This is a genomic window from Micromonospora sp. ALFpr18c (assembly GCF_008868155.1).
In the GTDB taxonomy this organism is placed as follows: Bacteria; Actinomycetota; Actinomycetes; order Mycobacteriales; family Micromonosporaceae; genus Micromonospora.
In genome coordinates this window covers 1-57507 of the sequence record NZ_WBKR01000008.1, presented here as the reverse complement: position 1 = coordinate 57507, position 57507 = coordinate 1, and the positions used below count along the sequence as shown (strand labels likewise).

The 57507-nt window shown below is 71.9% G+C and carries 53 protein-coding genes, 1 pseudogene and 1 riboswitch (1 of these 55 only partly in view); of the genes and pseudogenes, 38 read left to right on the top strand and 16 right to left on the bottom strand.

Annotation, left to right across the window (positions count from 1 at the left end):
- The 13 genes from rplO to truA form a co-directional block, all read left to right on the top strand.
- Positions 1-259, top strand: the 3' portion of a protein-coding gene (gene rplO, locus F8271_RS03465; RefSeq protein WP_030329906.1) for a 50S ribosomal protein L15. The gene continues 185 nt to the left of window position 1, outside the view; the window shows 259 of its 444 coding nt (coding positions 186-444); its start codon lies off the left edge, out of view; its stop codon occupies positions 257-259.
- A 233-nt stretch (positions 260-492) separates the two neighbouring features.
- Positions 493-1821 carry a preprotein translocase subunit SecY gene (secY, locus tag F8271_RS03460; RefSeq protein WP_151488124.1) on the top strand — a complete coding sequence of 443 codons (1329 nt, stop codon included), beginning with the start codon at positions 493-495 and terminating at the stop codon, positions 1819-1821.
- Positions 1822-2475, top strand: coding sequence for an adenylate kinase (locus F8271_RS03455; protein ID WP_151488123.1), 654 nt, complete (start codon positions 1822-1824; stop codon positions 2473-2475). It abuts the gene before it with no gap.
- 87 nt (positions 2476-2562) lie between these two features.
- Entirely contained in the window at positions 2563-3414 is an 852-nt protein-coding gene (map, locus tag F8271_RS03450; RefSeq protein ID WP_151488122.1) for a type I methionyl aminopeptidase, read from the top strand.
- 156 nt (positions 3415-3570) lie between these two features.
- Positions 3571-4143 carry a DUF1707 domain-containing protein gene (locus F8271_RS03445; protein WP_225854139.1) on the top strand — a complete coding sequence of 191 codons (573 nt, stop codon included), beginning with the start codon at positions 3571-3573 and terminating at the stop codon, positions 4141-4143.
- Positions 4144-4542: 399 nt separating this feature from the next.
- On the top strand, positions 4543-4764 hold the full coding sequence (infA, locus tag F8271_RS03440; RefSeq protein ID WP_007073013.1) for a translation initiation factor IF-1: 222 nt from the start codon (positions 4543-4545) through the stop codon (positions 4762-4764).
- Between the two features lie 91 nt (positions 4765-4855).
- Positions 4856-4969, top strand: coding sequence for a 50S ribosomal protein L36 (rpmJ, locus tag F8271_RS03435; RefSeq protein WP_043965539.1), 114 nt, complete (start codon positions 4856-4858; stop codon positions 4967-4969).
- 267 nt (positions 4970-5236) lie between these two features.
- Positions 5237-5617 carry a 30S ribosomal protein S13 gene (rpsM, locus tag F8271_RS03430; protein ID WP_007465236.1) on the top strand — a complete coding sequence of 127 codons (381 nt, stop codon included), beginning with the start codon at positions 5237-5239 and terminating at the stop codon, positions 5615-5617.
- 87 nt (positions 5618-5704) lie between these two features.
- Positions 5705-6112 (top strand): 30S ribosomal protein S11, encoded by a 408-nt coding sequence (gene rpsK, locus F8271_RS03425; protein WP_030329919.1) that lies wholly within the window; start codon positions 5705-5707, stop codon positions 6110-6112.
- A gap of 13 nt (positions 6113-6125) precedes the next feature.
- A complete protein-coding gene (rpsD, locus tag F8271_RS03420) occupies positions 6126-6752 on the top strand; it encodes a 30S ribosomal protein S4 (protein WP_030489600.1) in 627 nt (208 codons plus the stop codon).
- Positions 6753-6851: 99 nt separating this feature from the next.
- A complete protein-coding gene (locus F8271_RS03415; protein ID WP_053653923.1) occupies positions 6852-7874 on the top strand; it encodes a DNA-directed RNA polymerase subunit alpha in 1023 nt (340 codons plus the stop codon).
- Positions 7875-7908: 34 nt separating this feature from the next.
- Positions 7909-8466, top strand: coding sequence for a 50S ribosomal protein L17 (rplQ, locus tag F8271_RS03410; RefSeq protein ID WP_151488121.1), 558 nt, complete (start codon positions 7909-7911; stop codon positions 8464-8466).
- Positions 8467-8533: 67 nt separating this feature from the next.
- Positions 8534-9364 carry a tRNA pseudouridine(38-40) synthase TruA gene (gene truA, locus F8271_RS03405; protein WP_151488120.1) on the top strand — a complete coding sequence of 277 codons (831 nt, stop codon included), beginning with the start codon at positions 8534-8536 and terminating at the stop codon, positions 9362-9364.
- 71 nt (positions 9365-9435) lie between these two features.
- Here truA and F8271_RS03400 read toward each other — a convergent pair whose 3' ends face one another.
- Entirely contained in the window at positions 9436-10485 is a 1050-nt protein-coding gene (locus F8271_RS03400; protein WP_225854138.1) for a hypothetical protein, read from the bottom strand.
- Positions 10486-10587: 102 nt separating this feature from the next.
- Here F8271_RS03400 and F8271_RS03395 point away from each other — a divergent pair, with 102 nt between their 5' ends.
- From F8271_RS03395 to F8271_RS03385, 3 genes are read left to right on the top strand one after another with little or no spacing between them, the layout of a single operon-like run.
- A complete protein-coding gene (locus tag F8271_RS03395; protein WP_151488119.1) occupies positions 10588-11193 on the top strand; it encodes a class I SAM-dependent methyltransferase in 606 nt (201 codons plus the stop codon).
- A gap of 40 nt (positions 11194-11233) precedes the next feature.
- Positions 11234-12913, top strand: coding sequence for an ABC-F family ATP-binding cassette domain-containing protein (locus F8271_RS03390; RefSeq protein WP_151488118.1), 1680 nt, complete (start codon positions 11234-11236; stop codon positions 12911-12913).
- A gap of 37 nt (positions 12914-12950) precedes the next feature.
- Entirely contained in the window at positions 12951-13913 is a 963-nt protein-coding gene (locus tag F8271_RS03385) for an aldo/keto reductase (RefSeq protein WP_192580119.1), read from the top strand.
- A 151-nt stretch (positions 13914-14064) separates the two neighbouring features.
- Here the strand turns inward: F8271_RS03385 and F8271_RS03380 are convergent, their stop codons facing one another.
- Positions 14065-14592 carry a hypothetical protein gene (locus F8271_RS03380; protein ID WP_151488117.1) on the bottom strand — a complete coding sequence of 176 codons (528 nt, stop codon included), beginning with the start codon at positions 14590-14592 and terminating at the stop codon, positions 14065-14067.
- A gap of 71 nt (positions 14593-14663) precedes the next feature.
- On the bottom strand, positions 14664-20501 hold the full coding sequence (locus F8271_RS03375) for a ThuA domain-containing protein (protein ID WP_151488116.1): 5838 nt from the start codon (positions 20499-20501) through the stop codon (positions 14664-14666).
- Positions 20502-20794: 293 nt separating this feature from the next.
- Positions 20795-20904: riboswitch (TPP riboswitch) on the top strand.
- On the opposite strand from F8271_RS03375, the gene thiE reads away from it, so the two are divergent.
- From thiE to thiC, 7 genes are all read left to right on the top strand, one after another.
- Complete coding sequence (thiE, locus tag F8271_RS03370; protein ID WP_151488115.1) at positions 20899-21525, top strand: thiamine phosphate synthase; 627 nt, start codon at positions 20899-20901, stop codon at positions 21523-21525. Its footprint overlaps the riboswitch before it by 6 nt.
- Complete coding sequence (gene thiO / locus F8271_RS03365; RefSeq protein WP_370461849.1) at positions 21519-22679, top strand: glycine oxidase ThiO; 1161 nt, start codon at positions 21519-21521, stop codon at positions 22677-22679. Before thiE ends, thiO begins: the two co-directional genes overlap by 7 nt.
- Complete coding sequence (thiS, locus tag F8271_RS03360) at positions 22670-22870, top strand: sulfur carrier protein ThiS (RefSeq protein ID WP_151488114.1); 201 nt, start codon at positions 22670-22672, stop codon at positions 22868-22870. The genes thiO and thiS overlap by 10 nt, the downstream gene beginning before the upstream one ends.
- Positions 22867-23646, top strand: coding sequence for a thiazole synthase (locus F8271_RS03355; protein WP_151488113.1), 780 nt, complete (start codon positions 22867-22869; stop codon positions 23644-23646). Before thiS ends, F8271_RS03355 begins: the two co-directional genes overlap by 4 nt.
- Positions 23643-24314 (top strand): thiamine phosphate synthase, encoded by a 672-nt coding sequence (locus F8271_RS03350; protein WP_151488112.1) that lies wholly within the window; start codon positions 23643-23645, stop codon positions 24312-24314. The genes F8271_RS03355 and F8271_RS03350 overlap by 4 nt, the downstream gene beginning before the upstream one ends.
- Positions 24311-25096, top strand: coding sequence for a bifunctional hydroxymethylpyrimidine kinase/phosphomethylpyrimidine kinase (thiD, locus tag F8271_RS03345; RefSeq protein ID WP_151488111.1), 786 nt, complete (start codon positions 24311-24313; stop codon positions 25094-25096). Before F8271_RS03350 ends, thiD begins: the two co-directional genes overlap by 4 nt.
- 17 nt (positions 25097-25113) lie before the next feature.
- Positions 25114-26706 carry a phosphomethylpyrimidine synthase ThiC gene (gene thiC, locus F8271_RS03340; protein ID WP_151488110.1) on the top strand — a complete coding sequence of 531 codons (1593 nt, stop codon included), beginning with the start codon at positions 25114-25116 and terminating at the stop codon, positions 26704-26706.
- 181 nt (positions 26707-26887) lie between these two features.
- Here the strand turns inward: thiC and F8271_RS03335 are convergent, their stop codons facing one another.
- The 4 genes from F8271_RS03335 to F8271_RS03320 form a co-directional block, all read right to left on the bottom strand.
- Positions 26888-30079, bottom strand: coding sequence for a hypothetical protein (locus F8271_RS03335; protein WP_151488109.1), 3192 nt, complete (start codon positions 30077-30079; stop codon positions 26888-26890).
- A 77-nt stretch (positions 30080-30156) separates the two neighbouring features.
- Complete coding sequence (locus F8271_RS03330; RefSeq protein WP_151488108.1) at positions 30157-30465, bottom strand: cupin; 309 nt, start codon at positions 30463-30465, stop codon at positions 30157-30159.
- A complete protein-coding gene (locus F8271_RS03325; protein WP_151488107.1) occupies positions 30462-31412 on the bottom strand; it encodes an LLM class F420-dependent oxidoreductase in 951 nt (316 codons plus the stop codon). The genes F8271_RS03330 and F8271_RS03325 overlap by 4 nt, the downstream gene beginning before the upstream one ends.
- Positions 31413-31414: 2 nt before the next feature.
- Entirely contained in the window at positions 31415-31822 is a 408-nt protein-coding gene (locus F8271_RS03320) for a hypothetical protein (RefSeq protein WP_151488106.1), read from the bottom strand.
- A 269-nt stretch (positions 31823-32091) separates the two neighbouring features.
- On the opposite strand from F8271_RS03320, the gene F8271_RS03315 reads away from it, so the two are divergent.
- A complete protein-coding gene (locus F8271_RS03315) occupies positions 32092-33126 on the top strand; it encodes an ABC transporter substrate-binding protein (protein WP_151488105.1) in 1035 nt (344 codons plus the stop codon).
- 100 nt (positions 33127-33226) lie between these two features.
- Positions 33227-34078 (top strand): ABC transporter permease, encoded by an 852-nt coding sequence (locus F8271_RS03310; RefSeq protein WP_151488104.1) that lies wholly within the window; start codon positions 33227-33229, stop codon positions 34076-34078.
- An 84-nt stretch (positions 34079-34162) separates the two neighbouring features.
- On the opposite strand, the gene F8271_RS03305 is transcribed toward F8271_RS03310, so the two are convergent.
- On the bottom strand, positions 34163-35320 hold the full coding sequence (locus F8271_RS03305; RefSeq protein WP_225854140.1) for an ABC transporter substrate-binding protein: 1158 nt from the start codon (positions 35318-35320) through the stop codon (positions 34163-34165).
- A gap of 468 nt (positions 35321-35788) precedes the next feature.
- Here F8271_RS03305 and F8271_RS03300 point away from each other — a divergent pair, with 468 nt between their 5' ends.
- From F8271_RS03300 to F8271_RS03285, 4 genes are all read left to right on the top strand, one after another.
- Positions 35789-38959: a nitrate- and nitrite sensing domain-containing protein gene (locus tag F8271_RS03300; protein ID WP_151488102.1), complete on the top strand. Its 3171-nt coding sequence runs from the start codon at positions 35789-35791 to the stop codon at positions 38957-38959.
- Positions 38956-39363, top strand: a complete 408-nt coding sequence (locus F8271_RS03295; protein ID WP_007465177.1) for a roadblock/LC7 domain-containing protein — start codon at positions 38956-38958, stop codon at positions 39361-39363. Before F8271_RS03300 ends, F8271_RS03295 begins: the two co-directional genes overlap by 4 nt.
- Positions 39364-39452: 89 nt before the next feature.
- The gene (locus F8271_RS03290; protein WP_151488101.1) at positions 39453-39818 is read left to right on the top strand and encodes a DUF742 domain-containing protein; all 366 of its coding nucleotides are present in this window, start codon (positions 39453-39455) and stop codon (positions 39816-39818) included.
- Positions 39799-40422: an ATP/GTP-binding protein gene (locus tag F8271_RS03285; protein ID WP_151488100.1), complete on the top strand. Its 624-nt coding sequence runs from the start codon at positions 39799-39801 to the stop codon at positions 40420-40422. The genes F8271_RS03290 and F8271_RS03285 overlap by 20 nt, the downstream gene beginning before the upstream one ends.
- Before the next feature lie 43 nt (positions 40423-40465).
- Here F8271_RS03285 and F8271_RS03280 read toward each other — a convergent pair whose 3' ends face one another.
- The 6 genes from F8271_RS03280 to F8271_RS03250 form a co-directional block, all read right to left on the bottom strand.
- Complete coding sequence (locus F8271_RS03280) at positions 40466-41554, bottom strand: uroporphyrinogen-III synthase (RefSeq protein ID WP_151488099.1); 1089 nt, start codon at positions 41552-41554, stop codon at positions 40466-40468.
- The gene (gene nirD, locus F8271_RS03275; RefSeq protein ID WP_151488098.1) at positions 41554-41901 is read right to left on the bottom strand and encodes a nitrite reductase small subunit NirD; all 348 of its coding nucleotides are present in this window, start codon (positions 41899-41901) and stop codon (positions 41554-41556) included. Before nirD ends, F8271_RS03280 begins: the two co-directional genes overlap by 1 nt.
- Entirely contained in the window at positions 41898-44393 is a 2496-nt protein-coding gene (nirB, locus tag F8271_RS03270) for a nitrite reductase large subunit NirB (protein ID WP_151488097.1), read from the bottom strand. Before nirB ends, nirD begins: the two co-directional genes overlap by 4 nt.
- A complete protein-coding gene (locus F8271_RS03265; protein ID WP_151488096.1) occupies positions 44390-45829 on the bottom strand; it encodes an FAD-dependent oxidoreductase in 1440 nt (479 codons plus the stop codon). Before F8271_RS03265 ends, nirB begins: the two co-directional genes overlap by 4 nt.
- On the bottom strand, positions 45826-47958 hold the full coding sequence (locus F8271_RS03260) for a molybdopterin oxidoreductase family protein (protein WP_151488095.1): 2133 nt from the start codon (positions 47956-47958) through the stop codon (positions 45826-45828). The genes F8271_RS03265 and F8271_RS03260 overlap by 4 nt, the downstream gene beginning before the upstream one ends.
- A 385-nt stretch (positions 47959-48343) precedes the next feature.
- Complete coding sequence (locus F8271_RS03250) at positions 48344-48568, bottom strand: hypothetical protein (RefSeq protein WP_151488134.1); 225 nt, start codon at positions 48566-48568, stop codon at positions 48344-48346.
- Positions 48569-48936: 368 nt separating this feature from the next.
- On the opposite strand from F8271_RS03250, the pseudogene F8271_RS34070 reads away from it, so the two are divergent.
- The 9 genes and pseudogenes from F8271_RS34070 to glmM all read left to right on the top strand — a co-directional run.
- Positions 48937-49446 (top strand): annotated as a pseudogene (locus F8271_RS34070) (Scr1 family TA system antitoxin-like transcriptional regulator); the annotation flags it as partial.
- The gene (locus F8271_RS03240; protein WP_151488093.1) at positions 49443-49640 is read left to right on the top strand and encodes a DUF397 domain-containing protein; all 198 of its coding nucleotides are present in this window, start codon (positions 49443-49445) and stop codon (positions 49638-49640) included. The pseudogene F8271_RS34070 and the gene F8271_RS03240, both read left to right, overlap by 4 nt.
- Positions 49641-49910: 270 nt before the next feature.
- The gene (locus tag F8271_RS03235) at positions 49911-50606 is read left to right on the top strand and encodes a class I SAM-dependent methyltransferase (RefSeq protein ID WP_151488092.1); all 696 of its coding nucleotides are present in this window, start codon (positions 49911-49913) and stop codon (positions 50604-50606) included.
- A gap of 90 nt (positions 50607-50696) precedes the next feature.
- Positions 50697-50954 (top strand): DUF6364 family protein, encoded by a 258-nt coding sequence (locus F8271_RS03230; protein ID WP_151488091.1) that lies wholly within the window; start codon positions 50697-50699, stop codon positions 50952-50954.
- On the top strand, positions 50944-51237 hold the full coding sequence (locus F8271_RS03225; protein WP_151488090.1) for a hypothetical protein: 294 nt from the start codon (positions 50944-50946) through the stop codon (positions 51235-51237). The genes F8271_RS03230 and F8271_RS03225 overlap by 11 nt, the downstream gene beginning before the upstream one ends.
- Positions 51238-51365: 128 nt before the next feature.
- Positions 51366-52748, top strand: a complete 1383-nt coding sequence (locus F8271_RS03220) for an MFS transporter (RefSeq protein WP_151488089.1) — start codon at positions 51366-51368, stop codon at positions 52746-52748.
- Between the two features lie 209 nt (positions 52749-52957).
- Positions 52958-53401: a 50S ribosomal protein L13 gene (rplM, locus tag F8271_RS03215; RefSeq protein WP_007465158.1), complete on the top strand. Its 444-nt coding sequence runs from the start codon at positions 52958-52960 to the stop codon at positions 53399-53401.
- A 20-nt stretch (positions 53402-53421) separates the two neighbouring features.
- A complete protein-coding gene (rpsI, locus tag F8271_RS03210; RefSeq protein WP_110563055.1) occupies positions 53422-53889 on the top strand; it encodes a 30S ribosomal protein S9 in 468 nt (155 codons plus the stop codon).
- Positions 53890-54006: 117 nt separating this feature from the next.
- Complete coding sequence (glmM, locus tag F8271_RS03205; RefSeq protein ID WP_151488088.1) at positions 54007-55365, top strand: phosphoglucosamine mutase; 1359 nt, start codon at positions 54007-54009, stop codon at positions 55363-55365.
- A gap of 61 nt (positions 55366-55426) precedes the next feature.
- On the opposite strand, the gene F8271_RS03200 is transcribed toward glmM, so the two are convergent.
- Complete coding sequence (locus tag F8271_RS03200) at positions 55427-56623, bottom strand: pyridoxal phosphate-dependent aminotransferase (RefSeq protein WP_151488087.1); 1197 nt, start codon at positions 56621-56623, stop codon at positions 55427-55429.
- Between the two features lie 89 nt (positions 56624-56712).
- Positions 56713-57507: MmpS family transport accessory protein (locus tag F8271_RS32930; RefSeq protein ID WP_225854137.1), on the bottom strand; the 795-nt coding region annotated here is incomplete at its 5' end.

The window sequence follows — 57507 nt, the reverse complement described above, 5'->3', positions numbered from 1 at the left end:
GATGAAGGGCTTCAAGAACAAGTTCAAGGTGGTCTTCCAGGTGGTCAACCTGGACCGACTCGCCGAGCTGTTCCCGAACGGCGGCCAGGTTGGCCCGCTGGAGCTGGTCGAGTCCGGCGCGGTCCGCAAGGGCCACCCGGTGAAGGTTCTCGGCACCGGCGACCTTGGCGGAGTGGCGCTCCAGGTGTCGGCGCACGCGTTCAGCGCGTCGGCCAAGGAGAAGATCGCCGCCGCCGGTGGCTCCGTCACCGAGCTGTAAGGCGTACGACCCATGGCGCCCGTCCAGTTGTGAGCAACTGGCGGGCGCCATGGTCTACCCGGGGCGTGTGCGCCCGGTAATATCGGAATCGGTTTATGTAGCCGGGCACATCTGCCCGGACCGGGATAGGGCTGTTAGAGTCCCATCCCAGCCATGGATTCCGGGCGCTCGCCCGGGATCCACCCCGACCCGCCAGGGATCACCGGCGGCCCGCCTCGCGCAGGAGGAAGAAGTTGCTGTCCGCCTTTCTCAGTGCGTTCCGTACGCCTGACCTGCGCAAGAAGCTGCTGTTCACAGTAGGCATCATCGCGGTCTACCGGCTGGGTGCCACGCTGCCCAGTCCGGGCGTCTCGTACGGCAACGTGCAGAAGTGCCTCGACACCATCCAGGGTGACACCACCGGGGTGGTGAACCTTCTCAACCTCTTCTCCGGCGGGGCGCTGCTACAGCTCTCGGTCTTCGCGCTGGGCATCATGCCCTACATCACGGCGTCGATCATCCTGCAGCTGCTGACCGTCGTGATCCCGCGCCTGGAGCAGCTCCGCAAGGAGGGTCAGGCCGGCCAGGCGAAGATCACTCAGTACACGCGGTACCTGACCCTCGGTCTCGGTGTGCTGCAGGCCTCGGCGTTCGTCGCCCTGGCCCGCTCGGGGCAGCTCTTCCAGAACCGCTGCGACCAGTTCCCGATCATCCCGACCGGCACCGGTATCCCGGACTGGCTGACCCTGACCATCCTGGTGATGACGATGACCGCCGGCACCGGCATGGTCATGTGGCTCGGTGAGCTGATCACCGACCGGGGCGTCGGCAACGGCATGTCCGTCCTGATCTTCACCTCGATCGCGGCCCGGCTGCCCAGCGAGGGTTGGCAGATCAAGACCAGCAAGGGCTGGGACATGTTCGCCCTGGTCATCGCGCTGGTCCTGGTGGTCATCACCGCGGTCACCTTCATCGAGCAGGCGCAGCGCCGGATCCCGGTGCAGTACGCCAAGCGGATGATCGGCCGGCGGATGTACGGTGGCACCTCGACCTACATCCCGCTCAAGGTCAACCAGGCGGGTGTGATCCCGGTCATCTTCGGTTCGTCGCTGCTGTACCTGCCGCAGCTGGCCCTGCAGTTCTTCGACCAGAACGACCCGGGCAAGACCCAGGCGTGGATCCAGAACAACCTGGTCAACCCGAGTAGCCCGATCTACATCACGGTCTACTTCCTGATGATCATCTTCTTCACGTACTTCTACGTCTCGATCACGTTCAACCCGACCGAGGTCGCGGACAACATGAAGAAGTACGGCGGGTTCGTGCCGGGCATCCGCCCGGGCAAGCCGACCGCCGACTACCTGGACTTCATTCTCAGCCGGATCACCCTGCCGGGCGCGCTCTACCTCGGCGTCATCTCGATCCTGCCGAACTTCTTCTTCATCTGGCTGGACAACCAGCAGTACCAGAACTTCCCGTTCGGCGGCACCGCTGTGCTCATCATGGTCGGCGTCGGTCTGGAGACCGTGAAGCAGATCGAGAGCCAACTCATGCAGCGGAACTACGAAGGGTTCCTGCGGTAGATGAGACTCGTTCTGGTTGGTCCGCCGGGTGCGGGCAAGGGCACTCAGGCCGAGTTCATCGCCGCGCACCTCTCGGTGCCGAAGATCTCGACCGGAGACATCTTCCGGTCGAACGTCACCCAGGGCACGCCGTTGGGTGTCGAGGCGAAGCGGTACATGGACGCGGGCGAGCTGGTTCCGGACGAGGTCACCATCAACATGGTCCGGGACCGGCTGGCCGAGCCCGACGCCAGCGAGGGTTTCCTGCTCGACGGTTTCCCGCGGACCACTCCGCAGGCCGCCGCTCTCGACAAGCTCCTCGCCGACCTGGGCACCGCCCTCGACCTGGTCCTGGAGCTGGTGGTCGACGACGACGAGGTGATCCGACGGCTCTCCGGCCGGCGTACCTGCCGGGGCTGCGGCAAGATCTGGCACGTCGAGTTCGACGCCACCACCCGCCCGGGCATCTGTGACCGGTGCGGCGCCGAGCTGTTCCAGCGCGACGACGACAAGCCGGAGACGATCGCCACCCGGCTTCGGGAGTACAGCGAGAAGACCGCGCCCCTGGTCGACTACTACGGCGCCCAGGGCAAGCTGGTCGGGATCGACGCCACCGGCCCGGTGGAGGACGTCACCAGCCGGGCCATCGACGCGCTGCGGTCGTACGGCGGCTGAGGTCCTCGCCGGTCCACGCGGATAGAGTGCGAACAGCGGGGTACGCGAGACGTGCCCCGCTGAACAGCCACGAAAGGTAATCGCTCCATGCGTCGTCCCCAGCTGGACATCCAGCTGAAGACCCCTGACCAGATCGAAAAGATGCGGGCCGCCGGGCTGGTGGTGGCGGAGGCGCTGCGCCGGATGCGCGAGGCCGTGGCCCCCGGTGTGAGCACCGCCGATCTGGACGCCATCGCCGAGTCGACCATCCGCGAGGCGGGCGCCGTCCCGTCGTTCAAGGGCTACCACGGGTTCCCGGCGTCGATCTGCTCCTCGGTCAACGAGCAGATCGTGCACGCCATCCCCTCGCCGAAGCAGGTGCTCGCCGAGGGCGACCTCATCTCGATCGACTGCGGCGCGGTGCTGAACGGCTGGCACGGCGACTCCGCGATCACGGTCGGGGTCGGCGAGGTCGACCCGGCGCTGCTCAAGATGGCCGAGGTGGCCGAGGACGCCATGTGGGCCGGTATCGCGGCCGCCGCCCGCGGCGCGGCCAGCGGCAAGGGCCGCCTCACCGACATCTCGCACGCGGTGGAGACCGCCGTCCGCAAGGGCGGCCGGTACGGCATCGTTGACGGCTACGGTGGGCACGGCATCGGCACCGAGATGCACCAGGACCCGCACGTGCTCAACCACGGCCGGCCGGGCAAGGGCCCACGGTTGGTTCCCGGTATGGCACTCGCCATCGAACCGATGATCACGATGGCGTCCCCGCGGACGGTCGAGCTGGCCGACGGCTGGACGGTCGTCACCCGGGACGGTTCGGTGGCCGCGCACGTCGAGCACTCGATGGCGCTGCTGCCCGACGGCGTCTGGGTGCTCACCGCCTTCGACGGCGGCCGCGCCCGACTGGGCGACCTGGTAACGGCTCGCCAACCCGCCACCTCGACCGCCCCCTGACCGCTCCAGCCGCCGCCCTGGCACGTTGATCGACTCCGATTCGCCGATCCGGCGGTATCCAACCGATGCGATGTAACCAGGACGGCGAACCGGGTGGATCGAGGAGGGCGGCTCGGGGTCGGACGGGACTGGCGTGGCGGTGGCATGCTTGCCGGCATGGACGGGCGCGACGGGATGCGAGCGGCGGACGCGGACCGTGAGGCGGTGGCCGACCGGTTGCGCGTCGCCCTCGGCGAGGGCCGACTGGACCTGCACGAGTACGACGAGCGGTTGCAACGGGCGTACGCCGCATGGACGTACGCGGAGTTGGACGCCCTGCTGACCGACCTGCCGCCGGTGCCGCCCACCGGGGGGTCGACGCTGGCGCCGGTCATCCCGGCCGCCCCGCCGGGCGCCGGCGCGGGTCACCAGCCCGCCCCGACGGCGGGTGCCGGCACGGCCCGCTGGTTGGCCGAGGTGTGGCTGCCGTACCTGAGGGTGATCGCCGTCGTGGTGACCATCTGGGCGGTGATCTCGCTGCTCAGCGGGGAGCTGCTCTATTTCTGGCCGATCTGGGTGGCCGGGCCGTGGGGCGCGGTGCTGATGATCCAGACGGTGACCGGACTGGGTCGGGGAGAGCCCCGGCGTCGGGCCGTCGAGCGGGAGCGCAAGCGGGCGAAGCGGGAGCGGCGACGGGAACTGCGCGCCGACGAAGCGAACGAACGGGACGAACCCCCAGCGCCAGCCTGATCATCTGCGGCGGCCTGGGGCGGGCAATCCGCGGCACCGTCCGGAGCTCGTGCCTTGATCCACTCGGATTCGCTGAAGTTGTGTTGTCCACCACCCGCGGATGCCGCGGTTTCACGGAAGGCGAGTGGATCACGCGCAGGTGGGGCTCGGGCGGAGATCATCGGGCGTCCGGACGGGGGGCCGGCACCGACACGGCGGCGTGGTGGGTGGCCGGTTTGGCGACGGACCGCAGGCGGGCGTACACTTTCAGATCGGCGCACAGCGTCCACTCCGGCATGCCCACCCTGCGCTTCGGTGGGTCCTGGAGCCGCGGCTGGCGCGGGCTCCTGATCAAGGTCAGGTTTCCGTGTAAGACGTTGTGGGCCGCCCGGAGCAATCGACGTCAGGACAGCGGAGGACATGCCGAAAAAAGACGGAGCCATTGAGATCGAGGGTCGGGTCATCGAGCCCCTGCCGAACGCTATGTTCCGGGTGGAGCTCGCGAACGGCCACAAGGTGCTGGCTCACATCAGCGGCAAGATGCGGCAGCACTACATCCGCATCCTGCCGGAGGACCGGGTCGTCGTCGAACTCTCGCCGTACGACCTGACCCGCGGGCGCATCGTCTACCGCTACAAGTAGTCCTGACGACGGCCGGGAAGTCCCGTGTCCGTCTTCGACGTCCGGTCTCGCGTACTCCGCGTCGCCGGGCCAGATGGGAAGTAAGGCAACCGTGAAGGTCAAGCCGAGCGTCAAGAGGATCTGCAACAAGTGCCGGGTTATCCGCCGGCACGGCCGGGTCATGGTCATCTGCAGCGACCCGCGCCACAAGCAGCGCCAGGGCTGACTCAGCCCATCCGGCCGTAACACCGGCCGGATGGCGTTGGTCCGGGCAGATCCCCAGCGACACACACATCACACATGCTCGTCCCAGCCGCGAGCGGTACGCGAGACGTACTCCTGCGTGGCTGACCCCCGGTCGGAGGCCGGGGCCCGCTCGGGCAGCGACCGATCCCGGTCGCCGGCGCTGACAGCGTCGGAAAGACGGGACGGCCGGTAGCGGGATGGGACGGGTCCACACCTCCGCCACACATTACGAGGAGTACGCCCGCACATGGCACGTCTAGTCGGCGTGGATCTCCCCCGCGAGAAGCGGATGGAGATCGCGCTCACCTACATCTTCGGGGTCGGTCGCACCCGCGCCCTGGAGACACTCGCCGCCACCGGCATCTCGCCGGACAAGCGCGCTCGGGACCTCACGGACGAGGAGCTCGTGCAGCTCCGCGACCACATCGAGGGCAACTACAAGGTTGAAGGCGACCTGCGCCGCGAGGTCGCCGCTGACATCCGCCGCAAGGTCGAGATCGGCTGCTACGCCGGCATCCGGCACCGCCGGGGCCTGCCCGTGCGTGGCCAGCGGACCAAGACCAACGCGCGGACCCGCAAGGGCCCGAAGCGGACCGTCGCCGGCAAGAAGAAGCCCGGCAAGAAGTAGTTCTTAACCGGATGACGGGGGTGGCCGCCGCCGAGGTGGGCCAGGCCGCAACCCGATCCGGAAAGTCAACTAGGAGCGCACAGACTTATGCCACCGAAGGCTCGTGCCGGAGCCGCTGTCAAGAAGGTCCGGCGCAAGGAACGCAAGAACGTCGCCCACGGGCAGGCGCACATCAAGAGCACCTTCAACAACACCATCGTGTCCATCACGGACCCGACCGGTGCGGTCATCTCCTGGGCCTCCGCCGGCCAGGTTGGCTTCAAGGGCTCCCGCAAGTCGACTCCGTTCGCCGCGCAGCTGGCCGCCGAGGCCGCCGCGCGTCGGGCCATGGAGCACGGCATGCGCAAGGTCGACGTGTTCGTCAAGGGCCCCGGCTCCGGCCGGGAGACCGCCATCCGTTCGCTGCAGGCCGTGGGCCTCGAGGTCGGCCAGATCGCCGACGTCACCCCGCAGCCGCACAACGGGTGCCGTCCGCCTAAGCGTCGTCGGGTCTGAGAGGTAGAGAGAGATGGCTCGTTACACCGGTGCTGACTGCCGCCGTTGCCGGCGGGAGAAGATGAAGCTGTTCCTCAAGGGCAGCAAGTGCGATGGCCCGAAGTGCCCGTTCGAGTCCCGGCCGTTCCCGCCCGGGCAGCACGGCCGCGGCCGCACGAAGGAGACGGAGTACCTGCTCCAGCTCCGTGAGAAGCAGAAGGCCCGCCGGGTTTACGGCGTGCTGGAGAAGCAGTTCCGCGGTTACTACGAGGAAGCCGTCGGCAAGCAGGCCAAGACCGGTGAGGTCCTCCTGCAGATCCTCGAGTCGCGGCTGGACAACGTCGTTTACCGGGCCGGCTACGCCCACTCGCGGGACATGGCCCGCCAGCTGGTCAAGCACGGTCACTTCACGGTGAACGGCAAGAAGGTCGACATCCCGTCGTACCGCGTCAAGGAGCACGACATCATCGAGGTTCGGGGCAAGAGCAAGGAGCTCACCCCGTTCATCGTCGCGCAGGCTCAGGCCGGCTCGAAGACGGTTCCGGCGTGGCTTGAGGCCATCCCGAGCCAGATGAAGGTGCTCGTGCACTCCCTCCCGGCCCGGCAGGTCATCGACACGCAGGTCCAGGAGCAGCTGATCGTCGAGCTCTACTCCAAGTAGTCGGAGCTCGTTGCGGTGGCCCGCCCTCCGGGGCGGGCCACCGGAACAGTTTGTGTCGTGGGCGTCAAATAGCGGGCGTCCCGGAAGAGAAGAGAAAACATGCTCATCAGCCAGCGACCCTCCCTCTCCGAGGAGTCGATCAACGAGACCCGGTCGCGGTTCGCCATCGAGCCGCTGGAGCCGGGCTTCGGTTACACCCTGGGCAACTCGCTGCGGCGCACGCTGCTGTCGTCGATCCCGGGTGCGGCCGTCACCTCGATCAAGATCGACGGCGTGCTGCACGAGTTCACCACGATCCCCGGTGTCAAGGAGGACGTGGTCGAGCTCGTCATGAACATCAAGGAGCTGTGCGTCAGCTCCGAGCACGACGAGCCGGTCAGCATGTACCTGCGCAAGCAGGGCCCGGGCGACGTGACCGCGGGTGACATCCAGCCCCCGGCCGGCGTCTCCGTGCACAACCCGGACCTGAAGCTCGCGACCCTCAACGGCAAGGGCCGGCTCGACATGGAGCTGACCGTCGAGCGGGGCCGGGGCTACGTGACGGCTGCGCAGAACAAGCAGTCCGGCGCCGAGATCGGCCGGATCCCGGTCGACTCGATCTACTCGCCGGTGCTGAAGGTGACCTACCGCGTCGAGGCGACCCGTGTCGAGCAGCGCACCGACTTCGACCGGCTGATCATCGACGTCGAGACCAAGCCGTCGATGGGTCCGCGTACCGCGCTGGCCTCGGCCGGTTCGACGCTGGTGGAGCTGTTCGGTCTGGCACGGGAGCTGGACGAGACCGCCGAGGGCATCGACATCGGGCCGTCCCCGCAGGACGCCCAGCTGGCGGCGGACCTCGCCCTGCCGATCGAGGAGCTGGACCTCACCGTCCGCTCCTACAACTGCCTCAAGCGCGAGGGCATCAACTCCGTTGGTGAGCTCATCGGGCGTACCGAGGCCGACCTCCTCGACATCCGCAACTTCGGTCAGAAGTCGATCGACGAGGTCAAGATGAAGCTCGCCGGGATGGGTCTGGGGCTGAAGGACTCTGCCCCGAACTTCGACCCGGCGAACGTCGTGGACACCTTCGGCGAGGCCGACTACGACACCGACGACTACCGCGAGACCGAGCAGCTCTAGTCCGCGCTGCCGCCACAACTGAGGAGCACCAAAAATGCCCACGCCCACCAAGGGCCCCCGCCTCGGCGGCAGCCCCTCGCACGAGCGGCTGATGCTCGCCAACCTGGCGACCGCGCTGTTCCAGCACGGCAAGATCCAGACCACCGAGACGAAGGCCCGACGGCTGCGTCCGCTGGCCGAGCAGCTCATCACCAAGGCCAAGCGCGGTGACCTCGCCGCGCGTCGGCGGGTGCTGGGCGTCGTCAAGGACAAGGACGTGGTCTACGCCCTGTTCGACCAGATCGCGCCGCGGTACGCCAACCGGCCCGGCGGCTACACCCGGATCGTGAAGACCGGTCCGCGCAAGGGTGACGCCGCTCCGATGGCGATCATCGAGCTGGTGGAGGAGCTTCAGGTCGCCGAGCCGAAGGCGAACAAGAAGACCGCCGCCCGCAAGGCCGCGCAGCAGGACAAGGTCGAGGCGCTCGCCCCGGCTGAGGAGGCCCCGAAGTCGGCCGACGCCGACCAGGACTCCGAGGCGCCGGTGTCGGCGTCCGGTGACACCGACGCCGCCCGCGAGGACAGCGACGAGGCCACCGAGAACAAGGCCTGATCAAGGGCAACGTCGGGCCCGGCACCCCATCGGGGTGCCGGGCCCGACCCGTAACAGGAGGTACGAGGTGGACGAGCGGATCCGGCTGCGGCTGGACGTCTCGTACGACGGGGCGGGTTTCTCCGGTTGGGCGGCCCAGCCGACCCGGCGGACCGTCGCGGGGGTGCTCGTCGAGACCCTGGCCCTGGTCCTGGGCGACGGTACGGCCACCGGGTTGACCGTGGCGGGCCGGACCGACGCGGGGGTGCACGCCACCGGGCAGGTCTGCCACCTGGACCTGCCCGTCGACGTGTGGCGCCAGCACGAGGGGCGGTTGTTGCGCCGGCTGGCCCGTCTGCTCCCCACCGACGTGCGGGTGCGGGCGATGGTCGAGGTGCCCGCCGAGTTCGACGCCCGGTTCTCGGCCACCTTTCGGCGCTACGAGTACCGGGTGACCGACGCGCCCTTCGGGGCGGAGCCGCTGCGCCGGCACGAGGTGCTGGCCTGGCCGAGGCCGCTGGATCTGGCCGCGTTGAACGCCGCGGCCGCCGGCCTCGTCGGGGAGCACGACTTCGCCGCGTACTGCCGGCGCAAGGAACACGCGACGACGCTGCGCGAGGTGACGCGGCTGGACTGGCGTCGGAACCCCGACGGCCTCCTGGTCGCCACCGTGCAGGCGGACGCGTTCTGTCAGGCCATGGTGCGCAGCCTGGTGGGGGCCATGCTGGTGGCCGGCGACGGCCGTCGTCCCGTCCAGTGGCCGGGCAGCCTGCTCACTCACCGGGAGCGGTCCAGCGAGGTGACGGTGGCGCCGGCACACGGGCTGACCCTCGTCGCGGTCGGCTACCCGCAGGACCCGGCCGAGTACGCGCGTCGCGCGGACCTGACCCGCCGGCTGCGGGTCCCCGTCGAAGGCTGACCGCCGCCGGGCGGGGTCGGTCGTCGGGAGGGCTGACCGCCGTCGGGAGGGCTGACCGCCGCCGGGCGGGGTCAGTCGCCGGGCAGTTCGCCGTCGCCGCTCTGGGTGCCGCTGCTCTCCGTCGGCGCCGCCGTCGGTTGCCCGGCCGTGCCGCCGTCGGCCCGCCGTTGCAGCACGCCCTTGCTGAGATGCAGCTCGATCATGTCGAACAGGATCTCCCGGATCTTCGGGTCGCCGGACTTGACGGCCGCACCGTCCGCGCGGACCACCAGCGCGTACGCCAGGTAGTGGCCGCGCACCTGCCAGCCGACGCGGGCGGGGGCGGTGCCCAGCACGGCGGTGTCGTCGCCGGCGGTGAGGCCCCGGAAGCGGCCCTGCCGTTCGTCGAGGAGCTGGCGGATCCGTTCCCGGGTGCGCTCGGCGCTGGCCTTGTCGGTGAGGTTGAACAGGCCGGTGGTGACCAGGTGGTCGCCGTCCGGGGTCCGCAGCGTGGCCCGTACGACCTGGTTGCAGCCGAGGCGGACCAGCATGTCGGCCACCTCGCCGGTGGCGGCGACGGCACAACTGCCGCTGGAGTGCGTCTTGAGCACCTGGTAGGCCGCCTGGCCGTCGGAGAGCTTCAGTTCCTTGCCGGGGAAGACCTCCTTGGCGGTGAGGGGGGCCTGGTCGGTGTCCCGGGAGTCGAGGTCCTGCCGCTCGGCGGCGGGAGCGGACGCGGCGGTGTTCGGCTGGTACGTCGGGGTGGTCTCCGGCTGTTTGCCGCGTTCGGACAGGAGCGCGGCGGCGCCCAGCCCGCAGAGCGCGAGCAGGACCAGGACGGCTGCGCCACCGACCAGCACCTGCCAGAGGCGGCCGCCGCCGCGCCGGGAAGTCTGCTCGATCGGCTGCGCGGAGGTGTAGACCCGTTCGCGGGGTGCGGCGAGCGGAACGTCGGCACGGGCGGGCGGCGGCGGCTGCGACGACGGCAGGACGAGTTGGTTCGGCCGGGGCAGCGACGGCGCGGGGAAGCGCGACGGAGAGGGCCCGGCCGGCGGGGGCGGGCCGTCGAACGCGGCCACCTCGGAGCCGGGCTCCGGGTACTCCTCGAAAGCGTCCTGATCGGACTCGTACCGATACACCATGTCGCCTAGAGTAGGAGCCATTGTCCCTTTAGGGGGTAATAACGGGAAATGTGTGCGTGGGCCGTGTCGGGACGTGTCCCGGCCGGTGCGAGAATTGCCGACGTGACCGGCGACCACTACTTCACCGCTGAACCCGCCAGCGACGCCCCGCCGCGCGAGGTCGAGTTCTCCGTCGCCGACCGCGACTACCGGCTCGCCTCCGCCGGCGGGGTCTTCTCCGCCAGCCGACTCGACCCGGGCACCGCGGTGCTGCTGCGCAAGGCCGAGCTGCCCACCGCCGACACCACCGGTGACCTGCTCGACCTGGGCTGCGGGTTCGGGCCGATCGCCTGCGTGCTGGCCGACGTGGCGCCGTCGAGCACGGTCTGGGCCGTCGACGTCAACGCCCGCGCCCGTGACCTCACCGCCGCCAACGCGGCCCGGATCGGTGCCGGTGACCGGGTCCGGGTCAGCGCACCGGACGACGTGCCGGCGGACCTGCGGTTCGCCGAGCTGTGGTCCAACCCGCCGATCCGGATCGGCAAGGAGGAACTGCACGAGCTGCTGCTGCGCTGGCTGCCCCGGCTCGCCCCGGACGGCGTCGGCTGGCTGGTGGTCGCCCGGCACCTCGGTGGCGACTCGCTGCAGCGCTGGCTCACCGAGCAGGGTTGGCAGGTCGAGCGGCACGCCAGCCAGAAGGGCTTCCGGGTGCTGCGGGTCACCCGGTAATTGGATATCCCCCCGCCGCCGCCTGGGGCAGGATCCCGGCGTGGGATACGTGGACGTGGCAGGGGTCGGGCACATCCTGCCCGACGGTCGGGAACTCTTCGCCGACGTGTCGTTCCGGGTCGGCGAGGGCGCCAAGGTCGCCCTGGTCGGGCCGAACGGCGCGGGTAAGACGACGCTGCTGCGGATGGTAGCCGGGGACCTGCCGGTGCGGACCGGTGTCGTCGCGCGCGCCGGCGGGCTGGGCGTGATGCGCCAGTTCATCGGCATGATCGGTGACGAGTCGACGCTCGCCGACCTGGCGCTGTCGCTGGCCCCGCCGCCGCTGCGCGACGCCGGCCGCCGGCTCGCCGAGACCGAGGCGGCCATGCGGGCGGCCGAGGTCCGCGGCAAGTACAGCACCGCCGCCGGCAAGGCCCAGCTGGCGTACGCCGACGCCCTCGGCGCCTGGGGCGAGGTCGGCGGGTACGACGCCGAGGTGCTCTTCGACACCGTCGCGACCATCGTGCTCGGCCTGCCGTGGGACGCCGCCCGGGACCGTCCGGTGCGGACGCTTTCCGGTGGCCAGCAGAAGCGGTTCGCCCTGGAGTTGCTGCTGCGCGGCCCGGACGAGGTGCTGCTGCTCGACGAGCCGGACAACTTCCTCGACGTGCCCGGCAAGCGCTGGTTGGAGGCACGGCTGCGCGAGTCGACCAAGTCGGTGCTGTACGTGTCGCACGACCGCGAGTTGCTGGCCCAGAGTGCCGACCGGGTGGTCGCCGTCGAGGGTGGCAGCGCCTGGGTGCACCCGGGTGGCTTCGCCAGCTGGCACTCGGCACGGGTGGCCCGGCACGCCCGCCTCGACGAGCTGCGCCGACGCTGGGACGAGGAACACCAGAAGCTGCGCGAGCTGATGCTGATGTACAAGCAGAAGGCGGCGTACAACGATGGGTTGGCCTCGCGGTACCAGGCCGCGCAGACCCGGCTGCGCAAGTTCGAGGAGGCCGGGCCGCCGCCCGTACCGCCGAAGGACCAGGACATCCGGATGCGGCTGAGCGGCGGGCGGACCGGCAAACGCGCGGTCATCTGCGAGCAGCTGGAGCTGGACGGCCTGACCTTCCCCTTCGACCTGGAGATCTGGTATGGCGACCGGGTGGCGGTGCTCGGTGCCAACGGCACCGGCAAGTCGCACTTCCTGCGGCTGCTGGCCCGCGGCGGCACCGATCCCGACCCGGCGAACGGCCCGGTCGACGGGGCGGGTGCGCTCGCCCCGGTCGCCCACGACGGCACGGCCCGGTTGGGCGCCCGGGTCCGCCCCGGGCACTTCTCCCAGACCCACGACCGGCCGGAGCTGATGTCGAAGACGCTTGTCGAGATCCTCTGGCGGGGTGACGACCACCGCACCGGGATGGACCGGCACGCGGCGATGGGGGTGCTCAGCCGCTACGAGCTGGCCGGTCAGGGTGACCAGCGCTTCGGCACGCTCTCCGGCGGGCAGCAGGCCCGTTTCCTGGTGCTGCTGCTGGAGCTGTCCGGGGCGACCCTGCTGCTGCTCGACGAGCCCACCGACAACCTCGACCTGGCCAGCGCCGAGGCCCTCGAAGCGGGCCTGAACGCGTTCGAGGGGACGGTGATCGCGGTCACCCACGACCGGTGGTTCACCCGCTCCTTCGACCGGTTCGTGCTGTTCCGGGGCGACAACGAGGTCGTGGAGACCCCGGAGCCGGTCTGGGACGTGGGCTGATCGGTCCCCGGGCAGGGGTGCGTCCGGCCGGCATAGGGTGGATCTCGTGACTGAGATGACCTATCGCCGGCTGGGCGACTCCGGGCTCGTGGTGTCCGTGGTCGGCATCGGCTGCAACAACTTCGGCCGCAAGTTGGATCTCGACGGCACCCGCGCGGTGGTGGACGCCGCCCTGGACGCCGGAATCAACCTGTTCGACACCGCCGACATCTACGGCGAACCGCAGGGCGGCTCCGAGGAGCTGCTCGGGCAGGCGCTCAAGGGTCGCCGCGACGACGTGGTGGTGGCCACCAAGTTCGGCATGGACATGAACGGCCTCAACGGTCCGGACCACGGTGCCCGGGGTTCGCGGCGGTACATCGCGCGCGCGGTCGAGGCGTCGCTGCGCCGACTCGGCACCGACCACATCGACCTGTACCAGATGCACGAGCCCGACCCGGGCACTCCGATCGACGAGACCCTCGCCGCCCTGGACGACCTGGTCCGCGACGGCAAGGTGCGCTACCTGGGCAACTCCAACTTCGCCGGCTGGCAGATCGCCGACGCCGACTGGGTCGCCTCGTCCAACGGGCGGTCCCGCTTCATCAGCGCGCAGAACCACTACAGCCTGCTGGAGCGGTCGGTGGAGACCGAGGTGATCCCGGCCTGCGAGCGGTTCGGCCTCGGCATGCTGCCGTTCTTCCCGCTCGCCAACGGCCTGCTCACCGGCAAGTACAAGCGCAGCGAGCAGCCGCCGGCCGGCAGCCGGCTCTCCGGTGGCGGCCGGTACGCGGAGCGGCTCGCCGCGGCCGACTGGGACACCATCGAGGCCATCGAGGCGTACGCCGCCGAGCGGGGGCTGACCATGCTCCAGGTGGCAATCGGCGGACTGGCCGCCCAGCCGGCGGTGACCTCGGTGATCGCCGGTGCCACCACGCCCGAGCAGGTGCACGCCAACGCGGCCGCCGGCACCTGGGAGCCCACCGACGACGATCTGGCCGCGCTGCGCTTCATCCTCTGAGCGCGGCGGAGCCGGCCGCACGACAGCGGGCCGGGCCGCTCATCGCGGCCCGGCCCGGTCGGCCAGTGGATGGCGCCGAAGCGCCGCTGGGTCAGTGGATGGCGCCGGAGCGCCGCTGGGTCAGTCGGTGCGGCGCTGGGGCGCCGCTGGGTCAGTCGGTGCGGCGGCGGCCGAACAGCATGGCGACCCCCATCGCGGCGGCGACGAGCACCAGCCCGGCCGCCGCGAACGGCCACCACCCGGCGTTCCCCCCGCGTCCGTCGGCCCGGTCCGCGGTGACCGCGACCGGCTTGGGCGCCGGCGGTGACTGTGCCGCCCGGGCCTGCACCGTGGCGGTGGCCTGGGTCTGCAGCGGGGCGGGGGAGTTCACCGTCACCCGCCAACTGCCGGCCGTGAGCAGCGGACCGCTGGTGTAGAAGCCCTGCCCCTCGGGCTGCGGTTCGAGTTGCACCGGGCCGACCTTCTGCCCGTCCGGGCCGGTGGCGGTGAGGACCAACCGCACCAGCTTGTCCAGCCGACGACCGTCGGCGTAGGTGGCCTGGATGGTGACCCCCTCGGCCCCGTCGCCGGCCACCGTCAGTTTGAGTTTGTCGGCCTGCGCCGCCGCCGGGGGTGCGGCGAGCAGGGTCAGAGCCAGTCCGGCGACCACGGCGGCCAGCACCTTGCGGATACCCGTCACGGACATCTCCTCACTACCGATGAGGGAGGCCCCTCCCCGACGCCGCAGCGCCGGGGAGGGGCCTCGTCGGATCAGAGCTGGCGACCGGGTGCCAGCCGGGTGGTGTCGCCACCGAGCCGCCCGGCGCCCTTGACCGGTTCGCCGTCGTTCGCCTTGACTCCGGCCTTACTGGCCGTACCGCCCAGCCGGACGATCATGGCGTCGGCGTCCCGGATCAGGACGTCCCGGACCTCCGCCTCGGCCACCAGGGTGGCGTCGGCGGCGAGCGTCCGGAACTGCGTCAACTGCTTGATCGCCTTGCTGTCGTTGCCGGCCGCCTCGGCCTGGCGGGCCGCGTCGAGCTTCGCCTTCAGCTGCTTGTGCGCCGTGGCCGAGAGTCGACCCGTCGCCTTGAACCGGTCCAGCAGGTTCTGCATGTCCCGGAACGAGGTGGTGACGAAGAACCGGACCGTCGAGGTGGTCGTGTTGCCCGCCTTGTCGGTCGCGGTGACGGTCAGCTCGTGCAGGCCGAGCGGCAGCTCGTACATGGCCTGCAGGGTGCCGCTGGCGTACGCCCTGCCGTCGAGCTGACCGACCACGGACGCGATGCCCGAGGTGGGGTCGACGGCCTGCCAGGACACCCGGACGTCCTGGCTGTCGCCGTAGAGCTGGCCGTCGGCGATCCCGGACACCAGCAGCGTCGGCTTGGTGCCGTCGATGCGCAGCACCGCCGACTTGAGCGTCTCGGCGTTGCCCGCCTTGTCGGTGGACCGGAACAGCAGCTCGTGCTGCCCGTCGCCGGTCACCTCGACCGGCGCCGTGTACGGCGTCCACGCGCCACCGTCCAACGACCACTCCACCGTCTTGACCCCGGAACCGGCGTCGGTAGAGGTCAGCACCACCGGGATCGTCCCGTTGTGCCAGCCGGCGTCGTTCGCGGGAGCGAACGTCGCCGTCGTGACCGGTGCGGTGGCGTCGATCTTGACCGTGACGGTCTTCGTCGACTCCACGTTGCCCGCCTCATCGGTCGAGCGGAACCGCAGCTCGTGCTCGCCGTCCCCACTGATCGCCACCGGAGCGGTGTACGCCGTCCAGGTGGTGGCCCCGTCCAGCTGGTACTCGGTGCTGGCCAGCCCACTGCCGCCGGCCTCGTCGGCGGCGGTGAGGGTCACCGTCACCGGACCGGTGTACCACCCCTCGGTCGGGGTGCCCGAAACCGCCGCCGTGGTGACCGGCGCGGTCTCGTCGGCGACCTTCGTGCTCAACCGGAAGTAGTCGAACGCGGCGGTCTTCGAGGCGGTCTGGTTGGCGCCGAGGGTGAACAACCCGACCTTCGGGGTGGCGCCCACCGCGCTGTTGGTCAGCGCCTCCAACGCGGTCCAGGTCGTCCCGTCGGCCGAGTACGACGCGGTGAACGTGTCGCCGGTGCGGGCCAGTCGCAGGTGCCACACCGCCGAGGTGAGGCTGGTCGCCTCCGGCTGCGGGTTCTGCACCGCCCCGCCGATCTCGCTGCGGAACTCGATCCGCCGCGTCACCGCCTGGCCGGCCTGGTTGTCCGCGATGAAGTCGAACTTCAGGTAGTTGTCGTCGTCGGCCTGCACGAGCAGACCGGCCTGCTGGTACTGCTCGTTCAGCAGACTGCCGTCGACCTTCGTCTCCAGGGTCCAGTCGCCTGACGGCGCGGTCTGGAGGATGAAGTTCTTCGGCCCGGTGTTGTCGGTGCCGTAGATGTCACCGTTGGGCACGTCGATCCGCAGCGCGCCGCCGGTGACCCGGTAACCGGCCGGGTCCTCCCGCAGGATCGCGTCCCAGCGGCACTTGTCCAGCGTGTCGCCGGTGAACTCGTCCGACGGGTCGACCGGGCCGGCCGGAGCGTCCGGCGTCACCTGGAACGAATCGAAGGCCGCGTCGACCACCGGCGCCTCGGTGCCGCCGTTGAGTGCGAAGACCCCGATCCGCGGGTTGGTGATGCCGGCGAGCGCGGCCGAACGGCCGACCGGGGTGAACGTCTGCCCGTCGCCCGAGGCGGCGGCGGTCAGGTTCGTCCCGTCGCTGGTGATCCGCAGGTACACGGTGTCACCCGCCGGTGCGGCGGCGCTGTCGGCGCCCTCGTTGCGAGGCGTCGCGGCCGTCTCCCGGATGAACTCCACCCGCCGGCTGCCGTTGTACAGCAGGTCCACCTTGGCGTAGTTGTCGTCGTCGCCGTACACCAGCAGACCGGCCTGCTGGTAGTTGGCGGTGACCGGGAGGGTGACCTTGGTGGTGATCTCCCAGGCGCCGGTCGGAGCCGGCTGGAGCACCAGGTTGGTCGCGTCGTTGCGGGCGCCGTAGAGGTCGCCCACGCCGGTCGGCAGCCGCAGCGCGCCGCCACTGACCGAGTAGAGCTGGTTCTCCCGGATGACGCTGGACCAGCGGGTCTTGTCGAGGCTGGTGCCGTCGAAGGCGTCCGAACGCGCCCCGAAGCAGGACGTGTCCGGGGCGTCCACCCGCACCGGCACCGTGGCGTACGACTTGGCGCCCTTGCTGTCGGTCACCGTGAGGGTGGCCGTGAAGGTGCCCGGGCTGGCGTAGGTGTGGCTGGCGTCCAGCGTGGACGCCGTACCGCCGTCACCGAAGTCCCAGGCGTACGTCAGCGGGGTGTCGCCCTCGGCGTCGGTGGCCGTGCCGTCGAACGCCACGGTGACCGGCGCGGTGCCGGCGGCCGGGGTCGCGGTGGCGGTGACCACCGGCGGCGCGTTCTCGGTGACGCCGCGGCCGACGAAGTCCATCCAGTTGACGTTGAACAGCGAGCCGGAGCCGCCGTTCGGGTCACGGGCCACGAAGTACAGCGAGCCGCTCGCGGCACCGGTGACCGGCGCGCTCACGTCCGTGTACGTCTGCCACGCGCCGGTCGCCGGCACGGTGGCCGTGGCGACCACCGGTCCGTCCACCGCGCCCGCCCGGACCTCGATGCGACCGCCAGCGGCGGCCGAGGCGGCCCGGAACCGGATCTCGCTGATGTTGGTCAGGTCCGCCGGGGCGAGCGACCACCAGTCGCCGTCCTCGATGAACCCGATGTTCTGACCGCCGCCGGCGGTGTCGGCGCCGGTCTCCCGCTGCACGCCGGCGTCTCCGCCGCCGGTGCTCACCGGTGCCCGACCGGTGGCGGTGAAGAACTCGGCCTGCTTGCGCTTGGGCTGCAGCACCTCGATGACCCGACCGGTGAGCGGGCTGGCTCCGCCGGCCCCGCCGTCGTCGGTGTAGGTGGCCTCGAAGACCGCGAAGACGTTCGCCTCGGCGCCGTGCCCGGAGGCGAGCGACGTCTGGACGGTGCCGGTGCAGCCGGTGTGCTGCTCCAGCGGGTGGGCGTGCTCGTCGTGACCCAGCAGCACCTGGAGGTTCACCCGGGCACAGTCGATCTCCCCGTCCTCGGGGTCGGTCACCTTGATCGTGTAGCGGACCTGGTCACCCCAGTCGAAGAACCCGCCGTCCGGCGGGAACTCGATGGTGACCGTCGGGGACGTGTTGCCCACGGTGATCGGCACGTTGGCCACCGCGGTACGGCCCTTCGGGTTGGTGACGGTGAGCTGGGCGGTGTAGTTGCCCGCCGTGGCGTAGGTGTGCGTCGGGTTAGCGTCGGTCGAGGTCTGCCCGTCGCCGAACGCCCAGGCGTAGGTGAGCGCGCCACCGTCCGGGTCGCGGGAGCCGGCGCTGGAGAAGGTGACGGTCAACGGCGCCGCACCCGAGGTCGGGGTGGCGGACGCCGCCGCGATCGGCGCGCGGTCACCGGCGGTGTAGTCGATCCGGTAGACACCCGAGTTGTCGTTGTTGCCACCGAAGCCGCTGCCCCACTCGATCAGGTACAGGGCGCCGTCGGGGCCGAACTCGAAGTCCATCGGCCGGACCATGGTCATCCCGGTGAGCAGCTGGTTGATGTCCACCAACGACTTGCCGTCGGGGGTCAGCTGCATCGTGTACATCTTGTTCTGGTTCCACTCGCCGAGCAGCGCCTTGCCGTCGTAGTAGGCCGGCCACTTGCGGGTCGAGTTGAGGTCCGCGTCGTAGCGGTAGACCGGGCCGCCCATCGGGGCGCCACCGCCGCCGATCTCCGGGTACCGGGCGTCACCGGCGTACCCGTAGTCGACGGTCGCGGGGACGACCGGCGGGAGGTTGGTCAGGCCGGTGTTGTTGGGCGAGTTGTTCACCGGCGCCGCGCAGTCGAACTTCGCGCCGCTCGGGCCGGACGGGAACGTGTAGTCGTTGTACGCCTCGTTCGTGCCCGTGCAGTACGGCCAGCCGTAGTTGCCGGGGGTCACGATGTTCCACTCGACCAGGCCACGCGGGCCGCGGGTGGGGTTGTCCGCGTTGGCGTCCGGCCCGTAGTCCGCGACGTACAGCGTGTTGGTCTTCGGGTCGGTGCCGATCCGGAACGGGTTGCGGAAGCCCATCGCGTAGATCTCGGGACGGGTCTTCTCGGTGCCCGGAGCGAAGAGGTTGCCGGCCGGAACGGTGTACGACCCGTCGTCCTCCGGGTGGATCCGGATCACCTTGCCGCGCAGGTCGTTGGTGTTGGCCGAGGTGCGCTGCGCGTCGTAGTCCTGGCGGCCCGACCGCTCGTCGAGCGGCGAGTACGAGTTCGACTCGAACGGGTTGGTGTTGTCACCGGTGGCCAGGTACAGGTTGCCGGCGCCGTCGAAGGTCATGCTGCCCCCGGCGTGGCAGCAGGTGTTGCGCTGGGTGTCGACCCGCAGCACCTGCTTCTCGCTGGCCGGGTCGATGGTGTCGCCGGTCACCGTGAACCGGGACAGCAGGTTGCGCGTGACGCCGTCGTTCGGGGCGTAGTACAGGTACACCCACTTGTTGGTGGCGAAGTCCGGGTCGAGCCGGATGCCGATCAGGCCGTCCTCGTTGCCGGTGAAGACGTCCAGGTCGACGGCGGTGACGGTGTTGCCGGTGTCCGGCTTGATGATCTGCACCCGACCGTCGCGTTCGATGTAGAAGACCCGCCCGTCTCCGGCGATGTCCAGTTCCATCGGGTTGCTCGTGTTGCTGTCAAGGGAGACCTTCTCGAAGTTGGAGGTCTTCGAGGCGCCACAGTCGGCGTCCACCACACCGGCGGCGGTCTGGATGCCGCCGAGCAGGTGCTTGAGGAACTCCGGTTCGGCGTACGACTCCCGGGTGTGCCCGCCGCCGGTGTACCATGATCGACCACCGTCGAAGTCCTGACACCAGGCGGTCGGGTGGTCGGCGCCCATCGCACCGGCGCCCGGGGTGTAGCTCTTCTCGTCCAGGCTGGCCAGCACGTGCACGTCCGGCCGGGGGTTGGTCTGGAAGTTGTACCACTCGTCGAAGCGGGACCAGCGGTCCGGAAGCTCGGCGGTGGACGGGTGTGCGTGGTCCTCCACCTTGACCGTGGCCTGCTGGTTCGCCGGGTGGTTGGCGAAGTACGCGCCGACCAGGTCGCCGTACCAGGCCCAGCTGTACTCGGTGTCCGACGCGGCGTGGATGCCGACGTAGCCACCGCCCGCCTTCACGTAGCGCTCGAACGCCGCCTGCTGGTCGGCGTTGAGGACGTCGCCGGTGGTGGAGAGCCAGATCACGGCCTTGTACTTGGCCAGGTTGGCGTCGGTGAATACCGCGCCGTCCTCCGAGTTGTCCACGGTGAATCCGTTGGCCGCGCCGAGTTGCTGGATGGCGGCGATGCCGGTGGGGATGGAGTCGTGCCGGAAGCCGGCGGTCTTGGAGAAGACCAGGACGGAGAAGGGATCGGCGGCGGCCTTGGGCGCCTTCGGCACCACCTGGGTCACCGGGGCCGCGGCCTGCGCGTCTTTCGGGGGGACCTGGGCGGCGGGAGCCGCCTGCGCCGGCGACCCGAGCAGGGTCGTCGAAGCGAGGGCCAGGGAGATGAGGGTCGCGGTGATGGGTTTTCGGGCACGACGAGAACGGGACACGCCGCCTCCAATGTCGCAGTGGACAGGAATCGCGGGGGCCGGCTCGCCGAAGACCGTCCCAGATGGAGCCGGTGGGGACACCGTGCCAGGGCGTCCACGCCGGCATTTTGTCGAATCGCTGAACAAATTAATTCGGCTCGCTCAATGTCGGGCAAGATGCCGGCGGGTAACGGTTCTGCAACGGGGGGCGACATTCCGAACAGGACCGGGATGAAGCACCCCAACTGATTCGGCCTTCCGGGCCCGTCGACCCCTCCCTTGGCAGGCCGACGGATCCGTCGTACTGTGACACGCAAGTAACCCACGGGAGCCCGGTGTACCGGGCTGAGAGGGGGGCTGACAGCCCCCGACCGTCGAACCTGATCCGGGTAATGCCGGCGCAGGGAGGAGCGTTGCCGTGCCGTCCCTTGGACGACTGCATCTCATCACCGACACCCGACCCGGTCGGGACCCGCTCGCCGTGGTCCGCGCCGCCCTCACGGTGGCCCGCGCCGACCTGGTGGTGCAGGTCCGCGTCGAGGACTCGGCCACCGACCGCGAGACGTACGAACTGGCCCGGCAGGTGCTGGCGCTCTGCCGGCCGTACGGGGCGACCTGCCTGGTCAACGACCGGTTGCACGTGGCGCTGGCGGTGGGCGCCGCCGGCGGGCACATCGGCGCCGACGACCTGCCGGTCGCCGCCGCCCGCCGGGTGCTCGGCCCCACCGCCGTGCTGGGCGCCACCGCCCGCGCGCCCGGTACGGCGAGCGCGGCCGTCGCGGCGGGAGCCAGCTACCTGGGCGTCGGACCGTGTCACGCCACCACCACCAAGCCCGGGTTGCCGGACCCCATCGGCCCCGCCGGGGTACGCGCCGTCGTCGACGCCGTCGACGTACCGGTCATCGCGATCGGCGCGGTGACCGCCGACCGGGTACCGGCGCTGCGGGCCGCCGGGGCGTACGGGGTGGCGGTGGTCGGCGCGATCTCCGCCGCCACCGACCCGGCCCACGCGACCGCCGAGCTGATCGAGGCGCTGACGTGCTGACCGGCCGGTCCCCGGCACCGCGATCGAGCGACCGGGCCCGGCTGGACGTGGCGGTGGTGGGGGCGGGCCCGGTCGGGCTGGCGATCGCCTGGCGCTGCTCCGCGCGCGGGTTGCGGGTGGCGGTGCACGACGCGGCACCCGGGTCGGGGGCGTCGGCGGTGGCCGCCGGCATGCTCTCCCCGGTCGCCGAGGCGTACTTCGGTGAGCGGCGGCTGACCGAGCTGCTGCTGGCGTCCGCGGCCCGCTGGCCGGCGTTCGCCGCCGAGCTGACCGAGACGACCGGCGTCGCGATCGGTTACCGCACCGAGGGCACCCTGATGGTCGGGCTGACCGGTGACGACCTGGCCGAGGCGCGCCGGCTCTGGGCGTACCAGCAGGGGTTGGGTCTGCCGGTGACCCCGCTGCTGCCCAGCGGGCTGCGCGACCGCGAACCGGCGCTCGCGCCGCGGGTGCGCGGCGGCGCGCTCGCGCCCACCGACCACCAGGTCGACCCGCGGCTGCTGGTGCCGGCGCTGCGCACGGCCGCGCAGCGGGCCGGCGCGGCGTTCGTGCCGCAGGCGGTCCGACACCTGTCCGATGTGGAGGCGAGGGTCACCGTGGTCGCCGCCGGCTGCGGGGCCGCCGCCCTCACCGGGCTGCCGGTGCGGCCGGTGAAGGGCCAGATCCTGCGGCTGCGCGCGCCCGGCGGCGTCGCGCCGGGCTTCCGGCACGTGATCCGGGGGTACGCCGACGGCGAGCACGTCTACCTGGTGCCCCGCGCCGACGGTGAGGTCGTGCTCGGCGCGACGGTCGAGGAACGCTCGGACACCACGGTCACCGCCGGCGCCGTGCAGCGGCTGCTCCGCGCCGGGGTCGACCTGCTGCCCGAACTGGCCGAGTACGACCTGGTCGAGGCGGTCGCCGGGCTCCGCCCCGGCACCCCGGACAACGCGCCCATCCTCGGGCCGCTGCCCGGCCGACCGGACGTGCTGGCCGCCACCGGGCACCACCGGCACGGCATCGTGCTCACCCCGGTCACCGCCGACCTGATCGCCGACCTGGTGGTCACCGGCGTGCCCGACCCGCTGCTCGCCGCGTTCCGGCCCGACCGGTTCGTCGGCGCGGCGACCGGCGGTGGACCCGATCGGACGATGGAGGGCGACCAGTGGAGTTGACGGTGAACGGGGCCGGGCGCAGCGTCCCCGGTGGCGCGTCGGTGGCGGACCTGGTCCGCGACGTGGTGCCCGAGCAGCGTGGCGTGGCGGTCGCGGTCAACGGCGAGGTGGTGCCCCGGGCCGGTTGGCCGGTGACGGTGCTGCGCGACGGTGACCGCGTCGAGGTGCTCACCGCGGCGCAGGGCGGGTGAGCGGCGTGTCGTTCGAGCTGGGTGGGGTGACGTTCGGCTCGCGGCTGATCCTCGGCACCGGCGGGGCCGCGAACCTGCACGTGCTGGAGCAGGCGATCCGCGCGTCCGGCACCGAGCTGGTCACCCTGGCCCTGCGCCGGGTGGACACCGCCCCGGGCACCGGCGGTGGGCTGCTCGACCTGCTGGACCGGTGCGGGGTACGGCTGCTGCCGAACACCGCCGGCTGCTACACGGCGACCGAGGCGGTGAAGGTGGCCCGGCTGGCCCGGGAGGCGTTCGACACCGACTGGATCAAGCTGGAGGTGATCGGCGACGAACGGACGCTGCTGCCCGACGGGGTGGAACTGCTCCGCGCCGCCGAGGAGCTGGTCGCCGACGGGTTCACCGTGCTGCCGTACACCAGTGACGACCCGGTGCTCGCCCGCCGGCTCGCCGACGTGGGTTGCGCCGCGGTGATGCCGGCCGGTTCCCCGATCGGCTCGGGCCTCGGCGTCGGTAACCCGCACCACATCCGGCTCATCCGGCAGGGCGTGGACGTGCCGGTGATCCTGGACGCCGGCATCGGCACCGCGTCCGACGCCGCCCTGGCGATGGAGCTGGGCTGCGACGCGGTGCTGCTGGCCAGCGCGGTCACCCGGGCCGCCGACCCGGTGGCGATGGCCACGGCGATGCGGTACGCGGTCGAGGCGGGCCGCCTCGCGGCGGGCGCCGGCCGGATCGCCCGTCGCTTCCACGCCCTCGCCTCCACCCCCGACGAGGGAAGACCCGACCTGTGACCGCGCCGTCCGGTGTCGTCGTGTTGACCGACCGGCTCGTCGCGCGCGGCGGACTCGACCGGGTGGTGGCGGGAGCCGTCGCCGGGGGAGTGCGCTGGGTGGTGCTGCGGGAGAAGGACCTGCCCCGCGCCGAACGCGCCGCCCTCGCCGCCGACCTGCGTGCGATCCTCGCTCAGGTCGGCGGGACCCTCATCGTGGCCGGCCCCGACCCGCTCGGCGGCGACGCCGTCCACCTGCCCGCCGCTGGCCCGTACCCGCCACCAACCCACCAGCTGGTCGGCCGCTCCTGCCACAACCAGGCCGAGCTGGCCCGTCTCACCACCGAGCACTACGCGACGGCCTCCCCGGTCTGGCCAACGCCATCCAAGCCCGGCTACGGTCCGCCCCTGCACGTCGCGGGGTTGGGCAGCCTCGTCCGCGCCAGCCCGGTGCCCCTGCTGGCCCTCGGCGGAGTGGAAACCCCGGAACAGGTGACCGCCTGCGTCCAAGCGGGAGCCAGCGGAGTAGCAGTACTGGGCGCACTGATGCGGGCAGCAGACCCAGAAGAAACAGCCGCCACCCTGAGCAGCGCTTGTGTCGAGGCGGTCACCCCTGAGCTGTCCGAAGGCCGGCACGGGTGCACGGAGGTCTCCCGGGCAGCCCCCAACCGCAACCAGGGAAAACCATGACCCCGCGCACAATCCTCACCATCGCCGGCTCCGACTCCGGTGCCGGCGCCGGCATCCAGGCCGACCTCAAGGTCTTCGCGGCTCTCGGCGCGTACGGCACGAGCGTCCTCACGGCGGTCACCGCGCAGAACACCCGGGGTGTCGACGCCGTCCTGCCGTTGCCGCCGCGCACGGTCACCGAGCAGTTGGACAGCGTCCTGGGCGACTTCACCGTCGGCGCGGTCAAGACGGGGATGCTCGGCACGCCGGCGGTCGCCGACGTGGTGGCCGAGGCCGCCCGGGACGGCCGGTTGCCCCAGCTCGTCGTCGACCCGGTGCTGGTCGCCACGAGCGGCCACCGGCTCGGTGTGGTGGGCGCGGTGGAGCGGCTGCTGCCGTACGCCCGGGTGGCGACACCGAACTGCGCGGAGGCCGCGGCCATCACCGGACGCGGGGTGGACGACGTGGCGGGGATGGTCGTGGCGGCCGAGGCGCTCGCGGCCGGCGGCCCGGAGTTCGTCGTGGTCACCGGCGGTGACCTGGACGGCGGCGAGGCGGTCGACGTGCTGCACGGCGGCGGCGTCACCACTCTGCTGCGCGCGCCCCGGGTGGACACCCGGCACACCCACGGCACCGGGTGTTCGTTCTCGGCGGCCATCGCGGTGCGGCTCGCGCTGGGCGATGAGGTGCCGACGGCGGTCGAGGCCGCCAAGGAGTACGTGCTCCGCGCGCTGACCGGTGCGCGGAGTTGGGAGCTGGGCGCGGGACGTGGGCCGTTGGATCACTTCGGCTGGTCCGCTTGATCACCAGGGAGGTTGTCGTGCAGGCACGAGGCAAGGTGTACGTCGAGGGTTCGCGGCCGGATGTGCGGGTGCCGTTCGCGGAGGTGGCGCTGACCGGCGATCATCCACCGGTGCGGCTCTACGACACGTCCGGTCCCGGGTCGGACCCGGAGGTGGGGCTGCCGCCCCTGCGGGGGCCGTGGATCGCCGAGCGGGGTGACGTGGCACCGGTGCGTGGCGCGGGTACGCCGCTGGCCGGTGCGGACGGGCGTCGTCCGACGCAGCTCGCGTACGCACGGGCCGGTGTGGTGACGCCGGAGATGGAGTTCGTGGCGATCCGGGAGAACGTCGACCCGGAGCTGGTCCGCGCCGAGATCGCCGCCGGTCGGGCGGTGTTGCCGCTGAACGTGAACCACCCGGAGTGTGAGCCGGCGATCATCGGCAAGGCGTTCCTGGTCAAGGTGAACGCCAACATCGGCACGTCGGCGGTCAGCTCGTCGGTCGCCGAGGAGGTGGAGAAACTGACCTGGGCCACCCGTTGGGGTGCGGACACGGTGATGGACCTGTCCACCGGCAAGCGGATCCACGAGACCCGGGAGGCGATCGTGCGGAACTCGCCGGTGCCGATCGGGACGGTCCCGATCTACCAGGCGCTGGAGAAGGTCGGCGGTGACCCGGTGAAGTTGAGCTGGGAGGTGTTCCGGGAGACCGTCATCGAGCAGGCCGAGCAGGGCGTCGACTACATGACCGTGCACGCGGGAGTGCTGCTGCCGTACGTGCCGCTGGCCGTGGACCGGGTCACCGGGATCGTCTCCCGAGGCGGTTCGATCATGGCGGCCTGGTGCCTGGCGCACCACGAGGAGAACTTCCTCTACACGAACTTCGCCGAGCTGTGCGCGATCCTGGCCCGCTACGACGTGACGTTCTCCCTCGGTGACGGGCTGCGGCCCGGCTCGATCGCGGACGCCAACGACGAGGCGCAGTTCGCCGAGCTGCGCACCCTCGGTGAGCTGACGACCGTCGCCTGGGAGCACGACGTCCAGGTGATGATCGAAGGGCCGGGGCACGTACCCATGCACAAGATCAAGGAGAACGTGGACCTCCAGCAGGAGTGGTGCCACGAGGCGCCCTTCTACACACTCGGTCCGCTGACCACCGACATCGCGCCCGCGTACGACCACATCACCTCGGCGATCGGCGCTGCGATGATCGGCATGTTCGGCACCGCGATGCTCTGCTACGTCACCCCGAAGGAGCACCTCGGACTGCCGGACCGCGACGACGTGAAGGCGGGCGTGATCGCGTACAAGATCGCGGCGCACGCGGCGGACCTGGCCAAGGGGCACCCCGGCGCACAGGACTGGGATGACGCGCTGTCGAAGGCGCGGTTCGAGTTCCGTTGGGAGGACCAGTTCAACCTCTCGCTGGACCCGGACACGGCGCGCTCGTACCACGACGCGACGCTGCCGGCCGAACCGGCGAAGACGGCCCACTTCTGCTCGATGTGCGGGCCGAAGTTCTGCTCCATGAAGATCACCCAGGAGCTCAAGGAGTACGCCGCCCGTGGCATGAAGGACAAGTCGGAGGAGTTCGTGTCCGGCGGGAGCCGCGTCTACCTGCCGTTGACCTGATCCGCCTGACCGTTGCCGGCCGGTCTGCGGCTGGCGAGTGTGCCGGCCGGCCGGTGTGAGGCGATGATCGACTCGGGTTCATTGATGTCGCGGTGTCCACGTGGGCGGGACAGCCCGGTATCAGTGAACCCGAGTCGATCAGGCAGGTGGGTTGATCCGTCGACGTGTCGGCGGGGGACGGTCAGTCGCGGTGGTGCCGTCCGGTGGAGCGCATCGACCGGCGACCGCTCTCCTGCTCCGGCTCGTTGTCCGGCACCGGCTTGCCCAGGCCGGCGACCCAGTCGACGAACTCCTCGTCCTGCGCCGGCAGCGGCTCCTCCCCGTTCGACACGTTCGGGGTCTCCTCGTCGGTGCGGGACCGGTTGCGGCGGAACAGTCCGCCGAGCCGTCCGCGCCGGGTCGGCTGCTCCGGCTCGTCCCGGGGCGTCGGCACGACCGGCGCCGGGTCGACGCTCGCCGGACCGTCGTCGGTGAGCGTTCCCGCCTGCCCCGGTACGACCGGGGACGACGAGGTCGGGACCGGGTCCGTCGCCGGGTCCGCCCCGGACGGTGCCGACCCGGTGTTCCGGTCCGATGTGCCGACGGCCCGGCGCCAGCGAGCGGCCGCCCGGTCCAACGCGCTCTCGCCACGCTCGTCCGGCGTCGTCGCACTCGCCGCCTCGGCGGGGGCCGGCGGATCGCTCGGCTCGGTCGTGCCGGTCGGTGCCGTCGAGGAGTCGTCCGTCGAACCGGGCTGCGCGTCTGTCGACCCTCCCCGACGGGTGGTATTGAAGGCGTCCCAGGTGCTGGCGCGGCTCAGGTCCGGCAGCGGTGCCCGGTGCCGGGGGCGGAGCGTCCACTCGGCCGGATCCGGCGTACTCCGGGCCTCCGGGACCGTCGACCCGGCGTCCTCGGCCGGCGCGGACACGGTCCGCCCCGGGGTGACCGGCCAGGCCGGCGGGGCCGGCGTCCACCGGTCCGGCTGGGCGCCACCGGCGGGCTCCGAGCCGAACAGCGAAGCGTGCGAGCTGTCCCCGGCCATGAAGCGGTCGGTTCCGGTCTGCTCGGTGCCGGTGTGGTCGGTCCGTCGCGTGGTGCCGGTGCTCCGGGTGGCCGTGGCGGCCTCGGTGGCCGACGGGGTCGTCGCTCCTCGCCCGGCCTCGTCGGGCGAGGGCCGGGCGGCGGAAGCGGCCGGGGCTGCCGGAGCGACCGAGGTGGCGGGAGCAGCCGGTGTAGCGGGAGCAGCCGGGGCTGCCGGAGCGACCGAGGTAGCGGGAGCGGCCGGGACTGCTGAAGCGGCCGGGGCGGCGGGGACGTCGACGGTGGGCTGCGGGCCGTCGGTGCCGGACCGGGCGGCCTTCCTGGCTCGCCCGGTGCTCGCGGCGGTCGTGGGCATCGCGGTCGCGGCGGTCGTGGCCGTCGCGGTGGTGCCGCTCCCGGCTGGCGCGTCGGTCGCCGCCCTGGCCGATGCGTCGGCCTCGGCCCTGCCCGGCGCAACGGCCCCGGGCCCGGCTGGCGTGCCCGCTCCGGCTGGCGTGCTGGCTCCGGCTGGCGTGCCCGCTCCGGCGCGCGGGTCGGCCGGCGTGCTGGCTGGCCCGTCGGCAGTGGTGCTGGCTGGCGCGTCGGCCGGCGTGCTGGCTGGCGCGTGGGCCGGCGTGCTGACTGGCGCGGCGGTGCCGGCGGCGGCCAGGTCGGTCGGTGCGGCCTCGGTGGTCGACAGCGTGCCGGCCTCGTCCCGGGCCGAGGCGACGGGGGTGGACTTCGGCTTGCGGGACCGGCGTGGCTTCGGCGTCGACGCTCCGGGGGCGGCGTCAGCACCCGTCGTGGTCATGTCGCCGAGGTCGGTGCTGCTCGCGCTGGTCATGTCCCGGTCGGGCGTGGTCGGGTCGGTGGTCGTCGGGTCGAGCGTGTCCCGGTCGGTCATGGTCGGGTTGTCGGCGTCCGTGCCGGTCCGGCCGGTGGGGCGGCGATCGCCCGTCGGGATGGCCTCGGTCGGTGGGGTCGTGCCACCCTCGACGGTCGCTGCGGCGTTCGACAGCGGGCGGTCGGTCGGATCGGCTGCGAGCGACGAGTCGAGCCCGGCCAGCGGAGAGGAGACGGCTGCCGCCTCGTCCCGGCCCGCGGCGGGCTCGTGCCGTGCGGCGCTGAACTCGCCGGTCGGCGCGGTCACCCAGGGGGCGGCGGCCGGTCGGGAAGCGCCGGCCTCGTCCGGCCCGGTCAGGTCGGCGGGGACCGGGCCGTGCTGGCCGCCCGCCGTGGCCGCCGGCGAGTCCCAGTGCGCCGGGACGGTGCGTACCCCGCTGTCGGCGGCGTGCGGGGGGCGCCCGGTGCCGGTCCGCTCGATGGCGGAAGGCTCGCCCGCGATGGTTCCGAGTGCGGTACGCGCGCCGGCGGTCGGCTCGCCCGTGGTGCTGTCGTCGGCGGTGCTGTCGTCGGTGCTGTCGTCCGCCGAGCCCGCCGGCCGGGCGTTGGGCAGGGCGAGACCGGTGGGCAGCGGACGCAGGATGGTGGTCGGCTCGATCGCCTGCGAATCGGTGCGGTTGGCGCGTACCGGCCAGCGCAGCAGGGCGGCCGCCGCCGCGCCGAGCGCACCGGCGAGGACCGCGATGAGCGCGCCGTAGTAGGGGGTGGTCTGGTAGCGGTCCACCGTGTCACCGGGGCCGGCGGTCAGGTAGGCGAACGCCACCAGGACCGGACCGGCCACTCCGGTGGCTCCGCTGATCAGCGGGACCTGGCCCCGCCATCGGGCCAGGCCGGCGGTCGCCGCGCCGGCGAGCAGCGCCGTGATGGGCAGCAGCAGCAGCGCGAGGCGCTGTGCGACGTCATCGTCGAGCCAGCTCGGCTCCAGCACGCCGAGCCGCACGGTGGGCAGCGGGCCGGCCGTACCGAGCGACGGCAGGACGGAGATCAACGCCAGCAGCCAGACGGCGCCGGCCACGGCCGCCATGTTCCAGCCCAGCTCGGGCCGGAGCAGGACGGCGATGGCCGCGCCCGCCCCGATGACCGCTCCGAGGACGGCGCAGATGCCGACCGCCCAGACCGGGTCAACCGAGATCAGCTCGGCGGCTCGCGCGGGCTGCATGCAGAGTGGCGCGACGGCGGTGGCGCCGAGCGCGGCGGCACCGCCGATGGCCAGTTGCCGGCCGGTGCTGGCCGCCGGGATGTCTCGGCGGGCCAGGCGTCCGGTCAGGACGGCGCCGGCGACGGCGGCGTTCGCGGCGAACCAGCCCACCCAGACGAGCTGGGCCGGCCACTGGTTGACGGTCGTGCCGGTGAAGGCGCCGGTGAGCCGGACGATGCCGAAGCCGTACGCGACACCGAGCTGACCGGCCCCGGCCAGCACGCTCACCCCGAGCGCCGTGAGCAGCAGTCTGCCCCAGGTCCGAAAGGCCATGTCCGGCACGTTACGCACCCGGTACACCGGATCGCCACCGGCGCGCCGCGCGGCGCGTCGGCCCGCGCCCGGCGGGTCTACTTGAGTTCGACCAGTCGGGCCAGGTAAGTCGTGTCCCCGACATTGGTGAGCATGTGCACCGCCCCGGGGTCGCGGTAGACCACTCCACCGGTCGGCTCGTCGGCGTCGATCCGGGTGCCGTCGACGGTCTGTACGACGTTCTTCGCGCCCTCGATCGCCACCACGAGGTAGGGGTGGTCGTGCCGGTGCAGGGGCTGCCGCTCACCCGGTTCGAGTCGGATGTGCCAGACCCGGACCCGGTCGTTCTCGTACACGATCTCCTGGCCCACCGGCCCGAGCTCGGTGCCGTCGATCACGTCGCTCATCGTTCTCCGTCCAGTTGGGGGAGCACCTCGGCGGCGATCAGCTCGAGGTGGTCCAGGTCGGCGAGGTCGGTCATGCGCAGGTGCACCCGCGTGGTGCCGATCTCGGCGAACTCACCGATCCGCTGCACGAGCTGCGCGGGCGAACCGACCACCGGGTCCTCCGGCGGCAGCGCGCTCTTCTCGTGCAGGGGCGCGGCGCGCCGCTGTGCCTCCGCGTCGGTCCGGCCGATGGCCACCACGATCCCGGCGGAGAGCACCAGCGGTGCACGCCCGGCCTCCGTCCGACCCGCGCGGTCGCACGCCTCCCGGACCCGGTCGTACGCCGTGGCGGTCTCCGTGACGGACTTGAACGGCATGTTGAACTCGTCGGCGTACCGGGCGGCCAGTTCGGGGGTGCGCTTGGGACCGCGTCCGCCCACGATGATCGGTGGGCCGGGCACCTGCACCGGCTTGGGCAGGGCGGGCGCGTCCACCAGCCGGTAGTGGTCGCCGGTGAAGCTGTACGTCTCGCCCAGCGGGGTGCGCCACAGCCCGGTGATCACCTCAAGCTGTTCGGCCAGCCGGTCGAAGCGTTCACCGACGGCCGGGAACGGGATGCCGTACGAGGTGTGCTCGCGCTCGTACCAGCCGGTGCCGATGCCCAGGTCGACCCGGCCGCCGCTCATCTGGTCGACCTGCGCGACCTGCACCGCGAGTGGGCCGGGCAGCCGGAAGGTGGCCGACGTCACCAGGGTGCCGAGCCGGATGCGTTCGGTTTCCCGGGCGAGGGCGGCGAGGGTCAGCCAGGCGTCGGTGGGGCCGGGCAGGCCCGGGTCGTTGCCCATCGACTGGTAGTGGTCGGCGCGGAGGAATCCCTCGTAGCCGCCGGCCTCGACCAGCCGGGCGAAGCGGAGCTGGGTGTCGTAGGTGGCGCCGCGGTTCGGCTCGGTGAAGACCGACACCCGCATGTTCATCGTCCTTCCGCGCCGGCCGCCGCCGGCTGGTCGCGTTCCATCAACAGCTCGTGCAGGTCGGCGCTGACCTGGGCCACGTCGGCCAGGTGGGCGTTGCGGCCCAGGGTGCGGGGGCTCAGCACGACCACCCAGGCGGCGAGCAGCACCGCTTCGTCGATCGAGTGGGTGACGAAGGTGATGGTCGACTTGGTGTCGGTGTGCACCCGCTGGAGTTCGCCGGAGAGTTGCTCGCGGGTGGGCGTGTCCAGCGCGGAGAACGGCTCGTCCATCAGCATCACGCGGGGTTTGCGGCCGAGTACGGCGACGAACTCACCCTCGGCGACGTCGAGGTCGATGCCGCGCAGGGCCTCGACCCGGCCGGACCGGCCCTCGAAGGTGCGCGACACCCCGGACAGTCGGATCATCTCCGGCGGACCTCCGCTGAGTGGACGGTCAAGAATCCGACAAAGGCTAGCCGGGTCGTTGGTGTATCGCACCGTCCGAGGTGGTCGTCAGGTTGTTTCCGTTCCGTAACCAGACGCGTCTGGCGTCGCAACTGTGGGTTTCTCGTACGCTGTGCCCGCGAAGAGTCCCCTCACGATGGCGGTGCCGGCTTCCACCCCTCCCGTCGGTTCCCGCCGCGACAACCCCTCCGGTGGTCTGCGGCCCCGGTCGGAAAGGACCTGGTGCACTGATGAGAAGGCTGACCCGTACGGTCGCTACGGCCGCGCTCGCCCTCGCCCTCGCCCTCGTCTCCGCCTGCGGCAGCGGGTCGGACTCGTCCGACGACGCCAAGGGCGGCGACGGCGGGGCGCTGGAGAAGGTGACCTACCTCACCTCCTTCGGCAACTTCGGCCGTGACTCCTACGCCTGGGTGGCGAAGGAGAAGGGCTTCTTCGAGGAGGCCGGCTTCGACGTCGAGATCAAGGCCGGTCAGGGCACCGGTGGCGTCATCCAGACGGTCGTCGGCGGCCAGGCCGACTTCGGGCCGATCGACCTCACCGGCGGTCTGCTCCAGCTCGGGAACGGCCAGGCGAAGGACTTCGTCGCGGTGGCCGCGATCCAGCAGCGCACGATGGCCGGCATCGCCACCCTCGAGGGCAAGAACATCGCCTCGCCGAAGGATCTCGAGGGCAAGAAGCTCGCCGACACCCCCGGCTCCGTGGTCCGCAACCTGTTCCCGACGTACGCCCGGCTCGCCGGCGTGGACGCCAGCAAGGTGACCTGGGTCAACGGTGAGGCGCAGGCTCTGATCGGCACGCTGGCCGCCGGCTCGGTGGATGGCATCGGCCAGTTCGTCGTCGGTCAGCCGACGATCGAGGCGGTGGCGAAGAAGAAGGCCGTCATGCTGCCGTACAGCAACGTGATGCAGGACCTCTACGGCAACGTGCTGATCACCTCCTCCCAGATCGCCAAGGAGAAGCCCGAGATGGTGAAGCGGTTCACTGCGGCGCTGCTCAGGGGCCTGGAGTACAGCCTGGCGAACCCGAACGAGGCCGCTGACCTCCTGAAAAAGAACGTCGACGCCACCGTCGTGGCGTCGGCCGCCGCCGAGCTGGAGCTGATGGCCTCGTACGTCCGCTCCGACAACTCTGCCGGCGCCGCCATCGGCACCCTGGACAGTGGCCGGGTCGCCAAGAGCATCGCGGTCCTGCGGGGTGCCGGCGCGCTCAAGCAGAACATCACCCCCGAGCAGATTATCGACTTCAGCCTCGCGCCGAAGGCCTGACCGTCCGGTCGTCACCAGGGGGTACGTCCCGCCGGCTCCGGTGGGACGTACCCCCGTCGCTCGTCGGCCCCCGCGGCCGTGGGATTTCGAGGAGATCAAGATGACCGACGTCCGCTCAGCAGAGCCGGCCGTGCCGGTGCCCCCGCCGGCGGGCACCGGCCGCGACGCGGGTCGGGGCGCCGGCCTGCGCGCCGGGACCGGGGCGGCGCTGCTGCCCGCGGCCGGTATCCTCGTCGCCCTGGCGGCGTGGTGGCTCATCGCCCGGCTGGAGCTGGTCCACCCGGCCGCCCTGCCGCCGCCGGATGACGTGCTCGCCGCGTTCGTCGACAAGCCCGCCCGGATGCTGGAACACACCTGGGACACGCTGCTCGAGATCCTTTTCGGGTTCGCCCTGTCGGCGGCGGCCGGTGTCCTGATCGGACTTTCCCTGGCCAGCTCCCGCACGGTGGAGCGGATGTTCACCCCGCTGCTGGTCGCGGTGAACGCGGTGCCGAAGATCACGCTGGGCCCGCTGCTGGTGGTGGCGCTGGGCTGGGGTCAGAAGCCGATCCTGACCATGGTGTTCCTGCTCTGCTTCTTTCCGATCGTGCTCTCCACCGCGACCGGGCTGACCACCACGCCGGCCGACCTGGCGGAGCTGGTCCGGTCCTGGAACGCCTCCCGCTGGCAGGCGTTCCGCAAGGTGCGCTTCCCGGCCGCGCTGCCGCAGATCTTCGTCGGCCTCAAGGTGGCCATGCCGTTGGCCGCGATCGGTGCGGTGATCGGCGAGTTCCAGGCCGGGGAGAGTGGCCTCGGTTACGTCATCCTCCAGTACGCCGGCGTCGGCGACACCGCCACCGCCTGGGCGGCGATCATGCTGGTGGCGCTGGTGAGCATCCTGCTCTACTCGGCGCTCCTGCTCATCGAGCGGATCGCCCTGCCCTGGGTCCGCGAGACCACCAGCAGCCGCTGATCGCTCGATCCCCGACAACGCGAAGGGCCGGCCTCCCGCTCGGGAGACCGGCCCTTTCGCCGTTCGTGGGCGACGCGCTGCGGCTCAGCCCGCGAGTCGCCAGCGGCCGTTGCGGGCGACCAGCGTGGTGAGTGCCTGCGGCATGAGGCCGGAGTGGTTGTCCGGCGTCATCCGGATCGGGCCGGAGAGGCCGTCCATCTGGGACGTCTCCAGCACGTCGCGGATGCCGTTGCGGTCCACCGTGCCGGCCTCGCCGCCGGCGCGCAGCTCGGCGTCGGCGATCAGTTGCACCGCGTCGGCGGCGAACGACGACGATCCGTTGTAGCCGCCGTAGCGCGCCGTGTAGTCCTGGAACCACTGCCGCCGGGCCGCCTTCGCCGGCGTGGTGGCGATCACGTCGTCGATCACCATCGTCTGGGTGAAGATCAGCGTGGCCCGTTCGGTGGCGCGGGCCGCCGCGCCGAGGAAGAGGTCACCGGCCGCGCCCGCGTCGAAGAACAGCGAACCGCGAAAGGCGGCCTGCTGGGCGCTGGTGGCGGCCAGCGCCGCCTGCTCCGGAGGCGTCCAGATGACCAGCGCGTCGGGCCTGTCCGAAGTGAGCTGGCCGACCTGCTGGCCGACCTCGGTGTCGGTGGTCTTCACCGCCTGCTCGCCGACGGGCTTGATGTTGGCCTTGGTCAGCTCGCGGCGCAGGGCGGCCACGCCCTCCCGGCCGTAGTCGTCGTCGCTGTAGAGCAGGCCCACCTTGCGGACCGACTTGCGACGCAGTTCGGTGGTGAGTGCGGCCGCACTGTCGGCGGCGTTCGGGCCCAGCTTGAACACGTAGCGCCGATCGGCGACCGGAGCGGCGATCGCCCCGGAAGCGGCGAGCGCAATGGTGGGAATCCGCTTCTCGTTGATGGTTCCGACCGCGCCGACCGCGCATTCGTTACAGCCGCCCATGATGATGGCGCTGACTTGGGAATCGCTGCTGAAGTCGGCGATGTTGCGCAGTGACTCGGCGGCGTCGGAACGGTTGTCCTTCACCTTCAGCTTGATCTTCCGGTCGTTCAGTGCTCCCGAGGAGTTCAACTGCTCGACCTTGAGCTCCAGGGCCCTCTGGTATGCCCGGCCCACCGGCGCGGCCGCGCCGGAGAGTTCGAGGTCCGCAGCGATCACGATCGGACTCGTGTCCTTGTCGGCCCCGCCGAACTGGCAGCCGGTGAGCGTGGTGGCAACTACGGCCGATGCGAGCGCCGCGATGGTCGCGGAGCGGATGGGGCTCAACTCAGTCCTCCAGGTGCGGGCGCGGGCGCTGCCCGGTCACCGCCGCTAGTCCGTCCTCAGTGGAGGACGGGATCTCCTCTGCCGTACGGTGTGCGCGAAGCCTGCAAAACCTTGCCAATGGCCGGCGCTGTGGTCAAGCGCGGACCCCGGTTGCATTTTCGGGACGGCCATCCCACATGCTGGGGTAACGCAACGTTTGCAAAAGCTCACTTTGCACACACGTGTGACCACTCTGGAGTTACAACCCCTGTTCAGGGGCTTGCGGAAATGAAGGTATCAGTTGACCGGATCACGGGTTCCGCGCCGTCGGACCGTTTCCTACCTCGCTGCGGCTTCCCAAACAGGATCTTCTCTGATGAAATCGCGGCCGTGCCGCGCGTGGTCCCCTCCGCCTACGGCACGGTTCGGCGGGCCAGGCGGGGAAGAAACGACGGAGGCGATGTCGTGAGCACCGGACCGACGACCCTGCCCGCAGTTGGCGACTCCACGCGGCGTTCGCGCCGCGGGTTGCCGCGGCTGCGTGACGCCCGGATCCGGTCCAAGTTGGCGCTGATCCTGGTCGTCCCCGTGGCGGCGGTGATCGCACTGGCCACGGTCCGGCTGATCTCGGTAGGCGAGGGCGCCTTCGACGCCACCCAGGCACGATCGCTCACCGCGCTCTCCATCGACGTCAGCGCGCTGACCCAGGATCTCCAGTCCGAGCGGATGGCCGCGGCGGCCTACCTGGCCGCCCCGCAGCAGCCGGCCGACGCGTTCAACCTGCGGGTCCGTCAGACGCAGCAGCGGGTCGAGGAGTACCGGGCCGAGCGGGGCCGGATCGGCGAGGTGCCGGCGGCTCTGCGGGACCGGCTGGCGGCCATCGACAGTCACCTGGCCACCCTGGACGGCACCCGGCAGGAGGTGCTCGACCGTCGTCAGATGGCGGTCGCCGAGGCGGTGCTGAGGTACGGCGTCATTCTCACCGACCTGGTCGGCTACGGTGACGGGCTCGCCCAGCTGCCCGGCGACGAGAGTCTGTCGGACAGCCGCCGGGCCGTCGCCGCGTTCGCCCGCGCCAAGGCGTCGGTGGCCGAGGAACAAGCGGTGGCCTTCACCGCGCTCACCGCCGGCCAGCTCGACGAGGAGCAGTTCTCCTCCTTCGTAGCCACCCTGACCAGCCAGCAGGAGGCCCTGGTCGCCTTCTCGCTCGCCGCCGACCCGGTGCAGCGCGCCCTGGTCGACAGAACCGTCTCCGGTGACGCGGTCGGCCTGTCCGACCGGGTGGCCACCGACCTCACCCGCTCGGTCGGGCAGCGTTCACTGGTCAACGCGCAGGACGCCACCGCCGCCATCGGCGCGGTCACCGACCTGATGCGCTGGGCCGAGGTCCAACTGCAGAACCGACTTCTCGAGCAGTCCGACCAGGCCCGCTCGGACGTCATCCGGCAGGCCGTGGTCGAGTCGGTGCTGGTGCTGCTCACCCTGATCATCGCGGTGACGCTGGCCGTGGTGCTGGCCCGCTCGCTGAACCACTCGCTGCGCCGACTGCGCGAGGGTGCCCTGTCGGTGGCCAACCACGACCTGCCCGACGCGGTGCAGCGGCTGCAGAACATGGGCAGCGTCGGCGACGGCGGGGTGGAGGAGATCGTCCGGCAGGTCCGAGATCCGATCCAGCTCACCAACCGCGACGAGGTCGGTCAGGTGGCTCTGGCCTTCAACGTCGTGCACCGGGAGGCGGTCCGGGTCGCGGCCGAGCAGGCCGCGCTGCGGACCAGCGTCTCGGCGATGTTCCTCAACCTGGCCCGCCGCAGTCAGACCCTGGTCGACCGGATGATCGGCGAGCTGGACGCGATCGAGCGTGGCGAGGAGGACCCGAAGCGGCTGGCCCAGCTCTTCGAGCTGGACCACCTGGCCACCCGGATGCGCCGCAACGACGAGAACCTGCTGGTCCTGGCCGGTGCCGACTCCGCCGTGCCGCGTCGCGACGACGCGCTGGTGGTGGACGTGCTGCGTGCCGCGCAGTCCGAGGTGGAGCTGTACAACCGGATCGAGTTCGGCACCGTGGACACCGACATCTCGGTGGCCGCGCACGCGGTCAACGACGTGGTACGGCTCGTCGCCGAGCTGCTCGACAACGCGACCCGGTTCTCGCCGCCGACCACCACGGTGGTCGCCGACGGTCGCCGGATCCGCGACTACGTGCTGATCCAGATCGAGGACCGCGGGCTCGGCCTCACCGATGACCAGCTCGACTCGCTCAACCGGCGCCTGGCCGCGCCGCCGAGCGTGGACGTCGCCGCGTTCCGGCTGATGGGTCTGGCCGTGGTGAGCCGGCTCGCCTCCCGCTACGGGATCCGGGTGGAGTTGCGGCGCAACGTCGAGGGCGGCACCGTCGCTCAGGTGACCCTGCCCGCCGCCACCGTGATCCTGCCCAGCAACCGGGGCCGCGAGCAGGTGCTGACCCGGCCGCGCCAGCCGATGGCCGTCGAGCAGACGCCGCTGACCCCGATCGGTCACGCCGAGTCGTACTCCGGTGCCACGGCCGCGGCGGCGACGCTGCCCGACCAGTGGCGGACCAGCACGCCCGCGCCGGCGCAGTGGCAGTCCCCGTTGGACTCCCGCGACACCACCCCGTCCGTGCAGGCCGGCGGCTTCACCGGCGCGCACCAGACGGTGCCGCCCGCGCCGGCCCCGGCCGCCCCGGTTCCGCCGGCCCGGCCCGCCTACAGCAACGGCGGCGGTCCCTCGGTGGGCAGCCCGACCGTGGCGTACCCGACCATCGACCCGCTGCCCCGGCGTGGCTCGGGGGCGGACACCCCCGACGGACGTACCGCGCCGGTGTTGCCGGTCGGGCCGGTCGCCGGGCTCGGTGCGGTCGCGCCGCCGGCCGCGCCAACCGTGCCCTCGGTGCCGGCCGCCCCGGTCAGCACCCGTCCGGACTTCCCGGCCGAGGCGCCGATCTTCCGGGAGATGGAGGCGGTCTGGTTCCGGTCGCACGGCGACGACGCGACCGCGATCTTCACCCGGCCGCAGTTCGACGGGCCGCCGCCCTCCACCGGGACGGCCGACACCGCTCTGCGGTCGAACGGAGGCGGTCAGCAGGCCGCCGCGTTCGCGCCGGCCGCCGCGCCAGCCCGTCCGCCACTGCCGACCCGCACTCCGGGCAGCTCCGGTGAGGCCGCCGGAGTGCAGACCGCGGGAAGCATGGACGGTTTCGGCAACGGGAACGGCGGCGGCAGCCGGGGCGCCTCGACGCCCACACCACCGCCGTCGTACACGCCGCCGCCGGTGCCCCGCACGGCGCCGGCCGCACCGGCCGCGCCCGTCCAGCCCGCCGCGCCGAGCGCACCCACCGTGGATTCGAGCGCCTGGCGGACGGCGGCGGACGAAGGCTGGTCGCGGGCCAGCCGGGCCGCCGAGCCGGCTCCCGCCGGTACGACCCGGTCGGGCCTGCCCAAGCGGGTGCCGCAGGCGCAACTCGTGCCCGGCGGCATCGAACCGAAGGGTGGCCGGGACCGCAGCCGGCGGACCCCCGATGAAGTACGCGGCCTGTTGTCGGCCTACCACCGCGGTGTGCAGCGTGGCCGGACGGCCGGGACGGACCAGAACAGCACCTCGACCAAGGAGAGCCGATGAACAGGCCAGCTGCCATGCAGGACATGGGTTGGCTGCTCACCAACTTCGCCGACAGCGTGGCGGGTATCGCCCACGTGGTGGCGGTGTCCGCCGACGGGCTGCTGCTCGCGTCCTCCCGGGACCTGCCGGGGGACCGGGCGGACCAGCTCGCCGCGATCACCTCTGGCGTGGTGAGCCTGACCGAGGGCGCGGCCCGGATGTTCAGCGCGGGCGGGGTGTTGCAGACCGTCATCGAGATGGACAGCGGCTACCTCTTCCTCATGTCGATCAGCGACGGCTCGTCGATGGCCGTGCTGGCCGCGCGGAGCTGCGACGTGGGCCAGGTGGGCTACGAGATGGCGTTGCTGGTCGAGCGGGTCGGTGCCGCGCTGGTGCCGCTGCCGCGAGACGCGGTGCGTTCGTAGCACCGAGACCCGGCGCGCGGACCGCGCGCCGGACCAGGGATGGGGGGCGGTGTACGCCGACTCCGTACCGGACGAGGAGGTGATCGGGGATGGACCAACGGCGCGTTGACCCGCGCGGTGCTCTGGTGCGTCCGTACGCGGTCACCCGTGGTCGTACGGAGCCGCGGCAGGACATCGCTCTCGAGGCGGTCCTCACGGCCTCACCCACCCAGGTCGCCGAGTCCCGCTTCGCCGGGCACGACAAGCACCGAATCGCCACGGTCTGTGAGGGCCGTGCACAGTCGCTGGCGGAGATCGCCGCGTACACCCGGATGCCGCTGGGCGTCGCCCGGGTGTTGGTCGCCGACATGGTGGCCGAGAGCCTGCTGACGTTACACACTGCTGCTCCCGCCGAGGGGTTCGAGGAGCGGATGGAACTGCTTGGAAGGGTGCTAAGTGGACTTCGCAGGCTATGACCCCGCTGGGGGGCGGCCGGGCCGGGGAATCGTCTCCGCGAAGATTGTCGTCGCGGGCGGCTTCGGCGTCGGTAAGACGACGCTGGTCGGCGCGATCTCCGAGATCACGCCGCTGAGGACCGAGGCGGTGATGACCGCGGCCGGTGTCGGCATCGACGACCCGTCCAAGGTGCCGGGCAAGGAGACCACCACGGTCGCCATGGACTTCGGCCGGATCACGATGGCCCAGGACCTGATCCTGTACCTGTTCGGTACGCCGGGTCAGACCCGGTTCTGGTTCATGTGGGACGAGATCATCCGGGGTGCGGTGGGCGCCGCCGTGCTGGTGGACACCCGCCGGATCACCGACGCGTTCGCCCCGCTGGACTACTTCGAGAACCGCAATCTGCCGTACGTGGTGGCGCTGAACCGGTTCGACGGTGCTCCCGAGTACGAGGCGGAGGAGGTCCGCGAAGCGCTGGCCATCTCGCCGCAGGTGCCGCTGGTGATGACCGACGCCCGGCACCGGGATTCGGTCAAGCAGGTGCTGGTGACGGTGGTCGAGCACGCCATGCTCCGGCTCCAGGCCGAGCACGGCCGGGGTTTCCCCACGCCCGTCGGCTGATCCCGTCGCGGTCGGCCGGTCCGCACCGGCCGACCGCGACGCGTCAGTCCACCCGGAGCCGGTAGCCGCGCTTGACCACGGTCTGCACCACGCGCGGGGCGCGCAGGCCGGCCCGGAGGCGGGCGACGGCCATCTCCACCGCGTGCTCGTCCGCGCCGCGGGGCAGCGTGCGCAGCAGGGCGGTCCGCGACAGAACCCGGCCGGGGGACTGGGCCAGCGCCCGCAGCACCGCCATCGGCGCGGGAGCGAGCGGTCGCAGTTCGCCGTCGATCACCGCGGCGTGACCGCGCAGGGTGAGCAGATGCCCGGCGGCCTTGAACGTCATGGTCCGGCGGGGCAACTCGTCGACGATGGTCCGTACGAGCGCCCCCAGCCGGGCCCGACCCGGGGCGCTGACCGGTATCCCGTGCCGCAGCAGCGGTTCGGCGGTGACCGCGCCCACGCAACTGGCGAGCACGTCGGTGCGGAACGCGGACAGCACCGCCTCGCTGCGGTCCCAGGCGGCGCGCAGCAGGGCCTCGGCCGCCGGCGCCGAGGTGAACGTCACCGCGTCGACCAGCCGGCCGGCGATCAGGTCGATGAGTCGGTGCAACGGTGCCGGGTCGGTCGGCGGTGCCCACCGGTAGACCGGTACCTCGATGACCGTCGCGCCGGCCGCCTCCAGTGCGAGCGTGCACTCCGGTTGCCGTTCGCCGTGCAGCTGCATGGCGATGACCTGCCCGGCCACGCCGCGCCGACGCAGGTGGTCGACCACCTCGTCGCAGCTCTCCGAGGCGGGCGACCACTGGTCGTGCAGTCCCGCCGCTCGGATCGCGCCGCGTGCCTTGGGTCCTCGGGCCACCACGTACGACCCGGCCAGCACCGAACGCAGCGGCTCGGCGAGCCCCCAGCCCTCGGCCGCTTCCAGCCACCCGCGCATGCCGATGCCGGTGTTGGCCATCAGGATGTCCGGCGGTTGGTCCAGGCAGGCGCGGGTCGCCTCGCGCAGTTCGGTGTCGTCGGACAGCGGCACGATCCGCAGTGCCGGGGCGAGCACCACCCGGGCACCCCGCCGCTCCAGCAGCGCGGCCAGCTCGTCGCGCCGCCGGTCGGCAGTCACCCCGATGGTGAAGCCGGCCAGTTCTTCCCGCATCAACCCTCCCGTCGCAGCCGCACTTCGACCAGCCCGTCGCGGCAACGCGCGTCGTGTCGGGCCACGGCGACGCCGGGCAGGTCGAGGCACCGCCCGGTGTGCAGGTCGTACACCTGCTTGTGCAGCGGCGAGGCGACGGTCGGCACCCCGCCGCGGCTGCCCACGATGCCCCGGGACAACACGTAGGCGCCGGAGACGGGATCGCGGTTGTCGATCGCGAACAGCCCGTCCGCGGTGCGGAAGAGAGCGACCTGCACGCCGTCGACCAGGGCGGCGACCCCCCGATCGGGTTCGAGCCGGTCGAGGGGGCAGATCGTGGTCCAGTCCAGTGTGGTGGTGGAGTTCATCGCCGTACCTCCGGTAGGCCCAGTGCGACCGGCTGCCGGTCCCGCACCGGCACCGGCTGGCCGCGTTCCAGCGCGAAGGTGATCGACGGGTCGGGCACGTCGGGTGCGTTGACGAACGAGGTGTAGCGGCGCAGCCGGTCCGGGTCGTCGAGCACGTCGCGCCACTCGTCGGAGTACGACGACACGTGCCGGGCCATCGCCGCGTCGAGGTCGGCGCAGAGGCCCAGCGAGTCGTCCACGATCACGGCGCGCAGGTGGTCCAGGCCGCCGTCCATCGCCTCGATCCAGCCGGCGGTGCGTTGCAGCCGGTCGGCGGTACGGATGTAATACATCAAAAATCTATCGATTAGTCGAATCAGCACTTCTGTCGACAAATCAGTGGCGAACAGGTCGGCGTGCCGGGGCCGGAAGCCGCCGTTGCCACCGACGTACAGGTTCCAGCCGGTCTCCGTGGCGATGATGCCGAAGTCCTTGCTGCGGGCCTCGGCGCACTCCCGGGCACACCCCGACACCGCCGACTTGATTTTGTGGGGAGCGCGCAGCCCCCGGTAGCGCAGTTCCAGCGCCACCGCCAACCCCACCGAGTCCTGTACGCCGTAGCGGCACCAGGTCTCGCCGACGCAGGACTTCACCGTGCGCAGCGCCTTGCCGTACGCGTGACCGGACTCGAACCCGGCGTCCACCAGTCGTCGCCAGATCAGCGGCAACTGCTCCACCCGTGCCCCGAACAGGTCGATCCGCTGCCCACCGGTGATCTTCGTGTAGAGCTGGAAGTCCCGGGCGACCTCACCGATCACGATCAGCTTCTCCGGGGTGATCTCGCCACCCGGGATCCGGGGCACCACCGAGTAGCTGCCGTCGCGTTGCAGGTTGGCCAGGAAGTGGTCGTTGGTGTCCTGCAACGACGCCTGCTCCCCGTCGAGCACGTGCCCGCTGCCCAGCGAGGCGAGGATCGACGCCACCACCGGCTTGCAGATGTCGCAGCCACGGCCCCGACCGTGCTCGGCCACCAGTCGGGAGAAGGTGCGGATGCCGCGCACCTGGACGATCTCGAACAGCTCCCGCCGGCTCACGTCGAAGTGCTCGCACAGGGCCGTGGACTGCGCCACCCCCGCCGCGTCCAGCAGCTGCTTGAGCATCGGCACGCAGGAGCCGCAGCTGGTGCCGGCCCTGGTGCACGCCTTCAACGCCGGCACGTCCGCGCAGCCGTCGGCGATGGCGGCGTCCACGTCGCCACGGGTGACCGCGTTGCAGGAGCAGACCTGCGCGGTGGCGGGCAACGCGCCCGCGTCCGCGCCGCCGCCGTCGGGGGCGAGCAGTGCCAGCGGCGCGGCCGGCAGCGGGCCGCCCACACTGGCCCGCAACGTCGGGTACGCGCTGGCGTCGCCGACCAGCACCCCGCCGAGCAGCGTGTGCGCGTCGTCGGAGAGGACCAGCTTCGCGTACGCCCGGGTCGCCGGATCGGTGAACGTGACGTCCAGGCAGCCCGGCGTGGTGCCGTGCGCGTCGCCGAACGAGGCCACGTCGACGCCGAGCAGCTTCAGCTTGGTGGCGGTGTCCGCTCCCGGGAACGTCGCCGCGCCGCCGACCAACCGGTCGGCCACCACCTCGGCCGTCGCGTAGCCCGGCGCGACCAGGCCGTGGCAGGTGCCGTCGACCGCCGCGCACTCGCCGACCGCCCAGATCCGTTCGTCGGCGGTGCGGCACGTCCCGTCGACCAGCACCCCACCGCGCGGCCCCGTCGGCAGACCGGCGGTACGGGCCAGCTCGTCGCGCGGTCGGATGCCGGCGGCCACCACCACCAGCTCGGCGTCGACCGCGCTGCCGTCGGAGAGTTCCAGGGCGGCGACCGCACCGTCCGGGCCGGGACGGATCGCGGTGGTGGCAACCCCGAGGTGGGTACGCACACCCAGCTCCTCGACGTAGCGCCGCAGCATCGCGCCGCCGGCCTGGTCCACCTGCACCGGCATCAACCGGGGCGCGAACTCGACCACGTCGGTGCTCAGGCCCAGCAGCCGCAGGGCGTTCGCCGCCTCCAGCCCGAGCAGCCCGCCGCCGATCACCGCGCCGACCCGGCGGCCGTCCGCGTACGCCCGGATCGCCGCCAGGTCGTCCAGGGTCCGGTAGACGAAGACCCCGGGCAGCTCCGCGCCGGGCACCGGTGGCACGAACGCGTACGAACCGGTGGCCAGTACCAGCGCGTCGTAGTGGTACTCGCCGACGGCGGTGGTCACCACCCGCCGGTCCCGGTCGATGGCGGTGGCCGGCTCGCCGAGACGCACCCGCACCCCGTCGTGCGGGGTGTGCAGGTTCAGGTCGCTCTCGCTCACCCCGTCGAAGAACGCCGACAGCCGCACCCGGTCGTACGCCGCACGGGACTCCTCGCCGAGCACGGTCACCCGCCAGCGTCCCTGCGGATCCCGGGCGCGCAGCGCGTCGACGAAACGCTGCCCGACCATCCCGTTGCCGATGACCACCAGGTCGCCGCTCATCGCGTCACCTCCACCGATTCCGCCTCGGACAACCAGTCGACGATGCCGCCCACCGCGTCCCGGCAGCCGCCGCATCCGGTGCCGGCCCGGGTCACCGCGACCACCGCGTCGGCCGTCCGGGCACCGGAGCGCCAACAGCGCACCAGCGCGCCCTTGGTCACCGTGTTGCACTGACAGACGATGGCCGCGTCCGGCATCAGCGCCGGTGACGCGGCCGGTGCCGCGCCGGTCGCGCCGAGCGCTCGGCCCAGCAGCAGCGCCCGCCGGTCGGCGGGCACCGGATGGCCACGATCGAACAGTTGGATCACCGTGCCGACCGTCGGGTTGTCGCCGAGCAGGATCGCGCCGATCAGACGCTCGTCGCGGATCCGCAGCCGGGCGTACGTGCCCCGGGTCGGGTCGGCGAAGGTCAGCTCCTCGCCCGGCTCGCCGCCCACCGCGTCACCCATGGCGGCCAGGTCGATCCCGGCCGCCTTCAGTCGGGTCACCACCGGCCGGGGCCGGTAGCGGGCCAGCGGGTCGGTGCCGCTCAGCACGTCGGCGAGCACCCGGGCCTGGGCCCAGGCGGGTGCCACCAGGCCGGTGAGCGCGCCGTCGTGCTCGGCGCAGTCGCCGATCGCCGAGATGCTCCGGTCGTCGGTGCGCAGCCGGTCGTCCACCACCACACCACGTCGCACGGTCAGGCCGGCGGCCCGCGCGAGGGCGGTGTCCGGGCGTACGCCGCAGGAGAGCACCAGCAGATCGGCGCGCAGCGACCGACCGTCGGCCAGGTCGAGGCGTACACCCGTGTCGTCCGCGACCACGCCGGTCGCCGGCACGGCGAGTTGGATGGTGACGCCGAGGCCGGTGAGGGTGCCGGCGAGCACCGCGCTGGCCGCCGGGTCGAGCTGCCGTTCCATCAGGTGCCCGGTGTGGTGCACCACGGTGGTGGCCAGCCCTCGGGTGGCGAGCCCTCGGGCGGCCTCCAGGCCGAGCAGCCCGCCGCCGAGCACGAGCGCGCTGCGCGCGCCGTGGGCCGCCGCGATGATCCGCCGGCAGTCGTCCAGGGTCCGGAACGACACCACCCGCGGCGGGAGGTCGGCCGGGTCGAGGCCGGGTAGCGGCGGCACCACCGCCCGGGCGCCGGTGGCCAGCACCAGGTGGTCGTATCCGATCCGTTCGCCGTCGGCGGTGCGGACCTCCCGGGCGGAGCGGTCCACCGTCGTCACCGGTACGCCGGTGCGCCTGTCGATGCCGTGCCCGGCGGCCTCGGTCAGCTCCACGTCCGGCTCGCCGATCCGGCCCGCCAGCAGGGTGGAGAGCATGATCCGGTTGTACGCGCGGTGCGGCTCGGCCCCGAGGACGGTGACCTTCCGGTCGCCTTCGCGGGCGTGCAGTTCACCGGCGAGGCGGGCGCCCGCCATCCCGTTGCCGACGATCACCACCCGGGTCGTCATGCCTTCTCCACCCGTACCGCGCAGATCTTGAATTCGGGCATCCCGGAGATCGGGTCCACCGCGTCGTTGGTCACCGAGTTGGCCCGGCCGGCCCCGGCCCAGTGGAACGGCGCGAAGACGGTGTCCGGTCGGATGCCCGCGCTGAGGCGGGCCGGAGCGCGCAGTTCACCCCGGCGGGACGTGACCAGCACCGGGTCGCCGTCGTCGATGCCCAGCCGGACGGCCAGGTCGGGGTGCAGCTCGACGAACGCCTCGGGTGCGGCGCGGCGCAGCGCGGCAACGCGGCGGGTCTGGGTGCCGGACTGGTACTGGGCCAGCACCCGGCCGGTGGTGAAGTGCAGCGGGTACGTGTCGCAGACCTCCTCGGCGGCCGGCCGGTGGTCGACGGGGTGGAACCGGGCCCGGCCGTCCGGGGTGGCGAAGCGGTCGGCGAAGAGTCGGGGTGTGTCCGGCCCGTCCTCGCTGGGGCAGGGCCAGTGGACGCCGTCGGCGGCGTCGATCCGCGCCCAGGTGATGCCGGCGTAGTCGGCGGTGCCGCCGGCGGACGCGCGGCGCAGCTCGGCGAAGACGGCGGCGGGGTCGGTCGGGAACCGGGCCGCCGCGTTGGTGGCCGCCGCCTGTTCGGGGGCCAGCCTCGCCGCGAGGTCGGCGATGATGGCCAGGTCGGTCCGGACGCCGGGCGGCGGCGGGCGCAGCGCACGCCGGCGCAGCACCCGACCCTCCAGATTGGTCATCGTGCCGTCCTCCTCGGCCCACTGCGCGGTGGGCAGCACCACGTCGGCCAGCGCCGCCGTCTCGGACAGCAGCAGGTCGGCGACGACCAGCAGATCGAGGTCGCGCAGCCGGCGCTCGATGCGGGCCGCCCGGGGCGCGGAGACCACCGGGTTCGAGCCGAACACCAGCAACGCGCGCGGGCCGTCGGGCGTGCCGAGCGAATCGAGCAGCTGGTACGCCGGCACACCCGGGCCCGGCAGCTCGTCGGCGGGCACGCCCCAGACCCCGGCCACGTGCTCCCGGGCCACCGGATCGTCGATCTTCCGGTAGCCGGGGAGCTGGTCGGCCTTCTGCCCGTGCTCCCGCCCGCCCTGGCCGTTGCCCTGGCCGGTGAGGCAGCCGTACCCCGAGCCGTCGCGGCCGGGCAGGCCGAGGGCGAGAGCCAGATTGACGTACGCGGTGACCGTGTCGACGCCCTTGGCGTGCTGCTCGGCGCCGCGCGCGGTCAGGATGATCACCCGTCCGCCGGTGCCCAACGCGCGGGCGGTCGCCTCCAGGTCGGCGACCGGCACCCCGGAGAGCTGCTCCGCGCGGGCCGGCCACCAGGCGGCGACGCTGCGGCGGACCGCCTCGAAACCGGTGGTCCGCTCGGCCACGTACGCCTGGTCGACCCAGCCCTCGGTGAGCGCGATGTGCAGCAGCGCGTTGGCCACCGCGAGGTCGGTGCCGGGCAGCGGTTGCAGGTGCAGGTCGGCCTGGCGGGCGGTGGCGGTGAGGCGGGGGTCGACGACGATCAGCCGGCCGCCGGCGCGGCGTTGCTCGGTGAGCCAGCGCACCAGCGGCGGCATGGTCTCCGCCGGATTGGCGCCGACCAGCAGCAGCGTGTCGGCCCGGCCCAGGTCGGCGAGCGGGAACGGCAGCCCCCGGTCGACGCCGAAGGCGCGCATCCCGGCGGCGGCCGCCGAGGACATGCAGAACCGTCCGTTGTAGTCGATGTGCCGGGTGCGCAGCCCGATCCGGGCGAACTTCCCCAGGGCGTACGCCTTCTCGTTGGTCAGGCCACCGCCGCCGAAGACGGCGACCGCGTCCCGGCCGGCGTCGTCCTGCACGGTGCGGATGCCCGCGACGATCCGGTCCAGTGCGGCGTCCCAGCTCGCCGGGCGCAGCTCGCCGGTGGCCGGGTCGCGCAGCAGGGGAGTGGTCAGCCGGTCCGGGTGGTCGAGCAGGTCGGCGGCGGTCCAGCCCTTCTGGCACAGCCCACCGCGGTTGGTGGGGAACTGGCGGGGGTGCACGGTCACCCCGTCACCGTCCGCGCGCAGGGTCATGCCGCACTGAAGGGCGCAGTACGGGCAGTGCGTCGCCACCTCCCGGGGCGCCAGCCCCGGCCGAGTGGCCGACCATGCACCGTCTGTCATGTCGGCAAAGCGTGCCGCCGGGCGGTTTCCGGTCCGGGTCCCTTCTGTTTCGGTCCTGTCAAGTGGGGCTCACACCGCACCGTGGTTCGGCGACGAACGGATGGTCGCCGGTGGTCAGCGCACGTCGGCGCGGCGTGGTCGGCGGGTCACTGACAGCCACCCAGGAAACGGGCGTGGAGTGCTCGCGGGTCAGGACGAACGCCCAGGGAGTACAGATCGTCAACCGCGTCTTGCATGTTCGCTGCCAGATAGAACGCCAGGGCGATCGAATGGCCGTAGAACTCGGCGGCGAGGTCAAGCTGAGCCGGCGCGCACGGCCAGGGAGCAGCGCAGTTACGGCAGCGCCACGCCGGGCGCATCGGATGGTGCGGACGTGGGCGGCGGGTCATCCGACCCGCACCGGACCGCGCTTGACGGGAGCGCGGGTGGTAGGGCGACGGGCCGCCGGGGCGGGCGTCTCCGGCCAGATCAGGCCGGCGGGCATCACGAACAGGGACCGGCGTGCGACCGCATCCCCATTCGCGGCCAGCTCGTAACCGTCGACCCACAGCCACCCGTCGTACGTCGGCCAGTCGAGAACGCGAATCACGCGGACGAAGATCGGGCGCATGAACTGCACGCTCGCGGCGCGGGTCAGGTGCACGACCTCACCCGGGTGCGGCTTCCGCGGTCTGGGCTTCGGCTCGGGTCTCCGATCGGGTGGCGTGTCCGGCACGGTGTCCCCCTGGCCGTCACGTCGGGAAGAAGCCGCCCCCATGAATGCTCGCCCGCGGAGATCTTGGACAGTTTCCGTTCTCTCCTAACGGAAACTGTCCAAGATCTGGGCAGCTCAAGGGCGACCTCGGTACGAACGCGTCCGCCGGTCCAGTGGTCCCTACCGGCCGCGCCGTCCGATCCCAGGTTGCTTTCAGTGATGGGACAAGAACACCCCGTAGCCATATGGTCACGAGACATTCCGCGCATCCGATGGGGGAAGTCGTGAACGATGCGCTACGCGCAGCACTAGCCGAGACGGGACGCTCGATCGAGTCCCTGGCAGGGTTGGTCGGGGTCGATCGGAAGACGGTCGCGCGTTGGCTGAACCACGACCACATTCCCCACCCTCGACACCGTGAGGCGGCGGCGAGTGCGCTCCGACGGCCCATAGGGGACATCTGGCCGGACACCTCAAGACGCCGCGAGCCAATGCGGACGAGCCACCATGCGTGAGCAGGTGCAGGCTCTCATCACCGCGTGCGGGCCCGGCACGTCCGCGTGCACATCGTCCCCTCTGCCGTCGGCGCGTACGCTGGCCTGAACGGTCCCTTCGTCATCGCTGTGGGGCCCGAGCATCGGATAGCCGGCTATCTCGACAATCAGCTCCAGGGCCACGTCGTTACCGGTGCCGAGGCCATAGCGGCGATACTGGCGGCGTGGGAGAACGTACGCGGTGAGGTGCTGTCCTACTGGCAATCCGTCGATCTACTTACGGGGACGGCGAAGACATGGAACTGGCCGGCGCGCAGTGGCGTAAGAGCACCCGCAGCAGCGGCAATGGCGGCGACTGCGTCGAGGTTGCGGACAACCTGCCTGGCATCGTTGGCGTGCGGGACTCGAAGGACACGGCAGGGCCGGAACTGGTCTTCGGGCCAGCGGCCTGGCGGGCGTTTGTTGCTATGGCGAAGGCGCACGACCCAGCCTGACCAGCATGACGCGGACGGCCCCCGGCTCCTGAAACCAGGAAAGCGCCGGGGGCCTTCGCGTGTCCGGGGTCACCACCCGCAGGTAGCGCAAGCGCGGCCACGCTCCCCATGTCGACCGTTCGTGACGGTCCCGGCTTCGCTGCAGCGGGATCCGCGGTGACGTCGCGGGCGGCATGAGTTGGTCGCCTTCTGGAGCTGGATCGCTGACGACATCAGCGTCGTCCAGTGCTTATGATGTGGGAAATGTGTCTCAAATTCCGGGAGGGTGCGATGAGCGTGACGGACGTGTTCGACGCGGTGGCCGGCACGTACGACGAGGAGCGACGCCGGCTGATTCCTTGTTTCGACGCCTTCTACGGCACTGCCGTCCAGGTGGCCGCGCCGCCACTGCGCGCCGCGCTGGCCGCCGGTCGTACGCCGGAGGTGTTGGATCTGGGCGCGGGCACCGGGCTGCTCTCGCTGCTGCTCGCCGCCGCCGTGCCCGGGGTGCGGTTGACCCTGGTGGACGGGGCGCCGGCCATGCTCGCCCGCGCCACCGAGCAGTTGCGCGGCCGGGGCGTGCCGCACCGGACCGTCCGGGCCGACCTGTCCGACGAGCTGCCGCCCGGCCGGTACGACGCGGTGGTCAGCGCGCTGGCGATCCACCACCTGGACGACGACGGCAAGCGGGCGCTCTACCGACGGGCCGCGGCCGCGCTGGCACCGGGTGGCGTGTTCGTCAACGCCGAGCAGGTGGCCGGCCCCACCCCTTTCCTGGACCGGCGCTACGACGAGGTGTGGCTGGCGCGGATCACCGAGCTGGGCGCGTCCCCCGACGAGATCGCGGGTTCCCAGGCGCGGATGCGGCACGACCGTCCCGCCACCGTGGCCGACCAGTGCCGCTGGCTCACCGAGGCCGGCCTGGTCGACGTCGACTGCTACTTCAAGGAGTGGCGCTTCGCGGTGTTCGGCGGACAGGCCCGGTGAGAAGCGGCGGAATGTGCCTTTCGTCGGCGGGGGACGAGTCGGTGAGCGCGTGGATGACTGACGGTCATACCGCTGGGTAGTCTGCTCGACATGACTGCCAAGGTGACTCTGTCGTTCACCGACGAGACGATCGAGGAGGCGCGGCGGTTCGCCAAGCGCGAGGGGCTGTCGCTCTCCGCGTGGATGGATCAGGCCGCCCGGGAGAAGGCGCTGCGCGAGGTGTTCACCGCGCACGCCGCCGCCGTGGGCCGCGCCAACCTCGACCTGGAGTCCGCCGCCCTCGCCGACGCCCGCGAGGTGGGCATGGTCAACGACCTGCTCTCCGGCGGCCGGCCGCGTGCTGCGTAGGGGTGAGGTCTGGCGCATCGAGGGCGCCCGGGAACGCCTCGGTCTCGTGATCAGCTCGGACGTCTACAACTCCACCGACGTACCCATCGTGATCGTGGTCGAGGTCGTCGAGGAGTCGCTGCTGCGCGACTCCCCGCTCGCCGTGTCGATGGGCCGGTACGTGGTGATGCCCGACCGCATCTCCTCGCCGATGAAGAAGTGGTTCACCGACTGCGTGGACGTCGCCGACACCGACACCATGCTCCGGGTGGGCCGCGCGCTGCGCATCCTCCAGCAACTCTGACGCCGACCTCACCACCGCCGCCCGCCCGTGGTGCGCTCCCCGTTTCCCGTCCGACCCGCGACGGGCACTGCCAGGTAACCCCGCGTTCCTAGCGTTTCCCCTCGTCACATCGACGAGGAGGAGCCGCCGTGAGCACGCTCACCAGCACCGCAGTCACCGCCGGACCGCCTGCCGTCACCGGCCGTCCGCGCGCCCTCGACGACTGGCGTCCCGAGGACCCCGACTTCTGGCGGACGACCGGTGCGCCCATCGCCCGGCGCAACCTCTGGGTGTCGATCTTCGCCGAGCACGTCGGGTTTTCGGTGTGGAGCCTCTGGTCGGTGACCGTGCTCTTCCTCGGCCCCGCGTACGGCATCGACCCGGCCGGCAAGTTCCTGCTCACCGCCGTGCCGGCCGCACTGGGCGCGGTGCTGCGACTGCCGTACACGCTGGCCGTGGCCCGCTTCGGCGGGCGGCGCTGGACGATCATCAGCGCGCTGCTGCTGCTCGTGCCCACGGTGCCGATGACGGTGCTGCTGGAACCCGGGGTGTCCTACTCCACGCTGATGGTGCTCGCGTGCCTCACCGGGGTCGGCGGCGGCAACTTCGCCTCCTCGATGGCGAACATCAACCTGTTCTATCCGTCCCGGCTCAAGGGCCGCGCCCTCGGCCTCAACGCCGGCGGCGGCAACCTGGGCGTACCCGCGGTGCAACTGGTCGGGCTGGCGGTGCTCGCCACCGCCGGTGCCGCGTACCCCCGGCTGGTCCCGGCCGTCTACCTGCCGCTCATCGTGCTGGCCGCGCTGGCGGCGGCCCGCTGGTTGGACACGGTCCCCGGGGCGCGCAACGAGCCGGGCGCGCTGCGCGAGACCGCCCGCGATCCGCACACCTGGGTCATGTCGCTGCTCTACATCGGCACCTTCGGCTCGTTCATCGGGTTCGGCTTCGCGTTCGGCCAGGTGCTCCAGCTCCAGTTCGCCGAGCGCTTCCCCACCCCCGTCGACGCCGCCTGGTTGACCTTCCTGGGTCCGCTGGTGGGTTCGCTGATCCGGCCGCTGGGCGGGCACCTCGCCGACCGGCTCGGCGGCGCCCGGGTGACCTTCTGGAACTTCGTGGCGATGGCGGCCGGCGCCGCCGTCGTCCTGTACGCGGGCCGGGAGCGCTCGTTCGGGCTCTACCTGACCGGTTTCCTGGCCCTCTTCGTCTTCTCCGGCGTCGGCAACGGCTCCACGTACAAGATGATCCCGGCGATCTTCCGGGCCCGGGCGGCGGACGCGGTGGCCACCGGCCGGCGCGACCCGGAGGCCGCCGCACGGTGGGCGCGGCGGATGACCGGAGCGTTGATCGGCATCGCCGGTGCGGTGGGGGCCTCCGGCGGGGTGCTGGTCAACATCGCCTTCCGCCAGTCGTTCCTCGGCTCGGGCAACGCCGACGCCGCCTACCTGGCGTTCATCGGCTGGTACGCGCTGTGCTTCGTGGCCACCTGGGTCGTCTACCGTCGTCCGAGGGCCGGACGGCTCGCCGGAGTGTGAGCTGGGCCATGCCCGGCGCGTCGGCGTGCGAGGCCGGACCCCCGTTTTGACCTGCCGATGGGGCGCCGGGTATCGTTGCCTGCTGTTGTACGACATCCAGAGGCGTGCCCCATCAGGTACGCTTGGTCGTTCGTGCGCGCTGGTCCGGCCTGCAAGATCTGGTCACCTCGGCGCGCGACCCCAGACCGACGACGAGACAAGGTAGACCTGTGCGTACGTACAGCCCGAAGCCGGGTGAGATCGAGCGTCAGTGGCACGTCATCGACGCCTCTGATGTCGTGCTGGGCCGCCTGGCCACCCACGCCGCCACGTTGCTGCGTGGTAAGCACAAGCCGACTTTCGCGCCGCACGTCGACACGGGCGACTTCGTCGTCATCGTGAACGCGGGCAAGGTTGCGCTGACCGGCAACAAGCGCCAGACCAAGGTCGCTTACCGCCACTCGGGTTACCCGGGTGGTCTCAAGCAGGTCGGCTACGACGAGCTGCTGACCAAGCGCCCCGAGCGGGCCATCGAGCTGGCTGTGAAGGGGATGCTCCCGCACAACAAGCTCGGCCGTCAGCTGATCAAGAAGCTGAAGGTCTACGCCGGTGCCGAGCACCCGCACCTCGCGCAGCAGCCGGTGCCGTTCGAGATCAAGCAGATCGCGCAGTGAGCGCGGGCGAAGGAAGCAGCATGACCGACATCACCACCGAGACCGAGGTTGCCCCTGAGGCCACCGAAGCGCCGGCGCCCGTCGCCCGCGCGCCGCGTGGTGACCGCCCGATCCAGACCGTGGGTCGGCGCAAGGAGGCAATCGTCCGGGTCCGTATCGTTCCGGGCACCGGCAAGATCACCTGCAACGGCCGCGACCTCGAGGCCTACTTCCCGAGCAAGGTGCACCAGCAGCTCATCAAGGACCCGCTGGTCACTGCCGAGAAGCCCGAGGCGTTCGACGTCATCGCCAACCTGCGTGGCGGCGGCACCACCGGCCAGGCCGGTGCGCTGCGGCTGGCCATCGCCCGTGCGCTGATCGTCAACGAGCCGGACGACCGCCCGGCCCTCAAGAAGGCCGGCTTCCTCACCCGGGACGCCCGGGTCAAGGAGAGCAAGAAGTACGGCCTCAAGAAGGCCCGTAAGGCTCCCCAGTACTCGAAGCGCTGATCTTCACCAGCGCGTTGTACTTCTGACGGACGGCCGGTCCGCCTCCCCTCGACCGGGGAGGTGGGCCGGCCGTTCCGCTTTCTCCTCATCGGCAGTGCTCATCGGAGGTTGGCGGGTATGGGTCGGTTGTTCGGCACGGACGGCGTACGCGGGCGCGCGAACGCGGATCTCACACCCGAATTGGCGCTCGCGCTCGCGGTGGCCGCCGCGCACACACTCGCCGAGACGGACCGCAGCCATCCGCCGCTGGCGGTCGTCGGCCGGGACACCCGCGCCAGCGGCGAGATGCTGGAGGCGGCCGTCGTGGCCGGCCTGACCAGCGCCGGCGCGAACGTGGTGCGGGTCGGCGTGCTGCCCACCCCGGCCGTGGCGTTCCTCACCGCCGAGGCGAAGGCCGACCTCGGGGTGATGCTGTCCGCGTCACACAACCCGATGCCGGACAACGGCATCAAGCTCTTCGCCGCCGGCGGCCACAAGCTGCCCGACGAGATCGAGATGCAGATCGAGGCGGCCGTCGAGGCGAACGCCACCACCGCGTGGGACCGGCCGATCGGCGCCGGCGTCGGCCGGGTGCACGACCTGCTCGACGGCGCCGACCACTACGTCCAGCACCTGGTCGGCACCCTGCCGCACCGGCTCGACGGGATCAAGGTCGTGGTCGACTGCGCCAACGGCGCCGCCGCCGAGGTGGCCCCCGTCGCGTACCGGGAGGCCGGCGCGGAGGTCGTGGCGATCCACGCCGAGCCCGACGGGCTGAACATCAACGACGAGTGCGGCTCCAACCACATCGAGGCGCTGCGCGAGGCCGTGGTGCAGCACGGCGCCCACCTGGGCATCGCCCACGACGGTGACGCCGACCGCTGCGTGGCGGTCACCGCCGACGGCGACGAGGTGGACGGCGACCAGGTCATGGCGATCCTCGCGCTGGCCATGCGCGACGCCGGCACGCTCACCCAGGACACCCTGGTCGCGACCGTGATGAGCAACCTCGGCCTGCGACTGGCCATGTCCGCACAGGGCATCCGGCTGATCGAGACGAAGGTCGGCGACCGGTACGTGCTGGAGGAGCTGCGGGCGTCCGGGCTGGCGCTCGGCGGCGAGCAGAGCGGCCACATCGTCATGCCCGCCCACGCCACCACCGGCGACGGGGTGCTCACCGGGCTGCACCTGATGGCCCGGATGGCGGCCACCGGCCAGTCCCTCGCCGAACTGGCATCCGTGGTCACCAAGCTGCCCCAGGTGCTGATCAACGTGCCGGTGGGGGACCGCACCGTCGGTGCCGCCGCGCCGGCCGTCCGCGCCGAGGTCGAGCGGGCCGAGGCCGAGCTGGGCGAGACCGGGCGGGTGCTGCTGCGGCCCTCGGGCACCGAGCCGCTGGTCCGGGTGATGGTCGAGGCGGCCACCGAGGCGACCGCCCGCGCGGTCGCCGAGCGGATCGCCGCGCTGGTCCGCACCGCCAGCCCCACCGCGTCCTGACGGTTCACGCTGTGGAGCCGAGGTCGTGGACCGACTCAGCTCCACAGCGTCAGGGCCGGGATCAGCCGGCCGGGGTCAGGGCACGCAACCGGGTGACCGCCTCGGCGAGCACCTCCGGGCGCTTGCAGAAGGCGAACCGGACCAGCCGCCGGCCCGCGTCGACGTCGTCGTAGAAGACCTGGGTGGGCACCGCCACCACCCCGCACCGCTCCGGCAGGGAGCGGCAGAACTCCACCCCGTCCGTGCCGCCGAGGGCCGTGATGTCGGCGGTGACGAAGTACGTCCCCTCCGGGGCGAGCACGTCGAAGCCGGCGTCGGTGAGACCGCCGACGAGCTGGTCGCGGCGCTGCTGGAGCCCGTCGCGGAAGCCGAGGTAGTAGTCGTCCGGCAGCGCCAGCGCCACGGCGACCGCCGGTTGCAGCGGTCCGGCGTTGACGAAGGTCAGGAACTGCTTCACCCGCAGCACCGCCGACACCAGCGCCGCCGGGCCGCTCGCCCAACCGACCTTCCACCCGGTGCAGGAGAACGTCTTGCCGGCCGAGGAGATGCGCAGCGTCCGCTCCCGCATCCCGGGCAGACTGGCCAACGACACGTGCGGGCTCGCCGCGTCGGTGAAGACCAGATGCTCGTACACCTCGTCGGTGACCGCGTACGCGCCGAACTCCTGGCACAACTCGGCGACCAGCGTCAGCTCGGCCGGGGTGAACACCTTGCCGGTCGGGTTGTGCGGTGAGTTGAGCAGCACCAGCCGGGTGCGTGGCCCGAACGCCGCGCGCAACGCCGCCGGGTCGAAGGCGTACCGGCCGTTGGCCGCGGGGCGCAGCGTCACCGGCCGCCGGACCGCGCCGGCCAGCGCGATCGAGGCGGCGTACGAGTCGTAGTACGGCTCGAAGCAGACCACCTCGTCGCCCGGCTCGCAGAGGGCGAGGATGCTCGCCGCGACGGCCTCGGTCGCGCCTGCCGTGATCACGATCTCGCCGTCCGGGTCGTACGCCAGGTCGTGGAACCGCCGCTGGTGGGCCGCGACCGCCGCGCGGAGAGCGGGGATCCCCGGGCCTGGCGGGTACTGGTTGTGGCCGCCGCGCAGCGCTTCGGCCGCCGCGGCCAGCATCTCCGGAGGGCCGTCCGTGTCGGGGAAGCCCTGGCCCAGGTTGACCGCGCCGGTGCGCACGGCGAGGGCGGACATCTCGGCGAAGATCGTCGTGCCGAACGGCCGCATCCGGGCCACCAGCGGGTCGACATCGGTGCTCGTCGTCACCTGCGCCAGCCTACGGGCACCCGCCGGTCGAACCCCAGCCTCACCGCCGCGTGCTTGGTCGACGGAGCCGCGCCCGGCTGCGCTCGGCCTCATCCGACCTCGCAGGTCGTCCGCCAGTACCCCCGCGTCTTGTCGACGATCGGCTTGCCGGCGTCGGTGCCGGTGACCGTGACCGTGCAGTCGATCGGCCCGTGATAGTCGATGTCCGGCCAGGTGGCCTCCACCATGACCCGGCTCTGGCCGTCGGTCCGGATGGTGGTGCGCCAGGGCAGCTTCGCGGCGTCGACGTGGATGAGGTCGCTCTCGGCGTCGTAGTAGGCGATGTCCGCCGTACCCGAACCGGTGACCTCGTAGACCACCGTCACCGGTGCCGGCCCCGACGTCGGTCGGGTGATCGGCTTCTTGGTCGGGATGGGTGCCGCGGTCGTCGGCCCGGCGGTGCCCGGCTCGGCGCTGGGGGCGGTCCAGCCGTCGTCGGGGACGGGGTACGGCTCTCCGGCGACCGGATCCGGGCTGGACGCTTCGAGCAGCAGGCCGGCCCCGCAGACGCAGCCGCAGACGATCAACACCAGCGTCACGACGACCGCGATCACGATCCCGACGACCCGACCGGTGCCGGCGGGGGCGCCGCCGGCCGGTGGGTACCCGGGATGGGCGTAGGGCGGTGGAAAGCCGGGCGGCGGCCACCCGGCTGCTGGTGGCCAGCCCGCCGGCGGTGCCTGGCCGACGGGTACCGGCCAGCCTGCGGGTGTCGGCTCGCCGGGTGGCGGTGGACCCTGGGCTTCGGGTGGGGGTGGCATCCACGGGGTCGCCGACGGCTCCGCCGACCAGGACGTCGCGGGCGGATGGGGCGTCCACTGGTGGGCCGGTGGGGTCGGCGCCCA

Coding starts and splice junctions, on each gene's coding strand:
- F8271_RS03455 (WP_151488123.1), top strand. CDS start 1,822: ATGAGACTCGTTCTGGTTGGTCCGCCGGGTGCGGGCAAGGGCACTCAG.
- map (WP_151488122.1), top strand. CDS start 2,563: ATGCGTCGTCCCCAGCTGGACATCCAGCTGAAGACCCCTGACCAGATC.
- F8271_RS03445 (WP_225854139.1), top strand. CDS start 3,571: ATGGACGGGCGCGACGGGATGCGAGCGGCGGACGCGGACCGTGAGGCG.
- infA (WP_007073013.1), top strand. CDS start 4,543: ATGCCGAAAAAAGACGGAGCCATTGAGATCGAGGGTCGGGTCATCGAG.
- rpsM (WP_007465236.1), top strand. CDS start 5,237: ATGGCACGTCTAGTCGGCGTGGATCTCCCCCGCGAGAAGCGGATGGAG.
- rpsK (WP_030329919.1), top strand. CDS start 5,705: ATGCCACCGAAGGCTCGTGCCGGAGCCGCTGTCAAGAAGGTCCGGCGC.
- rpsD (WP_030489600.1), top strand. CDS start 6,126: ATGGCTCGTTACACCGGTGCTGACTGCCGCCGTTGCCGGCGGGAGAAG.
- F8271_RS03415 (WP_053653923.1), top strand. CDS start 6,852: ATGCTCATCAGCCAGCGACCCTCCCTCTCCGAGGAGTCGATCAACGAG.
- rplQ (WP_151488121.1), top strand. CDS start 7,909: ATGCCCACGCCCACCAAGGGCCCCCGCCTCGGCGGCAGCCCCTCGCAC.
- F8271_RS03400 (WP_225854138.1), bottom strand. CDS start 10,485: ATGGTGTATCGGTACGAGTCCGATCAGGACGCTTTCGAGGAGTACCCG.
- thiD (WP_151488111.1), top strand. CDS start 24,311: ATGACCCCGCGCACAATCCTCACCATCGCCGGCTCCGACTCCGGTGCC.
- F8271_RS03335 (WP_151488109.1), bottom strand. CDS start 30,079: ATGGCCTTTCGGACCTGGGGCAGACTGCTGCTCACGGCGCTCGGGGTG.
- F8271_RS03330 (WP_151488108.1), bottom strand. CDS start 30,465: ATGAGCGACGTGATCGACGGCACCGAGCTCGGGCCGGTGGGCCAGGAG.
- F8271_RS03325 (WP_151488107.1), bottom strand. CDS start 31,412: ATGCGGGTGTCGGTCTTCACCGAGCCGAACCGCGGCGCCACCTACGAC.
- F8271_RS03320 (WP_151488106.1), bottom strand. CDS start 31,822: ATGATCCGACTGTCCGGGGTGTCGCGCACCTTCGAGGGCCGGTCCGGC.
- F8271_RS03315 (WP_151488105.1), top strand. CDS start 32,092: ATGAGAAGGCTGACCCGTACGGTCGCTACGGCCGCGCTCGCCCTCGCC.
- F8271_RS03310 (WP_151488104.1), top strand. CDS start 33,227: ATGACCGACGTCCGCTCAGCAGAGCCGGCCGTGCCGGTGCCCCCGCCG.
- F8271_RS03295 (WP_007465177.1), top strand. CDS start 38,956: ATGAACAGGCCAGCTGCCATGCAGGACATGGGTTGGCTGCTCACCAAC.
- F8271_RS03290 (WP_151488101.1), top strand. CDS start 39,453: ATGGACCAACGGCGCGTTGACCCGCGCGGTGCTCTGGTGCGTCCGTAC.
- F8271_RS03280 (WP_151488099.1), bottom strand. CDS start 41,554: ATGCGGGAAGAACTGGCCGGCTTCACCATCGGGGTGACTGCCGACCGG.
- nirD (WP_151488098.1), bottom strand. CDS start 41,901: ATGAACTCCACCACCACACTGGACTGGACCACGATCTGCCCCCTCGAC.
- nirB (WP_151488097.1), bottom strand. CDS start 44,393: ATGAGCGGCGACCTGGTGGTCATCGGCAACGGGATGGTCGGGCAGCGT.
- F8271_RS03265 (WP_151488096.1), bottom strand. CDS start 45,829: ATGACGACCCGGGTGGTGATCGTCGGCAACGGGATGGCGGGCGCCCGC.
- F8271_RS03260 (WP_151488095.1), bottom strand. CDS start 47,958: ATGACAGACGGTGCATGGTCGGCCACTCGGCCGGGGCTGGCGCCCCGG.
- F8271_RS03250 (WP_151488134.1), bottom strand. CDS start 48,568: ATGCGCCCGATCTTCGTCCGCGTGATTCGCGTTCTCGACTGGCCGACG.
- F8271_RS03240 (WP_151488093.1), top strand. CDS start 49,443: ATGGAACTGGCCGGCGCGCAGTGGCGTAAGAGCACCCGCAGCAGCGGC.
- F8271_RS03235 (WP_151488092.1), top strand. CDS start 49,911: ATGAGCGTGACGGACGTGTTCGACGCGGTGGCCGGCACGTACGACGAG.
- F8271_RS03230 (WP_151488091.1), top strand. CDS start 50,697: ATGACTGCCAAGGTGACTCTGTCGTTCACCGACGAGACGATCGAGGAG.
- rpsI (WP_110563055.1), top strand. CDS start 53,422: ATGACCGACATCACCACCGAGACCGAGGTTGCCCCTGAGGCCACCGAA.
- glmM (WP_151488088.1), top strand. CDS start 54,007: ATGGGTCGGTTGTTCGGCACGGACGGCGTACGCGGGCGCGCGAACGCG.